Below are 53,326 nucleotides of genomic sequence, written 5' to 3'. Positions count from 1 at the left end.
CGAACTGTCATCCTCCGGACTGCTCGAGTACCAAACCACAGATCAGGTCCAAACGGGCGGCGGCACCGTCTTGCTGGATCCCAAGAATGGGGTGATCGTCGATACGGCTCCGTCTGGCATGAGCATGATTACATTTTCTCTGCTGGGTTCAGGCGATACCTTCCTGGATGCCTTTGACCGCTTCGGCTTTTCCGTCGGGCTCAACGGCGCGGGAGATCGATTGGCAGTGGGAGCAACCGGTGATGACGGTGCCTCCGTGATCAAAGAATCAGCCGGTGCGGTCTACCTTTTCGATCTTGATATCGACAGCGTTCTTGATTCTGTGTCACTCGCGCAGATCCTGCGTGATGGTGCGGCACTTTCGGGCGGCGGCACGCTGGAACTGGAAGCTGACGACCGTTTCGGCAGCGCGGTCGATTTCGATGGCCCTGGCGGCATCCTGGCGGTCGGTGCATCACGAGACGATTTCCTGGGCTTCGACCAATCAAACAGCCTGCTGGACGATACGGGTGCGGTTTATCTGTTCCAGCTCAGCACCACCGACCTTTCACAGGCACCTGAGTTGCCGATCGTCATTCGCGATGGCACACCGTTGGTGGGCGGTGGCGTCTTTGATCTGCGTGCCAACGAATCGAATTCCATCAACGCACAACTGGGCGGCGATCTTTTCGGAACCAGCGTCGCGTTGGACGAAGACGGAAACCGTCTGGCGGTCGGTGCCAACGGGTTCAACAATTCGTTCGTTTATCTGTTCGAAATCAACCCGACCAATTTGGCCGCCGCCCCCAATATTGCGCAACGACTGGGCAGCGATACGCTAACCACCTTGGGTGACCTGGACGCGGTCGGCTTCGGCGAAAGTGTCGCGCTGAACGCATCGGGAAGCATCTTAGCGGTCGGTGCCCCCGAGCTGAACAATCGTGCAGGCGGCGTCTATCTTTTCAACTTGATCAGTCAGAACTTTGGTCAACCGGCACAGTTTCGACAGTTGGTAGAAAACGGTCCTGGCGGTCCGGTATCAGTAGGTCAAGCCGAATTTGGAAGCGGCGTTGCACTGAACGCTGTGGGCGATCTGTTGGGCGTCGGTGCCGAAAATCTTGGATTTCTTAGCGGCGGCGCTTTTGGTTTTCAATTGAACCCGTCGGACCTGAGCGTTGCGCCAAACTTGCTGGTCCAGGTCTCGAATGGCGTGGAGATAGGCAACACTACCATCGAAATCGGCTTGGAATCCTATGGCGCGGACATCGCGGTGGATGCCGCCGGTACGCGCGTCGTGGTGGGTGCACCGGGTTTCGATGGTGACAATCGCGTGGCACAAGACTCCGGGGCCGTGTCGTTGTTTGATTTGGAATTCACCGGGACCTCGTTCCGCTATGAAGGCCGACGACTTAGCACCGATGCCATTTCAACCACGATGCCTGACGTGTCAGGCCTTGGACTTGCGGTTGAATTGGGATCGAACAAAACACAGTTTGCCGTCAGTTCGCTGGGCCCTGAATTTGGTGACGAATTCGGTCAAGTTCATTTCTTCCTGCTGGATGAAAATAACCTGAACGCCGTGCCCACCTTGGTGACCACCCTTCGCAACGGAGTGGGCATTGATACGCCGGTCGGGTTGGAAACGCTTCAGTTGGACGATCAAGACATGTTCGGCAGCTCGATCTCCATCGCCGACAACGGGAACCTGCTGGCCATCGGTGCGGCGGGTGATGATGGCGTTGGGAATATGGACATGAACTCCGGTGCAATCTATCTGTTCGAGGTTGATCAGACCGATCCGGTAGTTCCACTTTCGTTGCCGCAAGTGATCCGCAATCAACAGTCTCTGAGCAGCGGGCAAACGTTGATGCTGGGCAACAACAGCGGCTTCGGTGGTGCCATCGCGCTGACCGAAGACGGCCAACGACTGGCGGTCGGAGCCTCGGGCGATTCCAAGGTCTTCCTGTTTGAATTCGGCGCCGGCGGATTCATCGGGCCGGCGACACTTGCGCAAACCATTGAAGACGGAACCACACTGGCCGATACCACAACGCTAGACATTCCGTTTTCGCCCATCGGTTACGGTCTGGATGTGAACGCCGATGGTTCCCGGCTGGCCGTGGGAGAGCGAAACGGTGCGGGCGGTGGCGTCTATCTGTTTGAGATGAACCCCAATGATTGGAGCCAGGCACCCGACTTGGACCAGGAACTCCGTCGTGGCGTGACGTTGGCTGACAACAGCACTTTGTCTTTGGTCGCCGGCGGTGAATTCGGTCGCGGCATCTCGTTCAATGATACTGGCGACCGCTTGGCCGTGGGACAGCCGTCTGACTTCAATCTCAACAGTGTCTTCTTATTCGAACTGAATACTAACGACCTTAGTGTCACGGCAGATCTGAAACAGGTCATCCGCAACGACACGCCACTCGCATCCGGCGACACGTTCCAGGGCGGCAATTCAACATTCGGCCAGTCCGTTTCACTAGACGGCAGCGGCGACCGACTTGCGGTCGGCAACCCGGATCGCAATCGTTTCCATTTGTTCGATTTCGGCGGCGGCGGATTCGAGCAAACGGTCAATTTGGCCCAATCGATTAGCAATGACTCGCCGCTGGGCGGTTTGGTTGAATTGCCCGCCTTCAGTGGATTCGGTGGCGCCGTTGCATTGAACGGGACCGGCGAACGATTGGCGGTCGAAAGCAACCGATCGATCTATCTGTTCGATGTCGACACAACCTTGGCGTCGGATCCCGTACTGGGACAAGTCCTGCGTTCCGGGTCGGGGCTAAGTGATGGGACGATCCTGGACATCGATCTTTCCGATTCCGATTTCGGCAACTCGCTCGCGCTCAACGGCGCTGGTGACATTCTGGCGGTGGGCGATCCAGAAGACCGCGGTGCGGTCTTCTTGTTCCAACTCGACGAAACGGACTTGAGTCAACTTCCTTCGCTGGAACTCTTCCTGACGGATACGTTTGGCGCCCCAGTTGAATTGGATCTGGGCTCTACGGATCGATTTGGTTTTTCGGTCGACTTGAATGACGCGGGAAATCGGTTGGCGGTTGGGGCCATCGGAGACCAAGGCGCATCGGATTTTTCAGGCAACAGCGCGGGAGCGGCCTACGTCTTTGATCTTGATCCGAACAATTTATCTCAAGTACCCACGTTCCGGGCTTTGATTCAAGATGGAGCGACATCGGGGATGGGGCAGATCGTCGACTTGGACCCAGTGGATTTATTCGGTTTTTCTGTCGCATTGACGAATGACGGAAACCATCTGATTGTCGGTGCGCCCGGCGACGACGGCGTCGGTAACCTTTCTATGGATGCGGGTAACGTCTACGTCTACCGCGTTCCGGCGGTAGGAGTGCCTTCGAGTGACACATTCGATCTTGCTTTTGATTTCGCGGGTTCTCAGAATTTAATTGGTCCCGAATTCGCCATTGAGGCAGGAGATCGATTTGGCGCATCGGTTGCTTTTGCCGGGCCAGGCGATTTCTTCGCAGACACCGCCGGCAACAACATCTTTGGCCAAATCGATGGCCACGGATTAGCGGTCGGTGCTACCGGTGACGACGGAGCATTCAACAACTCGCCGGACTCCGGAGCGATTTATCTGTTCGCCGAAGCGGCGTTCAATGGAGTTGACGACACCGGATTTGAAAACGGTGGCTTGACCACTTTCTTTGATGTCCTGAGATTTCCCGGATCCGATGCGCTCGGCAGTGCTGTCAGTCTAAATTCCGGAGGGACGCTGTTGGCAGTTGGAAACCAAGCTGATTCAATCGGCACGAATGACATCCGCGCCGGTGTCGGTAGCGTTTCGCTGATTTCATTTGGTAGTTCCTCAGGATTTCCATTGACCGGCGATTTGGCGTTCAGCGATTTTCCCTCCGACACCACCTTCATTGACCCCGATGACATCGTGGCGATCTTGAATGCGGGAAATGATTTGGTTCTGCAGTTCAGCAACGATCTAGAGATTCGCTCCGACATCACAACCGCGATGATGGGTGTTGGCACGCTGACCATTCAGACGGGACGTAGCATCGATGTTTTGCCCGGAACCGGCATCAACGTTGGCGACGGTTCGCTGAATCTAGAAATCAATTCCAGTTCAGCTCTCACTTCGCAAACGGATCCAGGATCCCCTCAACTTAGACTGGAAGATGTTTCCATCGCAGCTTCCGGCGAGGACTCCATCGTTCGACTGTACGCTGACGAATTCGAAGACTTCTTTGTCTCTGATGAGGACCCTTTAATTCACCTCAGCAATTCAGAAATCACCGCAACCGAGATCCAAATCGGTACGGAGAACTACGCTTTCAACACCGACAAGAGTTTTTTAGCGGACCAACGGATTCTCATTGATCGAGGATCAAGACTCTCTGGTGAGCGTGTATCTCTTCGAGCCTCAAACAATCTTTCTGGAATCGGAATTGAGATACTCGGGGCGGATACCGAATTGGTTGCGACGGAAGCCTTGGGGCTGTTTTCAGTTGGTGGAATCCGACTTGCCGACGGCGCGACGCTTCGCGGTTCCGGCAATGGAACAGTTGGTCTTGGTCTCATCCAGATTCCAAGTGATACGCCGTTGCAAGATTTGATTGACTCAGGCGACGCCTTAGTCATGAACAACGCGTCGATCCTGACAGAAAATCGTGATGTTCTTTTTGAATTTGCAAGTGAAGACATCATCGCCGAGGGAGAAGGTGCGACCACGATCTCCAACGATCTAAAAGTTCAACGGAATTTTGCAACGTTGGTTGACAGTCAAATCGTTGCGGGTGGCGAAGGCTCAGCACAGCTGTTCCAGGCGGGAGATGATGGTTACACCTTCGATCTATCAAATTCGACGATCGCAGGACAGAACGTGTTGGTTGCCTTGAATGGATTCCGCTTCAGTCCTGACGCTGGTTTCTCGACGTTCCGTTTGTCCGATGGGTCACAGGTCAACACGGCACTGAATGGAGAACTTCGCGTGTTCCTTCCACAACAAGACGGAGTTCAAGTCGATGCGTCGTCGAGTCTGAATGGCATTTTTGGGGACCAATTATTCAATGCCAATGCAAACCTGAATCAGAGTCAAGGTCTCGGTGAAATCATCGGGCAACCTTTCCCTGATACGGAGTACCTCGGTGTGCCCGGCGCAAACTACGCGTTTTACTTGGCGACAACCGACCTAGGACCCGGATTGTTTTTTACCGCCAACGACGGTCGGTCGACGTACGGTCAAACTCCAATCGATCCCGGTCTGTCAATCACACGCGGCGTGTTGCAAGAAGGCGATACACTGCAAAGCATAGGTGTGGGAACCGATTTCGACCTGAACCAATTCTCCGATGCGGGCACGTATATGATTAACGTCGACGCGTCCGACCTGGATCCCTCTTACCGGTTGCTGGGGACTGCCAGCGGAACCTTTACGATCCTGCCGGCCGACTTGGTCGTGACAGGCGGAACCTACTCCAAGACCTATGGCGACACCTTCGTCTTCCCTGACAACGACTTCACTGTCGAAGGCCTGGTCAATGGTGAAATGATCGGTCCGGTCCAGTGGCTCAGTCTTGGCGCCCTTCCCGATGCGGATGTCATGGACACTCCCTACGCGGTTGGTTTGAGTGTTAGCGGACAAGGGGCTTTCAATCCATTGAATTACAATATCTCGTTTTCCAACGGTGGCTTGACGGTCGTACCGGCCGATTTGGTCGTCAATCCGCTCAGCCAGCAGAAGACCTACGGCGATTCGATGTTGGACCGCACTCGCTTCGAAGCAATCGGGCTAAAGAACGGCGAAACGATCCAGCAAGTCAGCTTCAATTCGCCGGGGATTGCCGCAACCGCGAATGTTGGCGGCTATGACTTGGCCGCATCGGGTATTACCGCAGCAGGCAATGGGTTTGACGCGAACAACTACAACATCGATTTTGGTTCGCTTTCCGGCGGATTGATGGTCGCTCCGGCACCGTTGCTGATCTCGGCGAACAACCAATCAAAATTGATCGGTGCGGATTTTGTGTTCAACGGCACAGAATTCACCGTGTCCGGCTTGAAGAACGCGGATTCGGTCAACCGAGTTGATCTGGCCAGCGACGGAGCCCCCGCTGACGCCGAGTTGGGACAGTACGTGATCACCGCCATGAATCCCATGGGAGATCTCGACCTGGGCAACTACGACGTTTCCATCAACAACGGAGTGTTCACGGTCCGAGACGAGATCCCATTGCCTGAAGCCGTCATTCAAACGGACAATTTGGTCTACGATCAATTCGGTCGCTACATCGATTTCGCTAATACACTTCACGCTCTCACTCCGGTGAATGTTGGCGAAGTGCGTCAAGGTCTATCACCGTTGCCGCCAGTCGAGGATGAGACTGCCGACGATTTGGTATCGACCACCGATGAGGCGTCCGGTGACGTCTATTTGCGAAACGAAATTCGGAACAGCGGTCGCGATGCTCGGTGAGACCGTGTTTAAGTTGGATGCTTGTCATCATGCACTGCGACAAGGATGCCCTGATCCCAGACGATTCGGGGCTCACCGGACGAAGCATCTGATGCTGTCGCGAATTGTTTTCACCGGTCCCGAAAAGTTTACGAAGTGATGTTGATTGTTATGAGATACCAATTTTTTGTCTTGCTTATTCTCGCTGTGGGCGTCTTGCCGTGCTTGGGCCAGGATGAGTCTCCGGTTCCTGCCGATGTCACGCAAGGGAGCAAGCATGCGGCCCAGCCGATCCTGGACAAGGCGGTGGAAGCGTTTAAAGGCGGCGAGACGCGAACTGCTATTCAGCTCTTCGAATCGGCACACGCACAGCATCCAGACCTTTCTCCTGGCGAGGTCATGTTTGCTCGTTTAGCCTTCGCGACTGGAAAGTCGACCGATGGTCATAATGCTCTGCAGCGTGCAGCGATGGCCCATGGAGAAGATCCGGAAGTATGGAGCATGCTTGGTGAGCTGTCATTAGGCGAAGGTCGTATCGCAGAGGCTGCTGTCCTATTTCAGCGTTCGCTCGAGCTGACCGAACAAGAAGCCTTCAACGAATCACGCAAGGTGAGATTGCAGGTCAAGGCTCATGCTGGCCTAGCCGCGATCTACCAGCGTTGGAAGCAGTTGGAACAGGCAAAAAAGCACCTCCGAACCTGGATTGAGCTCGATGAGCGAAATGAGTCAGCGTGGAACCAGCTTGCTTCAGTCTATTTTCAACTTGAGAATTACGAGGTTGCACGACAAACACTCGTGAACCTCAATACGTTTTCGAAGCAGGGGACGCTGCCCGACACGAAGATGGGACAGTTGTATCAATCGGTTGGCAAGCATGACCTCGCAAAGCGATCCATGGAAAGTGCCGTGAAAACCGGAGCCAAGGATTTGCAGACTCTGCTCGAGGTTGCTCTCTGGGCGATGACGTCGGGCGAACAGGACATGATGAAGCAATGTGTCGAGCGTGCGAAATCGTTGAACCCAAATTCAGCCGCCGTCAAAGCGTTGGATGGAACGATGGAGCGATTTGAAGGCGATTTCGAATCCGCGGAGACGGCTTTTTCCGAGTTGCATCGCGAAAATCCAGGTAGTTTTGATGCGACAAATGGGCTTGCACTAGCGCTGCTTTCCCAAGAAGACTCAGAGAAGGCGACGCTTGCTTTGCGTCACGCGGAGATGCTGGTAAAGACGAACACGAACTTGAAGACGCAAAAGGGGCGTGCCGCGGCAGCAACCTACGCCTGGGCTTTGATGCAGAATGGGAAGAATCAAGAAGCAAACGCAGTGATTCGACAAGTTGTCGAGTCAGGCGAATTCTCACCCGAAGTCGGGTACTTTGCCGCGGCCATTTTCGAGTCGGTCGGAGAGTTGCAACTTGCCAAGCAATTTATTCAGGCTGCGATGAGCAGCAGCGCTGCATTCCCTCAGAAAGACGCTGGCCAAGAATTGCTTCAGCGACTGACCAAATAGTCTGCGGGCCGACGAAGGTGTCACTCGCCGATGATTTTGACGAGGATTCGTTTGCGGCGGCGGCCGTCGAACTCGTAGTAGAAAATGTGCTCCCAGGGACCGAGGTGTAACTCGCCGTCGGTGATCGCCACCACGACCTCGCGTCCCATGATCTGACGTTTGTGGTGAGCGTCGGCGTTGTCTTCACCAGTTCGATTGTGCATGTAACCACCGGATGCCGGATCGGTTCCCGCGTTGAATGGCACCAAGTCTTCAAGCCAGCGTTCGTAGTCTGCGTGCAGGCCTGACTCATTGTCGTTGATGAAGACGCTCGCCGTGATGTGCATGGCATTGATCAATGCCATGCCTTCCTGAATACCGCTTTCGCGAACCAATTGTTCCACGTCGCGATGGATCGAAACGATTCCGCGGCGACTGGGGACCTCCATCCACAATTCTTTTGTCAGTGTCTTCAACGTCAGGTTCCTCAAGGTTCAAGTTTGATGGTGAGTGCCAACGCGATGCGCGCGTGAGTCGTCGTTGGGTGCGGGGCAAATAGACGCCAGGAGCAGAGACTCAAGCGGCTTGTCTTTCGCGAACTTTTGTCCGTGACCGTTCAGCGTAGATTCATGTCTGGCAAGTGATTTTATGGGATGATGATTCGGAACGCGATTCGCTGCTACGACAGCGTTCTGTCTTTGCAATCTCTTTCTCCATGTCGGTCGCTTGATGACGGTTTGCGGCATGGAATCCTCGAAACGGTCGAGTCTTAACCTGTGTTTGGCAATCAATGGGTATCCGGTTTTTTGTTGCTGGGAGCTTTCCTGGGCGGTGTGGCTGAGTCGCGAGCCGAAGAGATCGCACCGCTGCAAACAGAGACCGTTACAACGGACGCGACGCAGCGTTTGGCAGAAATGGTTTTAAAGCGTGATGATTCCTTTCGCTGGGACGTTCGTGCACGCGGCGAGATCGCGGGGTGCGACTATGTGGTGGTTCACTTGGTGTCGCAAACGTGGCAGGGAGTCCCCTGGCAGCACCTGTTGTACATCCTGAATCCGCCGGAAGTTGACCCGAACGAATCCAACGCATTGATGTTGATCAGCGGCGGATCGTGGAAAGCGGAGTGGGGATCGGATGGTCCCGGCACGATCGAAGTGCCACGCGAGGCGGCTTTGCTAGCGAGCGTCGCGTTGGAGGTGAAGACTCCGGTTGCGATCCTGAAGCAGGTTCCGTTTCAGCCGATGTTTGACGGCTTGAAGGAAGATGCTTTGATCGCCCACACGTTTCAGAAGTTCTTCGAAACGAATGACCCTGATTGGCCGCTGTTGCCTGTGATGGCCAGAGCAGCCTCGGCGGCGATGGACGCGGTCGTTGGCGCGACGAAGGATGAATGGGGATTGTCGATTGATGGCTTCACGGTGACGGGCGCGAGTAAGCGAGGCTGGACGACCTACCTGGTTGGAGCAACCGATCCACGTGTCAAAGCGATCGCGCCGATGGTGATTGACATGCTGAACATGAACCGGCAAATGAAACACCAGATCGATGCGTGGGGAGCGTATTCGCCGCAGATCGAAGACTACACACGCCGAGGTCTTCAAAAGATGATGGGAACGCCCAGCGGGAAATCGTTGCTTCAATTGGTGGATCCCTTTGAGCACCGGGCGGCTTTGACTATGCCGAAGCTGGTGTTGTTGGGCAGCAACGATCCATATTGGCCGGCCGATTCAACTCAGCATTACTTCGAAGAAATTCCCGGCCCAACTCTTCTGCTGAACATCCCCAACAATGGTCACGGTTTGAATGACATCCCGAGAATGGTTGGTGGCGTGTCGGCGCTTCATCGATACGTCTGCGAAGGCAAGTCCTTGCCCGAATGGAAGACTCGTTCGGAGAAAACCGCGGCCGGTTTGAAGATTGTTGCAACGAGTGACAAGGTTCCCGCGAAGGTGATGCTGTGGACGGCAACGTCGCCGACGCGTGATCTGCGATCGTCAACCTGGACTTCCTCGCCATTGGATGCATCTGATGATGGGAGTTGGAGTTCGGAAGTCACGTCACCGACTTCCGGTAGCTCAGCCGCATTCATCGAAGCTCAATACGAATCGGGCGGAACGTTTCCGTTGTCGGTGACTTCGCAAATCCACGTTTTACACTGAGACAAATCGCATGACGATTTTGTAGCTCGGTGGTCCCCCACCGAGACGCACCATCCAGTTCATTCACGATCTTCATTGCGAATTGTCCATCTCAGTCGATGGTCGAGTATCACGCCAGAACGTCGTGAATGACATTCCCGTGGACGTTTGTCAGTCGTCGTTCCAATCCGTTGTGGTAGTACGTTAGTCGCTCGTGATCCAGTCCCATCAAGTGCAGTAGGCTCGCATTGAAATCGTAGACGGATGTTGGGTTCACGGCCGCTTTAAAACCAAACTCATCGCTTTCGCCATAGCTGAATCCTTTCTTGACCCCGGCTCCGGTGAGGAAGCACGTGAAAGCGTCTGGGTTGTGATCACGTCCCGTTCCGTTGGATTGCAAGAACGGCATCCGGCCAAATTCGGTCGCCCACACGACCAGCGTGTTTTCGAGCAAGCCTCTTTGTTTCATGTCCGCGATGAGTGCCGCCGCCGGTTGGTCCATGATTTCGGCCTGCATCGCATGAGTCTTCGCGATGTTGGAGTGCGAATCCCAGTTCGTGATTCCATTGCCGCCGGCAGGATCACTGCCGTTGAACAATTGAACGACCCGAACTCCTTTCTCAATCAGCCGACGAGCCAGGATGCAGTTCTTGGCATATTCGCCACGCAATTCGCTGCCGCCTTCGACACCATAGGCCTTTAACGTCGCGGCAGTTTCGCCGGAAAGATCCATTACGTCAGGAACCGACGTTTGCATCTTTCCCGCCAGTTCATAGCTCGCGATTCGGCCGGCCAGATTAGCGTCGCCCGGATAGAGTTCCAGATGCTTTGCGTTGAGACGTTGAAGCAGGTCAACGGTGGCCGCATCCGCGTCGGGAGTCAGTCCGCTTGGACGGTGAAGATTGTTCGGAGGATTCTTCGCATTGAAGTCGGTTCCTTGGAACGCGGCGGGCAGAAATCCATTGCCAAAGTTGTTCTTGCCGCTGCGAGCCAATCCGCGAGGATCGTTGATTGCCACGAACGCGGGCAGCTCTTGGTTTTCCGTTCCAAGGGCGTAAGTCACCCAAGAACCAAACGACGGGAACCCTTCCATCGTGAAGCCGGTATTGAGAAAGTTCTCGCCTTGTGGGTGGGCGCTCGTGTCTGTGTTGAGCGAATGCAGAAAGCAAAAGTCATCGACTTGTTCTGCCAAGTGTGGCAGGAGATCCGAGACCATCTTTCCGGATTCGCCCCGTGGCTTGAAATCCCAGAACGGTTTGGCAATGTTTCCGGTGGGACCTTCGAAGGTCACCGCCGGGATGCCAGGTGGTTTTTGTCCGTGCAGTTTGGTGAGGGCCGGTTTGTAGTCGAACGTGTCGACGTGGCTGACCGCACCCGGGCAGAAGATCACCAGGACTTGTTTTGCCGGCACATCGAAATGTGCTTTTCGCGGCAGGTACGGATTGTTTGGATCGATCGAAGGCCGAATAGGCGTCTTGCCCCCGGCGGTGCCGACGTCCGATGCGAGCAACCCGTCCGATTGCAGGAGACTTGCCAGTCCAAGACCGGCAGTCGAAAGCCCCGCCGTACCAAGGAAGCTGCGTCGGTCCAACAAACGCCGACCGTGAGCAGAGATGTTCTCAGGAGTTGTCATGGTGAGTTGGTCCGATGTTATGGGAGGAACGCGAGTTCGTTGGAATTGATGAGCGCTCGGCATACCAAAGCTAGATTGCCGTCTTGAGCCACTTGCGAGCAAGCTGCTCGCTCGGTTTCGGTGGGTGAACGGCCAAGCAGGAGTTCGAAGCACCGTTCGATGGCAATATCGAGTTCGTCGTTCGATTCTCGCAACGCTCGCGTAGCGATCCGATCGGATTGTTCCAACACAAAGTCACTGTTCATTAAATTCAAAGCTTGCAGTGGCGTCGTCGACACAGGCCGTTTCGCTCGGACTTGTCCGCAGTCGGGAAAGTCAAAGGCGGTGAAAATTTGATCGTCCACGCGACGCATGCGTTCTTGGTACAGCATTCTGCGCCAGGTTTCGGGACCGTGATTATTCACCACTTGCCACTGCGCGTAGGTCGCTTTTTCGTTGTGGATTCGGTAGCTGCGTCCGCCAATTTTCAGGTCGATCGAACCGGATGCCATCAAAATCGAATCACGGATGACCTCCGCTTCCATCCGTCGCGGCGGGAAACGCCACAGCAAAGCTGCGCCAGCGTCCCGCTCGAGCCCTTTCTCGTTCGGTGAACTCGATTGACGAAATGCTTCGGACATCACCAGCATTCGAATGAGCGATTTGACGGACCATGCGGAGGTGTCAGCACTTGCCGGTGATACGAATTCAGCGGAGAGCCAGTCCAACAACTCTGGATGTGTGGGCAATGCGCCGGCACGACCAAAGTCGCTGGTCGTCGGAACGATTCCTGTTCCAAAAATGTGGTGCCACACTCGGTTGACCATGACTCTCGCCGTCAGCGGATTTTCAGGCGATGTCAGCCACCTCGCAAATTCGCGTCTGCGTTCGGGACCGGATGCCGAGGAGTCAAGTCCCAAGTCGCCGTCGAAAATCTCCGGAGCCGCGGGCATGACCTCGTCGTGAGGACTTTCGGGGCTGCCGCGTAGTAGCACCCGTGTCACGACAGGTTCGATGAACCGGCCCACAAAACTCGGCTGGGGACCTTCTTCGGATAGTTGATCGATCAACTTCTGAATGCTGTTGAGCGTTTGCTTTTGCTGCGGATTGTTCTTCAGGAGTTTGTCATTGACCGCCCAAGTGCCCGTCCACGGTTGCCATGTCCCGTCGTCCTGCATGATGTCCATGTCGAACTGATACTTCGGCAGGAACGGCTTCTTATTCAGGTAGTCAGTGTCATAGAAATATTCGCGGTTGTTGCTCAGGCGAAGACGGTTGATCGTTTGGGGACTTTGGAAGTTGAACTGGACCCATGGGCGTTCTTCTTTCTTCGCATCAAGTTTGGTCCGCCAGGCCATGGTTCCGTACTCGCCATCATTGACTCGCTCGATGGGGTTGCGACCGTCGGTACCTTCTTCAGGGAACCCCGTCACGATTGTGCCTTCGCGTGAATCAGCGAGGTTGCGGTTCAGCCCATGAGGACCGAGAACCTCCAGTTCGTCTAATCCCAAGTTGGGTGTCTTGAATCGGATGCGAACGGCCGTGGTTGTCGCCACGGGAAAATGAAGTTCGCGGTAGGCGCCCCAGTCTTCTTCCCAGCCCCCAGCTTCGCGAAGCTTGGCACGTTCAGATTGGATTTGCGTCCAGATTTCTTGGCCGCGTTTGCGGAGCGGGTGATCTGCAGAAACCTCTGGTTGGCGACTTCCGAATTCGACGTCTTGGAAGACCGCCGTCATCGAGTAGTAGTCTTGGATTGAAACCGGATCGAATTTGTGGTTGTGACAACGGGCACATCCAACGGTCACGCCCATCACGGAGGCACCAACGGTTTGCATGATTTCGTCCAAACGATCCGCGCGTGCTTGACGAATCGCGGTTGGCTCACGTCCGACGGTCGCGGCAGGAACGTGTGGACCAGAAACCAAGTAGCCGGTTGCTTCACCCGCGCCCATCGAATCGCCCGCGATCTGCTCTTGAACGAACTGGTCGTAGGGTTTGTCTTCGTTGAAGGACCGAACCACATAGTCACGATAGACCCAGGCGTTTTTTCGATACAGATTGGCTTCGGAACCATTGGTTTCCGCCCAACGAATCACGTCAAGCCAATGTTGTGCCCAACGCTCGCCAAAATGAGGTGACTGCAGTCGCCGATCGACGGCTTGTTCGTAAGCGTGATCACCAACGCGTGAGAAGTCATCGACAAACGCTTCCGTTTCTTCGGGACTGGGCGGGAGTCCCGTCAGGACGATCGATAGTCGACGAATCAACTGACGCGGATCTGCCGCGTCCGAGTAGGCAAGATCGTCTTCTGCCAATCGAGATAGAAGAAATGCGTCGACCGGTTGAAGTGTTTTGTCTTCATCGTTCGAGAGAGGCGGAACGTCGGGACGGACGATCGGTTGGAATGCCCAGTGATCCGATTCATTCTCAAAGACCGCGTCCATCTGACCCGGCCAATCGGCGCCTTCGGCGATCCAACGAGCGATCGTTTCGATTTCTTCATCGGGCAACTGATCGTCGTCGGGTGGCATCGCCATGTCTTCATCGAGATGGCGGATCACGTCCATCACGAGACTCTTTTCTGGATGACCAGGAACCAACGCTGGTAAACCCGAGTCACCACCACGCATCATGTGAGGGCGTGAATCGAGACGCAGACCGGATTCCTGTTCATCTTCGCCGTGACAATAGACACATCGATCTTTGAAGATGGGAGCGATGTCGTTTTCGTAGTCGACTTTCTCCGCCCAGCCGATGTTGGTCGTGCTGATTGCCAAGGCAACCAGCGACGCCGCGATGACCCAGCGGTTCCAACGTGATTGCAATCTCATCGTGCGGCCTCCCATCCGGCATTCCACTGTGCCAGCAGCTGGCTGGTCAGTGCGGGGTGTTTGTTAGCGATGTTGGTTGTCTCGTTGGGATCGTTTGCATGATCGAACAGCTCGACATAGATCGGAGTGGAACTCGCATCGCGATGGTCCTTCCAAATGACCAGCCGATATCGATCGGTTCGCATGGTGTACCCCATCAGGTGTTGCTCGAACAATTCGCGGTCCCACGACTCTCCCTGTTGCTCGATGATCCGTTCTTCCACTTGCTGAATCAAAGGCCCGAACCATGTTTCTCGCATGCCTTCTGAGAGCGGATTGGCAGCCCATTCGCGAAGTGCCGGATTGGGGTATTGGCTGAAGGCGGCCTTCTTCCAGGTTTGGTCTGGATCGTTCATCAGCGGTTTGAAACTGGTGCCTTCGGTGTGTTCCGGCACGTTGATTTCGGCTAATTCGCAAAGCGTTGGATAGATGTCGACCAGCTCGACCAAGGCGTCCGTTTTTGCGCCTCGTGCTTTCATGTTGGGAGCCCAAATCATCAGTGGGACTCGCGTCGCAATTTCGTAGTTGGTGGCTTTTCCCCAAACGCCCATGTCACCTAGGTGCCAACCATGGTCTCCCCAGACCACGATCACAGTGTTTTCGCGGACCCCGGCGTCTTCCAGAGCCGCAATCAGCTTGCCGATTTGTGCATCGACGTAGCTGACCGAGGCCAAGTAAGCATGCTTCAACGTGCGTGACAATTCAGGCGACAAGGGGCCGAACTTTGGGATTCCCGCGCGGGTACGAAGCTCAAAGGATGCGTGCAATCCCATCGCCGCACCGTTTTCAGGGGCGTTCGTTTCGTCGGCCATTGGGATGTCGTCAGCGTTGTAAAGGTCCCAATATTTGCTGGGAGCACACCAGTTCAGGTGAGGCAGTTTGTAGCCCATCGCCAGGAAGAACGGTTTTTCGTCTTCCTCAACCATTTCTTTCAATGTTGCGATGGCCATCTCGGTGTTGTAGCCATCGACATAGTCCGTGTCGGCGACATCGGCCTTTTCATAGGCCGGTCCGGCAGCCAAACCTCGCCGGGCGGCTTCGCCGTACTTTGCCAACATGCTTTTCATGTTGTCTGCCTTCGTCTTGTTGTTCTCAGGCAGTGCGTAAGGACCCCTGGGCTTTTTAATTCCATCGACACGTTTGACCGATTCGCGGTTCCAAGACCGTCCGTCGTCGGTGTCGCCTTGGTGGAAGATCTTTCCGCAGTAGGCCGCTTCATAACCGTTTGCGATGAAGTGTTCGGGCAGTGTCAGAATGTTGGGTTGCAATTCGCGAAGCGAAACGTAGTTGTGATAGAGCCCGGTGGTGTCAGGACGAGCCCCAGTCATCAGGCTCGCTCGCGATGGACGGCAGATCGCTTGTTGGCAGTAGGCACGGTTGAACAGCAGGCCGTCGGATGCCAGGCGGTCCAGGTGAGGTGTCTTTGCGATCGGCGAGCCATAGCAGCCCATTTCTGGACGCAAATCGTCGACCGCGATGAACAGGACGTTGAGTTTCTCGCCCGCGTAATCAACGGTTTGCGAAAGCAGGACAAAAGACAAAGTGAGTAACAATCGAAGCATGTTTCTCGGTGGGGCGATGGGGAGGGGAGGGATGTCGGTTAATCGTGTTGGCCGGTTGGGCGTCGGTCCCGGTTGCCAATTTGAGAACCGGGGCCAACGCCCAAACGGCTCGATCAAAGTGTCGCTGGCCAGCGAGGCCACCACTGCTTCTGTTCAGTAACCCAGTGGTTTTCCGGATTCGTAGAGCGATTGAATTTCAACCGTCGTCAATGCGGCGTTGTAAATCGTCAGCTCGTCGATGGAGCCGTCCAGGTTGCGGACCGCGAACCAAGGCGTTTCACGAAAGGGTTGGCCCCAGTTTCCAATTTCTGCGGGACCGATTCGTAGGGTGTCGATGCGATACTTGGGCTCGATGGCTTCGTTGCTAATGCGGGTGCCGTTCACAAACTGTTGCACCCGTTTGGAGGCTGGATCGTAAACCGCCACCAAATGGAACCACTGTCCGCTGTTGGCGATCTCCCAGAACGGTTCGGTGATATACACACGATGCAGCCCAGCGTCTTTGACAACACGTTGATCGCGTTCGTTGTAGAAACTGACACTTTGAGAATCATCGACCATGACGGAAAACATCAGACGCCCGTCGTCTCGAATTTGCCAGTGAGGCTCGCCGTTCTCGTATCCGTCGCCCATGAACAAAGCGTTGTAACGCTGGTCCAAGTTGTCGATCTTGACCCAGCAAGCAAACGTGAACGCTTGGAAGTCGCCATCGATGCGTGTCCGCACTCGAGATCCAGGACGATCGAAATTGATCGCCTGAGACGCGGTTCCAAAGCGTCCATCGACCACTTCGATGGGACCAACCAGCAAGCCATCTTCTGTGCCATCGGCGGTCGCACCATTTCGAATCGCACGTCCGTCAAGCTCTGAGGTTGCGAAGTGGGCGATCAGCCGCTCGTCGTCTTGCAACGAACGCATTGATTCTTGCCAATTTTGAAACCGCTGCGTCATCGCGGATTCGTCGCGGCGATGCAGATCCGTGGCGGTGATCATGTCCTCGATACCTTGGCTCGATGGAGACCCGTGTAGCGTTTGTCGTTCGCCGGTGTGCAAGTGCTGGCCATCCAGGCCACCGCCACGCAACATGATTTCTCCGTCGACGACTTCCACGCGAGCCGTGTCTGCCGAGACATCCATCGTGAATTCAGTTCCCAAGTCAATGACTTCGGATTCGGCCGTCTTGACCGAAAAACCACGGGCCGCTGGCGGCACTGTTGCTCTGAGCCGGCCCTGGTTCACTCGGACCGTCCAATCAGACTCGATGTCCAAATTCGCGGGGCCTTCCACGATCAAAGTGGCTCCGCAGAAAAAGTCGATCTCGGCGACGCCACTCTCAAATTGGAAACGACCATTGGGAAGCACATCACCGACTTTGGCCGGCATGGACGCGTCGGTCCACTTAAGATCAACGGCACGACGTAGCGTCGCGTGACCGGCAATCTGTGATTCGGGGGCGACCGATGCTGGTTCAACGACCTCAACGGTCCTGCTTGAGGTCAATCCTTGACGTCCCAGCCAAAAGGCAAGTCCGCCAACGACAAAGAGTGCGGTCGCAGCAATCATCAACGAACGAACTGCGAAGACGCTCGGCCATCGGTTCAGTGGCAAAGTGGCGGTCGGTTCTCTCGAGGTAGGCAACGGCGCCGCAGCGATATCATGCAGTGACTCACACGCGTTGACGGCCTTCAAATACGCGAGCCGCGCATCTTCGCTCGTTTCGAGCAAGTCTTGGAGTCGATCAAAGTCTTCGGAAGAGATCGTTTGATCGATTGCCTGGTAGATGAGCTTTTGAAAAGCACTATCCATGATGAAGCTCCTGTTGCAATTGCTCTTCGACACAACGCTGCAGCGAAGCACGCAGGACATTGAGCTGATAGTACAACTGACGAGCCTTTTGGCCGGTTTCTTTTGCAATCGATATGACCGATTGTCCTGGCGAGTGAACGCTTAGCACCAATTGACGTTGCGACTCGCCAAGCTTGGCCAAGCATCTTTCCATCGCTTGGCGTTCGTCTTCGCGTCGTTCCAGTTGCGTTGTCGCCGAGGTGGCAAGTGCTTCCACCACCGAGTCGCGAAAGACCAACCGATCGCGTCCCTGGTCACGTTGCCAGCTGAGAGCTTTGTAGCGTGCAATGACACAAGCCCACCGGACAAACTCGTCTTCGTGTCCTGAGTTCTGCGTTGCGAAGTCATCGAACTTGCGCCAGCACTCGAGAGCCGTTTCTTGCACGACGTCTTCGACCGCGTCTCGGTTGGCGAGGAGGGAGCGTACGAACCGACGGATCGATAAATCGTGGCGAGTCAGCAACGCCACGAATTCGTTGTATCGCTGTTCTCGCTTGTTCGAATCGATGCTGTTGCGGGGTGGATCACTAGCGGCCATACATTTTCCTCCACCTTGTCATTCCACGCACCGACGGATTTACAAAGAATTTGGTGGACCGTACGCACAATCACCGAAATCATTCGGAAGAAGCCGTTTGATGGTCTATTCGAACGTCTTTGCCGGTGGCATCTCAGATTGGATCGAGTCCCAAGTTGCCAGCAATTCTTGCAGGCGATTCGCGTGCGTCTCAGACAGGTCGTTGGACTCGCTGAGGTCCGATTCCAGGTTGAAGAGCTCGATGGGTTGGTTTTGACGAGCCTGGACAAATTTCCAATCGCCATGCCGAAGGGCTCTCGCACCACGCGGCATTCGCCACCAAACCGTTCGGTCTGACTCGAAGGTGCCTCGGCCGATCCAAGGCAAAACATTTGTGCCATCGGTTTCGAGCTGAAAGGTTTCGTCGACAGCCAATGGCAAGAACGAAGCGGCGATGTCGAGACTTAGGACAGGAGCTTTTTCTTCAGCTCCCGCGGGAATCGTTCCGGGCATGCTCCAAATCATCGGGATGCGAACACCACCCTCGTAAAGGCTGCCTTTGCCGCCGCGAAGTGGTGCGTTGCTACTGGTGAGTTCTGCCGTTGGTCCACCGTTGTCGCTGAAGAAGACAACAAGTGTTTCTTGTCGTAGCTTTTGTCGATCGAGTTTCTTGATGATCCGGCCGACCCCACGATCCAAGGCGATCAACATGCCGGCAAAGATTCGTCGTTGAGGATCGGCGATGTGATCCATCGCGGCGTGATCTTCAAGCGAGGCTTGCATGGGCGAGTGCACTGCGTTGTACGAGACAACCATGGCGAAAGGATTCGACGCGGCTTGTGAGATGGTGTCGACCGCTTTGTCGGTGATCGTATCCGTCAGGTAGTTCCAATCATCGATTGGTTCGCCACCATCGAGAACTGGATTGCCAGTGTCATAAGCGGGTTCGTTGATTCGAGCGTAGTTGCCGCGAATCGTTCTTTGGTTGGTTTCGAATTGTCCGGCCGGAAGCGAGTTGTCTCGCAGCATGGTCCAAACGTTTTCATACGGCGGACCGGGGACATAGAAGTGACCTTCGTGCAAGAATCCAAAGAAGCGATCAAAGCCTTTTGATGTTGGAACCTGCGGCGGGCGAGTGCCGAGGTGCCACTTGCCAATCAGCGAAGTGTGATAGCCAGCGGACTGAAGATGTTCGACGAAGGTCTTTTGCTGGGGTGGCAAACCCGCGTTGGGATGGTTGTTGCGTTCTCCGGTCGGGTTGAGGTCATAACCAAACCGAGATTGGTAACGGCCCGACATAAAGCCGGCTCGAGACGGGCTGCAATACGACGATGTCACATAGCCGCTGGTGCAGCGAACTCCCGAGCGGGCCAATGCGTCAATCGCGGGTGTTGGGATCTCGGCGTTGCCCATCATCCCGGTTTCGCCATACCCAAGGTCGTCCGCGATGATCACCACCAAATTGGGTTGCGATGATACGGCGGTGCTTTGCCAGTAAAGAGTGAGAGTCGCCAGGGTCACGCAGACGATGCAACGGCCGACGATCGAGTGTGGGGGCAACGCTAGCATGACGAGGCTTGGGTGGGGGGAGTTGGTTGGGGGGAGTTGGTTGGGGACCTTTTAGTTTATCAGGGCCACAGGGCCACAGGGCCACAGGGCCACAGGGCCTCAGGGACTCAGGACTCGTTCGCGCATGAAAAAACCGGGCGTCGTGAGGACGCCCGGTTGATGTTTTCAACGATTCGAAGTGGCGATCACTCGCCTTCGGTCGTGCTGGATGTGGTCGAGGCTGGTTCGCCATCGCCTCCGAGCAACGGGAAGGATTCTTCGAGTGCCGAGACAGGAGCCTGCGACAGTTCTTCGAGTGCTTCGCGGCGGTAGTTGACTTCCGACTCTTGGAAGATGCGGAAACCGGTACCGGCTGGAATCAAGTGACCCAAGATGACGTTCTCTTTCAAACCGACCAACTTGTCGACCTTGCCCGCCAAAGCGGCTTCGGTGAGCACCTTGGTGGTTTCTTGGAACGACGCTGCCGAGATGAACGAGTTCGACTGAACGGCGGCCTTGGTGATACCGAGCAACTGGGTGCTGGCCGTTGCACTCTTGCAACGTTTGCCCTTCGCAGGCGTTCCGCCCATCGCTTCGACTTCGGCGTTGGTTTGTTCGAACGCTTCCTTCGGCACGATCGTGCCTTCGGTGTAGTCCGTGTCACCTGGGTTGGCGATCTTGATGCACTTCTGCAAGTCTTGGTTGGCTTTGCGGAAGTGGAATCGGTCCATCACGCTGCCGGGCAACAGGTTGGTGTCGCCAGCGTTCTCGATCTTCACCTTGCGAAGCATGCGAGCGATGATGATTTCGCCGTGCTTGTCGTTGATTTCCACACGCTGGCTGCGATAGACCTGTTGGATTTCGTGCAGCAAGTATTGCTGAACGGCTTCTTCCCCGGTCACACGCAAGATGTCGTGAGGAACCAACGCACCATCGACCAAGGCTTGACCAGCCTTCACTATGTCGCCGGTGTGAACCAGGAAGTGCTTCCCGTGAGGCACCAAGTGCTCGCGTTCGATCCCTGATTCACTGCGGACGATGATCGTTCGCTTGCCACGTTTACGTTCGCTGAGGATTTCGACTTCGCCGTCGACTTCCGCGATCACAGCCGGATCCTTTGGCTTACGAGCCTCGAAGATCTCGGTCACACGAGGCAGACCACCGGTGATATCCGAGACACCGCCCGTTTCACGAGGCATTTCAGCGAGGACTTTACCGGGAATGACTTCTTCGCCTTCCTTGACCGAGATCGTTGCACGTTCGGGCAAGTACTGTGCGTGAAGCGGACGACCGGTTTCGTCTTCGATGACCAGTTGCGGGTGCAAGTCACCCTTGTGGTCAATGATTGTCATCCGGGTGTTACCACTGGCTTCGCGATCCAGACGCATCGTTTCGCCTTCGACAACGTCTTCGAAGCGAATCTTACCGGTCACTTCCGACAAAATCGGAATCGAGTACGGGTTCCATTCGCAAAGGACTTGTCCGGCGGTGACTTTGTCGCCTTCTTTGACCATCAACATGGCACCGGTTGGGATGTCGTACGATTCGACTTCCCGACCGCGATCGTCGACCAACATAATTTGACCGTTTCGGGTCAACACGATGTCGCGACCTTCGGCGTTCGTCACAGCCTTCATTCGTGTCAAACGAACTTCACCGTCACGGCTGGTCTTGATGTCCGACTCTTCGACTTGCTTGCTCACCGAACCACCGATGTGGAACGTACGCATCGTCAACTGAGTACCGGGCTCACCAATCGACTGAGCGGCGATGATACCGACGGCCATGCCTTCTTCGACCATCGATCCGGTCGACATGTCCATGCCGTAGCAGCATCGGCAAACACCCAGAGGAGCGTCGCACGACATCGGCGTACGAACTTGGATTTTTTCCAAGCCCATCGCTTCGATATTGCGAGCGATCTCGGGAGTGATCATTTGGTTCGCTTCCACGATCACTTCGTCGGTGACCGGGTTGACGATCGACTTCAAGCTGACACGACCGTTGATCGATTCCGCGAGCGAAACTTCGACCTTTTCACCACGGTAAACGACACCCTTCGTGATGCCTTGAGTGGTGCCGCAGTCATGCATGGTGACCACAACGTTCTGAGCCACGTCGGCCAGCTTACGAGTCAGGTAACCGGAGTCAGCTGTTTTCAACGCCGTGTCGGCCAGACCCTTTCGAGCACCGTGCGTCGACGAGAAGTACTCGAGCACCGACAGGCCTTCGCGGAAGTTTGCCTTGATGGGCGTTTCGATGATTTCGCCGGTTGGCTTGGCCATCAGACCACGCATACCAGCGAGCTGACGAATTTGCTCGATACCGCCCCGTGCACCCGAGTGCGACATCAAGAAAACGGGGTTGATGTACCAGCCGCCGGGTCGGATGTCGTTTTCCATCGCCGACATCATGTCTGCCGTGATGGCTTCGCGAGCGTGGGTCCAGGCATCGAGAACCTGGTTGTATCGTTCCTTGCCCGTCATCAGACCGCGGTCATAAGCCTTCTTGTGCTTCATGACATCTTTTTCGGCTTCTTTGATGAACTGTTGCTTGGTGTCCGGAGTCACCAAGTCATCCGTCGCGAAGGACAGACCACTGCGGGTGGATTCGCGGAAACCAGCTTGCATCATGTCGTCGAGCAAGTGAATCGTTGCTTTGCGACCGAGACGCTGGTAGCAGTCACTGATCGATTTGGCCAAGTCACCGCTACGCATGGCGCGGTTGTAAAAATCCATCCCGACGGGGAGCATTTCATTGAAGCGAACGCGACCCGGGGTGGTGTCAATGATGGCACCGTATTCACCGCTATCGTCGTCGGTCTTCAGTTTTTGGTACTTCGGCAAACGCAACTTGATTCGCGTGTGCAAACCGACGATGCCTTGAGCCAACGCGTAGTCGACTTCTTCGTAGGTGCTGAACGTCATGCCCTCGCCCTTTTGATCGGGCATCTCGACGGTCATGAAGTAGCAACCCATGACGATATCCTGCGAAGGACTCATGATGGGCTTTCCGTTCGAAGGTGCGAACACGTTGTTCGTGCTCATCATCAACGTGTGAGCTTCGACTTGGGCTTCGATCGAAAGCGGCAAGTGGACGGCCATTTGGTCGCCGTCGAAGTCAGCGTTGAAGCCTTTGCAAACCAGTGGGTGCAAGTGAATCGCGTTGCCTTCGACCAAGGTTGGTTCGAAAGCTTGGATGCCCATCCGGTGCAACGTTGGTGCTCGGTTGAGCAACACGGGGTGGTTCGTGATGACTTGCTCAAGGATATCCCAAACCTCTTCGTCTTTTCGTTCGAGCATCTTCTTGGCCGACTTGATCGTGTCAGCGTGGCCAAGCTCTTTGAGGCGACGAATGATGAACGGTTGGTACAGTTCGAGCGCGATCTTCTTTGGCAAACCGCATTGATGCAGTTTCAAACGAGGACCGACCACGATGACCGAACGGGCCGAGTAATCGACTCGTTTGCCGAGCAAGTTTTCGCGGAAACGACCCTGTTTCCCCTTGATCATGTCGGTCAAGGATTTCAATGGACGGTTCGACGATCCCAACACGGGACGCTTGCAACGGTTGTTGTCGAACAACGCATCGACGGACTGTTGGAGCATTCGCTTTTCGTTGCGAATGATGACTTCCGGTGCATTCAGATCGACCAGTTTTCGCAAACGGTTGTTGCGGTTGATGATCCGGCGATACAGGTCGTTCAGGTCGGACGTCGCGAAGTTGCCGCTGTCCAACAGAACCAACGGACGCAAATCCGGAGGAATGACCGGAATGACATCGAGGACCATCCACTCGGGACGGTTGTCACTGTCACGGATCGACTCAACGATCTTGAGTCGGTTGATCAGGTCTTTCTTCTTTTGCTTGCTGCCGGTTTCCGCCAAATCCACACGCAGTTGATCGGACAGCGTGACCAGGTCGAGCTTGTTCAGCAGATCGCGAACGGCTTCCGCACCCATGTCGGCTTGGAAGCTGCCTGAGCCGTATTGTTGACGTGCAGCGCGGTATTCCTCTTCGGTGAGGAGCTGCAGCATTTCCAGGTCGGTGTCCTTCGGATCCGTGACCACGTAATCCTGGAAGTAGATGACCTTTTCCAGCGAGCTGGTTTTCATCGCGAGCAGGTTGCCCAGTCGCGATGGCATGGCCTTGAAGAACCAAATGTGAACGACGGGAGCCGCCAGTTCGATGTGGCCCATGCGTTTGCGACGCACGCGACTGTGGGTGACCTTCACGCCGCAACGGTCGCAGATCATCCCTTTGTATTTCATCCCACGGTATTTGCCGCAGGCACATTCCCAGTCCTTCTCAGGGCCAAAGATGCGTTCGCAGAACAAACCGTCTTTTTCAGGACGGTAGGTTCGGTAGTTGATCGTTTCGGGTTTTTTGACCTCACCGAACGACCATGCTTTGATGTCTTGAGGTCGCGCCAACGAGATACGGACGGAGGCGTAATCGTTGATGCGATCGTAGTTGCTGGTTTCGCCAATGGACATTCTGAGAAGCTCCTAGCTATTAGCAATTCGCTGCTAGCTTTTTTGCTGGTGCAATTGATGTTGGGAAGAAGGTCAGAAGACGGGGGTGAGTCATTCTTCTGACGCTTGAGTTCGAAAACCGGGGGAGTTCAAAACCGGGGAAGGTCTCGCGTTCGCCCCGTCCAGGCCAGCGTGATGCTGGCCCGAACAACCAAAGCCGCCAACGAGACGCTGGCGGCAATTGGCTTCCTTAGATCGGCCGTTTCTCGAGTTGCATGTTCAGGGCCAGACCACGAATTTCGTTGGTCAACACGTCGAAGCTGGCAGGTGTGCCGGCCTCGAGAGTGTTTTCTCCCTTGACCATCGATTCGTAGATCTTGGTTCGACCTTCGACATCGTCGGATTTCACCGTCAGCAATTCCTGGAGAATGTAAGCGGCACCATATGCTTCCAGTGCCCACACTTCCATCTCTCCGAAGCGTTGGCCGCCGAAGCGAGCCTTTCCGCCAAGAGGTTGCTGCGTGATCAACGAGTAAGGTCCGGTGCTGCGTGCGTGGACTTTGTCGTCGACCAAGTGGTGAAGCTTCAGCATGTAGATGTAGCCCACCGTGGTTTCCTGTTCCATCGGCTCTCCCGTTCGACCATCGGTCAAGCGGATCTTACCGTGAGCTGGCAAGCCGGCTTCCGCCAAGCAGTCGTTGATTTCCGATTCGCTGGCACCATCGAAGATTGGGGTGAGTGCTTGGAATCCAAGCTTGGCTCCCGCCCAACCCAAGTGGGTTTCCAAAATCTGACCCACGTTCATCCGGCTGGGAACTCCCAGCGGGTTGAGCATGATTTGAATTGGAGTTCCATCGGGCAGGAACGGCATGTCTTCGATCGGAAGGATCTTGGCGATCACACCCTTGTTACCGTGACGTCCCGCCATCTTGTCACCGACGCTGATCGTACGCTTGGTCGCGATGTAGATCTTGACCATCTGCAGCACGCCCGAGCGAAGTTCATCGCCACGTTTCATGCTGTTCAGTTTGCGATCACGCTCGTCGATAGCTTGTTCGACGTTTTGCCATTGCGTTTGGTGAACCTTCTCGGCAGCTTTGCGTTTCTCTTCGTCTTCGATTTGCTCGAGGACCAGTTCCAATCGGAAACTGGTTGCACGTTCGGCAACGAACTTAGGATCTTGTCCGTCGGCCAGTGGTGTGCCGGTCGAGTCTTTCAGCTTGACGCCGGAAGCTTCTTCCATGTCACGAATCAACGACTCAAACGTGCTGGCAATTTCTTCATTGCCTTCGGTTTCGTGTTGTTTCAGTTCGCGTTCGAACGCCTTTCGCTCGTCTTCGCCGAGGCTCATCCGGCGGCTGAATTTCTGGGTGTCGATGACGATGCCTTCGATGCCCGATGGTACTTCCAGCGAGTCGTTCTTCACGTCTTCACCGGCACGACCGAAGATCGCGTGAAGAAGTTTTTCTTCAGGCGTCAGTTCAGTCTTGCTCTTTGGCGAAACCTTGCCGACCAGAATGTCGCCAGGCTTCACGTAGGTTCCGGTTTGAACGATCCCGGTGTCATCCAAGTTGCGAAGTGCTTTTTCGGAAACGTTCGGGATGTCTCGCGTGAACTCTTCGCGACCCAATTTCGTTTCGCGAATTTCGACGTCGAAGTCTTCAATGTGGATCGAGGTGTACGTGTCATTTCGCACCAGCTCTTCGCTGATGATGATCGCATCCTCGTAGTTGAATCCGTCGAACGACATGAAGCCGACCAAGACGTTTCGTCCGAGAGCCAATTCACCTTTTTGGGTGGCAGCACCGTCGGCGATGATTTGGCCTTTCTCGACCTTATCACCAACCGTGATGAGTGGCTTTTGGTTTTGGCAGGTTCGTTCGTTGAGACCTTGGTACTTTTTCAGTGGGTAGTGATCGCTACCGATCTCGATACGAGTCGCATCGGCGTAGGTCACTTTGCCCGCACGGCGAGCACGCACGACCATCGCACTGTTTTTGGCGACTTCGCGTTCCATTCCGGTACCGACAATCGGCGGCTCGGTGACCAACAATGGCACCGCTTGCCGCTGCATGTTCGATCCCATCAAAGCACGGTTTGCATCATCGTGCTCGAGGAAAGGAATCAATCCAGCAGAGACACCGACCATCTGTGCGGGAGCGACATCCATGAAGGACACTTGCTCCGGCATCACGATCTCGAAGTCACTACGGAAACGAGCGATCATGTTAGGTCCGGGAACCAGGGCACCGTCTTTGACTTCGGTGTCAGCAGGTGCAACGTAGGATTCGCCTTCCTCATCGGCACGCAACCAAACGGTTTCGTCGCTGATTTTGCCGTCGATGACTTTGCGGAACGGTGTGCAAAGGAATCCGTAATCGTCCACGCCGGCGTAAATCGCCAACGAGCTGATCAGGCCAATGTTCGTACCTTCAGGAGTCTCAATCGGGCAGATACGACCGTAGTGCGAAATGTGCACGTCGCGGACTTCGAAGCCCGCTCGTTTCCGGTTCAAACCGCCAGGGCCGAGAGCCGAAAGACGACGTTCATGTGCCAATTGCGACAGCGGGTTCGTCTGGTCAACGACCTGCGAGAGTTCGCCACGACCGAAGAAGAAATCGATCGCTGCGGAAACGCTCTTGGGGTTGATCAAAGATCGAGGCGTCATGTCTTGAGCGTCTTTGACACTCATGCGTTCTTGAACCGTACGACGCAGTTTCAAGAATCCCTTGCGGAGCTCTTCGCTGGCGAGTTCATCGATGGTACGCAAACGACGGTTGCCCAAGTGGTCAATGTCGTCGATCTCGGCACCGCTGTCCGCATCGAACAAGTCGATCAGGTAGCGGATGGCAGCGATCATGTCGTCAGGACGCAACGTCATGACGGTTTCTTCGACGCCCAGACCCAACTTGCGGTTCAGACGGAAACGACCGACTTTGCCCAAGCGATAACGGTTGTCGTCGTAGAACTTCTCTTGGAACAGCGTGCGAGCTTTTTCCAATTGAGGCGGGTTGCCCGGACGCAAACGCTGGTAGATCCGCAGCAACGCTTCTTCGTGGCTGGCGGTGTTGTCGTCGGCAAGAGTGTTGAAGATCAACGGAACCTTTGGAAGGTCCATTGCTTCGACCGAAGTCACACCGGCGTTGCAGATCGTTTCCGAAAGTTCGGTGGTGATCTTGTAGCCAGCTTCCACGATGATTTCGCCGGCACGTTCGTGACCGCTCGGGTAAACCACATCGTCGACAGCGATCTTGTTTTCGATCTTGGTCGCGTCTTTTCCGCCGTTCACCTTGATGGTGCCGGTTTCGTAGAACGCCGACAGCAGATCCGCGTCGGTGCTGTACTTCGGATCCATTGCACGCAGCAACATCGTCGCGGCGAACTTCCCGCTTTGGTCAATGCGGACGGTCAACGCGTCTTTCTTGGTCACGTTGACTTCGATCCACGAACCACGTTCGGGGATCACGCGGCACGATGGCAATTTGCGATCGGTCGTGGTGTCTTGTTCTAGAACGAAGTCGACGCCGGGGCTGCGGTGCAGCTGCGACACAACCACACGCTCGGCACCGTTGATGATGAATTCACCACCGCCCAGCATGATCGGCAGGTCGCCCAGATAGACTTCCTCTTCGATGGGCTCTTCGCGATTCAGTCGCAACCAAATACGCAGCGGGCGACCATAGGTTAAACGCAGCTGACGGCATTCCTGAATTGTGTAGCGGGGTTTCCCCAACTCGTAGTACAGGTACTCCAGCGTCGTATTCCCGTCGTAACTGGCGATCGGGAAGATTTCCCTCAGTACGGACTCCAGCCCGTGATCTTTGCGAGCGTTGCTGGCCGCATCTTCTTGCAAGAATGCCGCGTAGGACACTGTTTGCAGGGCGGTCAGGTCGGGCAAATCGAACTGGCCCAAGCCGGTGCCGAATTTGCGAATCGAGGTGGGTTCGAGGCGACGCTGAGTCGTAGTTGCCATCGTGAGTGGGAGCTCCTTCGCGGGGAAGAACAAAAACACCAACACAGCCCGGAATCCGCCCACACATTGTTTGGAGCTTGATTCGTCGAAACCGCATCAATGAGATGACGAAATTGGTTCGTTGGAACTCCGGCGGTGAGTACCGCTTGCCAGAATGAACTGTCGCTTATCAGCAGTTGAAAAATCGATGAAATCGAAAGTTCAAATGCAGTTCCGGTTCCAAAATGCACCCCGGCAACGGAATCTAAAGCGTGAAACCCATTGCCAACAAACGAATCCGTTCGAGGGAATTGGCTTCGCGAAAGAGAACCGCGAGAGGAGTGGAAGGAACGTAACTCTTAGCTCACGAAGGACTTCGAGAAAGAAAAGTTAGACGGAAATGAGGGAGGACAGAACGAATACAGACGCGTCACGCAACACCGGGCCGAAGATCACTTTCGAAACTTTAACGATTGATCTTGCATCCGCAAAGGGCAACCAAACGAATTTTGGTCTGGTTTATGCTCAGCGGGAATTCGGCGGCAATTTAAGAAGCGAGCGTCCGCGGCCGGGCACTTCATGTACCCGGCCCGTGAAGCCGTCGTGAGCAATCGATCCAAAACCAGGATTCCGCAAAAATGTCGCGAAAAACAATGGTTTTGAGGCAATTCATCAACGATGTCAGCCCGTGGCCGCAAGCTGACCGCGTCCGGCTCCACGCTAGGCGAACTCGCGGAGGTCCGGCTAAGCCTACGTGCATTGATGGGACGGTCAACATCTGATTCCTTAATTTTGGTTACCGCACACACCATCTCAACAATTCCAGATTTGGTAGTCAAAGTGATGTCATTTGGCTAACCGACGTTGCGGGTTCAGGTTAAGTCACCCAGGTCGCCGAGACTGCTTTGCTAGCAAATGCTGCCAGGGCGAAAAAAAAGTCTCTGTGAAGTGGCTATAGACTTCTCGCCCGTATTTCCTAATCACGCTAGGTTGTCTGCTCGTTTCGCCGGCCCGTGTTCTCGCGGGGGACTCCAGGTGCTCGCGGAGTACTCATCGATGAGTTCGCCGGATGAGTCAGGTGTTTTTCGCGATCTTCCCCGTTCGGGGCAGAAGCGGCGCCGTTGAGATGGCGAAATTCAGCTCAAATAGCGGGCTGTGCGGCACTGAGGCCTGGTTTTGCCCCGCGCCGTACGTTCCGCACGCGGCTTCGCGTCCTTTCTCCTCCGTCCATCCTCATTCCCGTTCAAGCTTTCTCAAGGAGCCAACATGCCAGCCGCTGAGCCATCCTCCAGTGAAGTTCAGTTCTCCGGTCCTGTTCACCTGGCGGTCGATCTTGGGGCGTCCAGCGGTCGCGTGATTGCCGGCGGAGTGAATGACGGGCGATTGGAGCTGGTGGAGACTGGGCGGTTTGTGAACCGGCCGTTGAAGGTGCAGGACGCGATGCTGTGGAATCACCTGCAATTGTGGCAAGACATCCAGGACGGTTTGCGCGACGCGGCGTTGCGGGCTCAGTCCAGTTGGACGGGAGCGACCATCGCGTCGGTCGGTGTGGATACCTGGGGGGTCAGCTTTGGCTTTGTCGATCGTCACGACCAAATTGCTGGGCCGGTATGGCATTACCGCGACGCTCGGCACCGAGGTATGGCCGAAAAGATCTGTGAGATCGTTCCCAAGGAAACGATTTTCCAAGAAACCGGCATGCAGTTCATGGACATCAACTCGCTGTGTCAGCTGATCGCGGCGAAGCAGAATGGGGATTCCGTTTTTGAAACGGCCGAATCATTTCTGATGATGGGGGACTTGTTCCACTGGTTGCTGTCGGGAGAACGATCGGTTGAAGCCAGCAACGCATCGACGACCCAGTTGCTCAATCCGGCCACGCAAAGTTGGTCGACCAAGTTGCTGGATGGATTCGGTTTGCCTTCCAGGTGGTTCGCGGAGCCTTCGCCTGCGGGCACGACGATTGGCAACGTCCAATCCAGCGTAGCGATGGACACCGGACTGCATGATGTGCCAGTGATTTTGCCCGCGACGCACGACACGGCGTCAGCGGTGCTGGCCGTTCCCGCGGAAGGATTCGCGCCGGCGTCACCGGATTGGTGCTACATCAGCTCGGGAACTTGGTCGTTGATGGGCGTCGAGATTCCCCAGCCGAACGTGTCGCCGCTGTGTGCCGAATTGAACTTCACCAACGAAGGTGGCGTCCGAGGAAGCACTCGGCTGTTGCAAAACATCGGCGGTCTTTGGATCTACCAGCAGATTCGTTCGGCACTCGATCGCCAAGGCAACGCGCCGTCTTGGGCGGAGATGACCCAGGCTGCCGCTGGTGCGGAACCGTTCGCATTGTTGGTCAATCCAGATGATCCGGCGCTCGTTGCTCCTGACAACATGATTGATGCGATTTGCGGGCTGGCTGGTCGGACGGGGCAACGAGTTCCAACCGACAACGGTGTTCTGTTTCGAGGTGCCTTGGAAGGTCTCGCACTTCGGTACCGGATGTGTCTGCAGCATCTGGAGGCGTTGACGGGATCGCATATCAAGACAATTCACATTGTCGGTGGTGGCTCGCTCAACGCTTTGTTGTGTCAGATGACCGCTGACGCTTGCGGACGCCAAGTCGTGGCGGGCCCAGTCGAAGCAACCGCGATTGGAAACATTCTGATGCAGATGATTGGAAGTGGATCGTTGCATTCGATTGACGAAGCGCGTCAGTTGGTTCGCCACAGTTTCCCAACTCAAACTTATGAGCCTCAGCAGACAGATCGCTGGGACGAGCCCGCCGCGAAATTCGCGACGTTCTTTGAGTGAGTGTTAACATCGGGTTTGGAAACGATGGCCGCAGATGATGAATCGCTTGTTGCTCACAAGCAGGAGATTAGAACGGCCGCGCAAGTGGCTCGGCGGGCGCAAACTGACAAGGATGGTCTCAGTCGGTTGATCGTGGGCACCGTCACGCAGTTGCCCGCCTATCGGGAGGCTGCTTGCGTGATGTGGTACATCGACGTCCGGTCAGAAGTGCAAACCCGGCATGCATTGCCGGCAGCTATCGATAGCGGCAAGAAGGTCGTTGTGCCTTTCTGTGTCGACGGCGAATTGGAGCTGTTCCATTTGGAATCGATGAGTGAGCTTTCCGAAGGCATGTACAAGATCCTCGAGCCTCGTGAAGAATTGCGAGGCGTTGCCGCCAAGCGTGTTCGCTCAAGCGATCTGGATATCGTCTTGGTTCCCGGCGTTGCTTTTGATCGCCAGGGAGGTCGCGTTGGGCACGGGAAGGGTTACTACGACAAGCTTCTAGGCAATGTCCGATCGGATGCGAGTTTGATTGCGTTGGCATTTGAATGCCAGGTGGTCGATTCGGTCCCCGTGCAAACGCATGACGTTCACATGGACATGGTTGTCACTGAGAACCATGTGTATCCCGGCACAGGCCGCCGTTCGTAAGCGTTGGCGAAAATGGTTGCGAGGAATCAGACGCGTTTTCTTTTCTCTGTCTTCATGTCCTCCTGCGAATGTCGAGCTCGACTGCGTTAGACTCTTGGCGTGAATGCATTCTGCCGGATCATTGGGGTGCCGGCTCATTCCTTCGTTGCTCACAAGGAAAGTGTGACTTCAATGAAACGCTCTGTATCGACGATCACTTCAGGTTGTTTCTGTCTCGTTTGGTTTGGCCTTCTTTGTCACCCAGGCACCGTGCGCTCCCAAGATGCTTCCAGTGGATCGGGGCAGGAAGCGGATGTGAAGCCACCGGCGCTAGGGCTCATTGAAATTCAATCGATCGTGAACGACACCGAACTGTCAGAAGAGATCGGTTTGTCACCTGAGCAACGGAAAACGATTCTGGTCGCGATGCAGAAGTATCGCGATGCTTCGATGAAAGGGTTTCGTGCAAAACCGGGTGAACGCATCTCCCACGAAGAGATGAAGGAATTGATGGACACGGCGGTTCGCGACGCCAAAAAAGTGCTCAGCGAGGATCAGCAATCAAAGTTGATGGAACAGGTTGCGAAGAAGCGGGCCGAGCTAGTCGCCCGGCCTCGCACTCGGGCTTATTCGTCCGATCAAATACAGGAAATGAGCAAGCTCAGGCAGATCCAGACGGAGCTGATGCGTCTGTCTTTTGACACGGAACTTGCAGAAAGGTTGGGACTGACCGCCGAGCAGCGGGTGGAGTTGAGCGAAGTGCAAAGGAAATATCGAAGTGCCTCCGAAGAGTTGCGGAACGGCGAAGAGAGACTCGACATTGGGCGGCGAAATGAAGTTTTGCAGGAAGTGGTGATGAGCTCACAGACCATCCTCACGCCGGAGCAATCCGAGAAGCTGTCATTGAAGATTAGAATTGAGCGATTGAGACGCAAGCACGGCGACGAGTTTGCGATGATCAATGGATTGGCGGAAGACTTCGGTTTGGATGAAAAGGCCCAAGCAAAACTCAGCGAGAAGATCGAAGAGGTTCGAAAAGAATACTATGACGACTGGATGGAGCTGAAGAAGAAATCGATGAAGTCGATTATTAGTGAGTTGCCACGCAAACATCGTGAAGAAGTCGAGGCAGCGGTCCGCGACTTCGTTGAAGAGGATCCGCGTGACAAGATGAACCGTTTTCGGTTTGTTGCTCCATCGCCAGCGAAAAAGTAGTGGGCGGAAAAGCCAGTCTCGTGAGTGGTCGTCGCCGGCCGGTTGTTCCGGCTGGGCAAGTTGCGGTGTTGCGATGGTCTGCCGATAGCGCGGCAATTTCTAGGCGGAGGTTGGACGATAAGCCAACGACACAGCCGACGCGGAGTGGCTGGTTTCTTCCGCTCATCGATTGATTGGGATTCTCATTCATGCCGTTTCTCTCCGGTAGCCTTTCCTTTGAACGATTTCGCGTCAACCAATTTGAAGACGGCCCATTCGGGCAGGAACACATCGAACGGATGGCGGAAAACGTGGCTGGGCGAACGGAAACCGCCAACGAAGAAAACGTGCACCTAGGTTTTCTTGGCGGCGATCACCTTTTCGATCAAGATTTTGATCTGGCGAAAAACATCATCGACGATGCTGTCCACTTCGGTGTTCGTGTCGATACCAACCAAGTGCCTTCGGTGATCAAGAAGGCTTGGCTGTCGATGGAGCTCGCCGCGTTGAGCCGCGAAAATCCGGGCGGGAAACCGACCAAGTCGCAACGCAAGGAAGCCAAGGAAGCGGTCGAGCAACGCTGCGAGAACGAAGCGGCGACTGGCAAGTACCGCAAGTTCCAGCAGCATGCATTGCTATGGGATTGCAGTCGTGACTTGCTGTATTACGGCGGAACCGCAGGCACCGGCAGCGGTCACTGCATCGATTTGCTCGAACGAGTTTTCGGGATCGAGTGCGGGCACATCAGTGCTGGCGTCGTCGCGCAGGATTGGGCGCGAGACAACGATCGCTACGCGGAAATGGACGATGTGATGCCTGCCAGTTTCGTCACCGGTGAAGCGTTCAGCGGCGTCGCATGGGCCAACGAGCATTCCCAGTCACCAGACTTCCTGGGCAATGAGTTCTTGTTGTGGCTGTGGTGGATGCTGGAAACAGAAACGGACACGATTGAGACGTTTGACGGAATCGAAGTCACGTTGATGTTGGCCAAGACGCTTTCGCTGGAATGCCCCATTGGTGAATCTGGCAAAGAGTCGATTTCAGCGGAGTGCCCCGTCAAACTGCCCGAGGCAATGCGAGCGATCCAAAGTGGCAAGTTGCCTCGCAAGACAGGCATGACGCTGATCCGCGAAGGCCAGCAGTTCGACCTGACCTTGCAAGCCGAAACGTTCGGAATCAGCGGCGCTCGCATCCACTTGGACGAAGATGACGACGACTTCGGTCCCGAAGATCGCATCGAAGCAGTGCGGACGCTTAGCGACACGATCGACGGGTTGTTCCACACGTTCTGTGATCGCCGGACCAGTGAAGCCTGGTCGGCGGATCTGAATGGCATGCGGGGTTGGCTTGCACCAACCCAAGCGGCTCGAAAATCAGCGGCCTGATCAGAAGGAGTCGGCTTCGATGACTTCGTAATTGGCTCGGGTCACCAAAGCGTGGTAGACCTTCAGGTCAATGAACTGCGACAGCATTCGTACCGATCCATCACTCAGGACGAATTGTGCACCAGCGGCGTGATAGCTGCTGAAGTCTTCAAAGTGGCCAACGTCGCTGTTCGGAGTGTGGTCGGCTGCACCAACGATGCGAGCGGCGGCGGCATTGGCCTCAGGGATGTATCCCTGCCAAATCGAGCCACCCAAACGACTGTTGCGTTCACCAACCATCACGGTTTGGCTCAGTCCATCCAGCACGTCACGGAAACGGTGGCGGCTGTTGCCGTAGAACAGTCCGTCGCCGTGATACATGTCGTCGTGGATGTCAAACGTTCCGAACACGCCGGCGTAGTTGCTCTTGGCAATCTTGAATAGGAACTCGTCGCCGTCGTCGACATTGTGTCCACTCTCGTGTTCGTCGTCATGATCATCATCATCGTCGTCGTCATCCAGTGCCGCTGAGTGGTCATGTTCGTGCCCATGACCATCCCCATGGGCTTCGGCGATGAAGAACAGAGTCTCTAGCGGATCGCTGGGGCAGATGTAGCTCGGGATCGATGATTCACGTGCTTGTTGGTTCTCGTCTTCTTCGATGGCCAATCCGAATTGGATGGTGTCGTAGATGTTTCCGCTTTCAATTTGCGGCGTGATCGCGGCGGCCCAGCCCCAGCCGGGTTCGTGGTGGTCGATGTCGTCGGCCAACCAACCGCTCGGCAACTGGTTGAAGATGCCGTGGTAGTTGTGTAGGGCGATGCCCATTTGATGCAGGTTGTTTTGGCACGACATCCGGCGAGCAGCTTCGCGGGCCGCTTGGACAGCGGGAAGCAGCAGGCCAACGAGGACACCGATGATCGCGATGACGACCAGCAATTCAACGAGTGTGAATGCGTTTCGTTGCGAGGATCCGGAAGTCGAACGATGGCTTGGGTTCGCGTGCACACGTGCAGCGCTGGAGGAGAAGTTTGGCATGGAATGAGACCTGAAAATGAGAACGCAGTGGCTCTCGATAGTAGACGGTGAGTTTGCGTTACAGTGAAACTGGTTTTCACCGCAACCCAGAACGGCAGTTTTCAGGTCAAAGAAGGTGGGCCGCGAGTGTACGGACGCCAGCAATCTGCCGAGTCTTCAAGGGTGGTCGATTCGATCCGTTGATTGGCTGTGCACCGAACGGTTTCGCGGTGGACGGAGACCGCGATCGGGCTTTCCGCCAACGTGCGAGCGTTGCACAACGCACAAAGGTCACCGCATTGATGGGCGTGCTGGTGGTCCGAGGCGACCTCTGCGGACGGCAGGCTCGTCTCCCAAACCAGCAGTTCTTCCGAGCAACCTGGCGGCAGCGGTGCGTGCTGCACCGCGTCTGCAGAACTCGAATGTGAGCAACATTCAGTGACATTCTCAGGCGAATGCGTGTGGGAGCAATCGTCGTGGACGCCGACATGCGGATGGGTGGAATCGCACGTCACCACATGATGGTGGGCGGCCGGCAAAAGCCAGCCGCCGACCACATAAGCGATCAAAGCGATTCGACGGACCCAGAGTTCCACGCGGTTCCAAATGGTTGAAGTTGTTCGTTTTGTTGGCGATTTTTTCGCCAAACGGATGAATTCTGTAGCAATTACAGAATAAACCAGCTCGCGGTTCAATGCGAATTTAGCAAACTTCTCGCGAAGTTTCGCCTGAATACAGCCGGGATCACCAATCCAAAGGTGCCTGCCAGGCCGATTTCGCGGTTGCGATGTCGGTCTCCAGCACCACGGCGTCACCGTCACGGACGGTGAATTTGTCGGAATCGGTAACTTGTCCCAAACGTGTCAGGCTGATTCGGGCGTCCGCGAAGATCTTGGACAGGGCGTCGGCCGACTCGGGAGCACACTCGATCAGGAATCGTGTGTTTGATTCGCTGAACAGAACTTCCGTTGCCGACAATGCCGCCGCGGTGAGCACACCGTCGTTGGAAGGTTGCTCGCGAGAGACGGTCGCGAGGTCGAGTTCCATTCCCAATCCCCCCGCCAAAGCCATTTCAACCGCGGCGGCCGCCAAGCCACCTTCGCAGAGGTCGTGGCACGAGCGGACCAGTCGTGACTGGATCGCTTGGTGGACGGTCGCGAATGTTCGTTTTGCCAGTTTCGCGTCGACTTCTGGGACGGCACCGCCGGGTTCGTTTTCGACCAAGCCGTAGTGCGAGCCACCGAGTTCACGATGCGTTTCGCCGACCAGGAAGATCACGTTGCCGGCTTCCTTCGCGTCCATCGTGACTGATTTGCTGACGTCATCGATCTGGCCCATCGCGCTGATCAGCAGGCTGGGCGGGATCGCGATGGTTTGCTTTTCGTTGTTGTCATCGAAGAAGCTGAACTCGTTGTTCAAGCTGTCTTTGCCACTGACGAAGGGCGTGCCCAGCGTGACCGCGAGGTCTTGGCAAGCAATCGCGGCACGGACGAGCGACCCAAGCGTTTCGGCTCGATCGGTGTAGCCCCAGCAGAAGTTGTCGAGGATCGCGATCTTGGAAGGATCGGCTCCGACCGCGACCGCGTTCCGCATGGCTTCGTCGATCGCCGAAGCGGCCATGTGATACGTGTCGAAGTCGCCGTAGTGCGGGTTCATGCCGCAACTGATCACCAGCCCACGACGGCTGGTCAGTTTGGGACGCACAACGGCGGCGTCGCCGGGGCCATCGCATTGTGGGCCGACCAAAGGTTTGACGACGCTGCCCGCCTGGACTTCGTGATCGTATTGGCGAATCACCCAGTGCTTGCTGGCAACGTTGTAGCTGCCCAGGATCTTGAGCAGCGTCTCGGAGTTGGCCGCAGCATCGCGGTCGCCGATTGACAATGGTTTGGCTTGGGGTGGTTCGTAGATCGCATCGCGAATCACGGGTGGACGTCCGTCGTGCAAGAACGACATGGCGACGTCGCCGACCGTTTGGCCGTGGAAGTTCAATTGCAGTCGGCCGGTTGGAACAAAGCGACCGATCGCGGCGGCTTCGACGCCTTCGCTTTCGCACAGTTCTCGCAGTTCGTCCCAGCGTTCTTGCGGAACGGCCAAGACCATTCGCTCTTGAGCTTCGGAAATCCAGATCTCGGTGTAAGTCAGGCCATCGTACTTGAGCGGAGCTTTGTCGAGCCAAACTTCGGCGCCGAGCTCTTCACCCATCTCGCCGACGGCACTACTGAAGCCACCTGCACCGCAGTCCGTGACCGCGTTGTACAAGCCGCGATCGCGAGCTTGCATCAGCACGTCGAGGACCATTTTTTCGGTGATCGCGTTGCCGATTTGAACGGCACCGCCGGACAGCGATTCGGATTCGCTGGTCAGTTCCGCACTGCTGAACGTCGCCCCGTGGATTCCGTCTCGTCCGGTGCGTCCACCGACCGCGACGATTAAGTCATTGGGTTTGACTTCCTTGTCTTCCATGCCAACGGGAATGATGCCGACGTTGCCGCAGTAGACCAGCGGGTTGCCGAGATAACGCTCGTCGAAGTAGACCGCACCGTTGACCGTGGGGATTCCCATTCGGTTGCCGTAATCTCGAACGCCGGACACGACGCCTTGAATGACGCGGCGGGGATGCAGCACGCCAGGTGGCAATTCTTCGGGCGAAACGTCTGGCGGAGCGAAGCAGAACACGTCCGTGTTGCAGATCGGTTTGGCTCCCATGCCCGTGCCCATAGGGTCACGGATGACGCCACCGATTCCGGTGTTGGCTCCGCCGTAAGGTTCGAGCGCCGACGGGTGATTGTGCGTTTCGACTTTGAAGCACACGTGGTCTTGTTCGTCGAACGTCACGATGCCCGCGTTGTCTTTGAACACGCTGACGCACCAATCGTCATCGCCCAGGGAGCGACGAATGGTTTGGGTCGCTTCAAAGATCGTTTCCTTGAGCATGTTGTTGTATTGGCGTTCGTCACCGCCGGGCGTGCCATCGGCACCGGGACCCTTGTAGTGGATTCGGCCGGCCAATGTTTTGTGGCTGCAGTGTTCCGACCAAGTTTGAGCCACCGATTCGAGTTCGATGTCGGTTGGGTCGCGTCCCAGTTCGGCGAAGTGATCGCGAATGGTTTGCATCTCGACCAGCGTCAGGTAGAGCTGGCCTTCCTTGGAAAGCTTTTCCAGTCCGGCGTCGTCCAGTTCTCGAATCGGCACGTGCACCAATTCAAATTCGCCTTCGGATCCGACATCCAAACGGTCCATCATCAACGGCCCGATCACAAACGCTTCGATCGAATCGTTTGACAGGGCGCGGCGGCAGATCGTTTCCAGTTGAGCTTCGTCGACGCCGGCGATCCAGAATTTGCGGAACGTCTTGACCGTGCTGCCTTCGACACCGCGATCGGCGAGCGCGCCTTGGGTACTGGCAGCGACCGGATCCATCACGCCGGGTTTGGGCATCACGTGCACCAGGTGCGGTTCGGATTCGATGCCGCGTTCAGCCAGCAACTCCATCAGCGATTCGGGAGCTTCGGACAAGTCCGCTTCGACCTGCGAAGCGTCTTTGCCAGGATGCCCAACGACGACCGATTCGGTGATGGAATCGGCCAGCAACGTCGATGCAATTTCTCCGGCCGAGGCTTGGTCGATGTCGGCTTGGATCAAGTATCCCCGTGCGGCGGCGATCAGCAGGTCGTCGCCCAATCCGAGTTCATGGATCTCACGAGCCGTTTGTTCGCCGAGTCGATCAACTTGACCGGGAGCGGGATGAATGTCGATTTGCCAAAGCGGCATGATGCGAAATCAGAGAATGAGGATGGAGACGGAAAAGGATCCGGAAAGCTTGACCGCGGGTGGTCGCGGTTAGGTTTGAGCGGATTGTCGAATCTGTTTGGCGGTGTCGAGCCAGGTTCGCAGGGCAGCGTCGTCGCCCTGGTTCACGATGGTTTGCAGTGTGTCCAAGTCCGACCGGGATTGTTCGATCGCACTCAGAATCGCGTCGCGGTTTTCGGAAACGATGGCGGTCCAAAGGTCCGCATCCCCCGCCGCCACGCGAGTGGTGTCCAACCAGCCGGTGCCGACCAATGCGAGCATCTCGCGAGTGATTTGGCGCGCGGCGAGCGAAGACAGCAAGTGTGGCAAATGAGACGTCAATGCCAAGGTGGCATCGTGCTGTTCGGCCGGCATGGTGACAATTCGTCCGCCGGTGGCTCGCCAAAATTCGGTCGCGGCGGTGATGTGTTGCGGCAGTTCTTCGCCGCTGGGCGTGATCACAATGGGTTTGTCGTCGAAAAGGTCCGCTCGTGCGTGCTCCGCCCCGCTTTTTTCGCTTCCCGCGATCGGGTGAGCCGGAACGAACTGTTTCGCCGACGCCGTCCCCAATAATTCGCGGATCAAACCGCCTTTGGTACTGCCGACGTCGGTCAGCGTTAACTCCGGAAATTGGCCCGCAAGTGCCTGTGCCAGCGAGGCGATTCGGTTGACTGGCGTGGCGATCACGGCCAAATCACAGCCATTCGCGGCGGCATCGGGGGTCTCGAAGACTTCATCGACGATGGACTGATCCAGAGCCAAGGCCCGTGTTTCAGGCGATCGGGCGCAGGCGGTCAGTCGCACCGACGGCCAACGTCTGCGAATCGACAACGCCACACTTCCACCCAACAACCCCAAACCGATGATCGCAACGGATCGGCAGGAGGGCTCGGGCATGGGGCTGGATTCGATGGAGGCCAAAGGGCGTTTGCTGCACAGGTTTCAATGGCAACGGGGTTCGACGGCAGAAGAATACCGCACAACACCCGCGGTTCCCATCGGTGGTAATCAGACGTTTTTGGAGGAGACGTCGTCTTCGCCAGTGTTTACGTCGGAGGTCGTTCGGCGTCTCGAGTTTGGTACGAGCTCAGGCAGACGTTTTCGGTGGCACTTCCCTTCCAGAACTCACCAACCGATGCTGAGCAAAGTCGATGCTTGCCTCATGGGGTGGAGTCAGCCTGATAGAATGGTCCGTGTCAAATGGTCGATGAACCAACTCGCATCAGAGGCATGGTTGTTCCGATGGGTGCACAGCTTCCGCTGAATCGAAACAAACGTCGTTCCAAGGCGATGATTCCTGATACTGTTTCACCCTGGCTCGCAGAATTGGTTCGTGAGGAACTTCTTCCCGATGAGACGATTTTGTGGGCGGAGACACCGAAGCCGCGATTCTTCACCACTGGTTCAACGGCGACGTTTGGATTCGCTGTCGTGTGGACGGCGTTCTCGTTGTTTTGGGTTGCCAGTGCTTTGGGATTCCAGGTACCGAATTTTGATCGCGGAGTCGACTTTTTTGCATTGTTCGGAGTTCCGTTTGTCTTGATTGGCTTTGCGATGTTGGCGACCCCAATCTGGACCTATCGCAACGCTTTCAAAACCGTCTATTTATTGACCGACCAACGAGCGATCACGTTCATTGGTGGTTTTCGAATGACGATCCGCAGTTTCCATCCTCGTGAGCTTCGGACTGTTTACCGGAAGCAATCCGCCGATGGATCGGGCGATGTGATCTTCAACGCGAAACGATGGACCGATTCGGAAGGAACCAGCCACTCCGAGGAGATCGGGTTTCTTGGAATCCCGGATGTGAAATCCGTCGAGCAACTTCTCAAGCAAATGGTTGAGTCTCATCGCCGCCAAGCCGAACGCAAGATGTTGGAACGTCGGGACGGCTGAGCCCGCTTGTCCACGGGTAAGCTTCCGCTCTGGCATTCACGCGGACTCTTCCGGTCAAGGTTCCTCAACGGCGACGTTTTTTCGGCCGAATGAGCCGCAAATTCCTGCGAAGTTCAGCGATCGCGTTGGATGTTGGCTAGGATGATTCTTCGAGACGGGCGGGCACATTGCTTGCCACCCGTCTCGGTCCCACCCCGTCATCCCACCTGATCTCTTCCGTCGGAGAATGCCATGTTCGATCGGCAATGTTCCCGTTTTCTACCTGTCGCTTTTTTGCTGTTCGTTGCCTCCCCGGCACTGGCTGATGCCAAGCCATCTGAACAAACGAAGTCACGACCGCACATCGTGATGGCGTTCGCGGACGATTGGGGCTGTTACGCGAGTGCCTACGCGAAGCATTTTCCAGGCACCGCCAGCGAAGTGATTTCGACTCCCAAGTTTGATTCGATCGCACGCGACGGGGTGTTGTTCACCAACGCGTTTGTGAGCGCGCCGTCGTGCACGCCTTGCCGAAGTTCGCTGATGTCGGGCCAACCGTTTTGGCGATGCGACAAGGCTTCGATTCTGCTCGGCGCCGTTTGGGATTTTTCGTTGCCGGCTTACCCGTTGTTGTTGGAAGAATCCGGATACCGGATCGGACATACCTACAAAGTCTGGAGTCCCGGTCGTCCCGGCAACGCTCCGTACGGTGGTTCGCGAACGGCGTCCAACAAAGCGGGCTCCAAGTTCAATAACTTCTCGCAGTTTGTGATGAAGGCCGAGGATCGCGACGCAGCGAAAGCGAAACTGTTTGACGAAGTCCGCCAGAACATTCGAAATTTCCTGGACGCAGACAACGACGGAAAGCTCGATGGCGATTCGCCGATTTGCTATTGGTTTGGACCCACCAACACTCACCGTAAATGGATCGCCAAGAGTGGACATGAACTCTGGGGCATCAACCCCGATGACTTGGAAGGCAAACTGCCCGCCTACCTGCCCGATGTGCCCGAAATTCGCGAAGACTTTGCGGACTACCTCGGTGAAGCGATGGCGTTCGATGCCGCACTGGTGGTCTTGGACGAAGAGTTGCAACGGCTCGGCATCGCCGACGACACATTGTTGGTCGTCAGCGGCGACCACGGGGTTCCCGGTGTGTCGCGTGGTAAATGCAATTTATATGACTTTGGAACGCACGTGCCATTGGCTGTCCGTTGGCCAAGTGGCATTGAACATTCCAATCGCGTTGTAACGGACTTTGTGTCCTTGCCCGAATTGGCCACGACGTTCTTGGAAGTTGCCAGCGTCGAAGCTCCCGCGAGCATGATCGCGCGTCCGATCACACCGCTTTTGACGAGCGAAAAATCAGGCCGCATAGATCCTTCGCGAGACGCGGTCTTCACCGGTCGAGAACGCCACGTGGCGACGGCTCGCGAAGGGGCAACGCCTTATCCGCAGCGAGCCATTCAGTCGGATGATTGGTTGTACATCATCAATTTCGAACCCGAACGAACTCCGATGGGTGACGGTCCCGAAATCGATGCCGAGGAATTTCCTTCGGAAGAAGCGCTACGTGAAAACACTTTCGCGGCGTATGCGGACCTTGATGCGAGTCCGACCAAGGCTTTCGTTGCGTTGAACCGCGAAAAGTACCCGGAAGCGTTTCAGTTCATGGTGGGACGTCGTCCTCGTATCGAAATGTATGACCTGAAGTCCGACCCAGACTGCTTGAACAACCTTGCCGGGCACTCCGACCACGCGGAAACCGAAAAGCAACTCAACGATCGTTTGATCGGCGAGCTGAAACGGACCGGCGACCCTCGAATGAGCGAACCGGTGATGTTCGAACACGGTATGTTTGTGGAACCGGTTGGCCCTGGCAATAAAAAGAAGCAGTCCGCCAAGCCGAAGAACAAAAAATGAACTCGTTGGAGAAGTCCCGATGAAACGATTGACCTCACGCCCGTCCGGCCACTGGTGTTGGACTTACGGGGTAGCTGTCGTGTTCCTCGGATTCTCCGCTTGTAGAAAGTCCACGCCGGTCGATGAAGTATCGATCAGTGACAGCGGTGTGGCACTGCAAATTCGCGAAACGCCTGCGGTTGATTTGCCTTGGTCGCAGTGGCGTGGTCCCAGCATGGATGGGCGCGCCGACGATGCCACGCCGCCAACAACCTGGGACGAGTCCACCAACATCGCTTGGCAAGCCGACATCCCTGGCCGCGGTCACAGCAGCCCGATCGTGATCGGTGATCAGGTTGTGCTAGGAACGGCCGACGATGCAAAGCAGCAACAGATGCTGATCTCGTTTGACTTGGAATCGGGAGCCGAAAAGTGGAGACGAGTGATCCACGAAGGAAACTTCCCGGCTGCTCGAGAAGTTCACAACAAAGCCACCAACGCCAATGGCACTCCCGCTTCTGATGGCGAGTTGATCGTGACCGCGTTCCTCAACCAGGAACGCATCTTTGTCACCGCGGTCGATCTGAACGGCGAAGTGGTTTGGCAAACCGACGTGGGAGCCTTTGCTTCGAAGTTCGGTTACGCCCCTTCACCGGTTCTGTACCAGTCGTTTGTGATTCTCGCCGCGGACAACTTTGGTGGTGGTTACTTGGTGGCATTGGACTTGGAATCTGGCGAAGTCGCTTGGCGACGGGCCAGGGGCGATGCGAGCAGTTACTCGAGCCCGATGATTGCGAACGTCGGTGGCACGGATCAGTTGTTGATCAGCGGCGGTGATCGCGTTGCCAGCTATGATCCCGCGACAGGCGAGCCTCGGTGGGAAACACCCGCCATCGCCGAAGCGACTTGCGGCACGATCGTGACGGCGGGTGATCGAATCTTTGCCTCGGGCGGTTACCCCGACAAGCAAACGGCCTGCTTCTCCGCGACCGGCGAAGAAGTTTGGTCGGACCGCACGGCTCTCTATGAACCATCGATGGTCACCGACGGCACCAGTCTGTTCGGTGTCACCGACAACGGCGTTGCGATGTGTTGGTCAAACGAAGACGGGAGCGTTCAGTGGAAAAAACGCTTGGGTGGCAATTTTAGTGGATCGCCCGTGTTGGCAGGAGGCAATGTGTACGTGTCAGATCTGTCTGGCAACCACTACGTTTTTTCTGCCAGCGGTGACGACTATCAACTGATTTCGAAGAATCGTCTCGGATCGGATTGCTACGCCAGTCCCGCGGTTCTGGCGGACTCGTTGCTGCTGCGAATTGGGTTTGGCGAAGGTGATTCGCGAAAAGAACGATTGGTTAGAATCACGGAAAGTCTTTGAGTTTCGAAGCAGGGATCACGGCAGCGACGATCGGTCCCTCGCTCACGCATCGGATTGTGAGTTTATTGTAGGTTCGCCACTCTTGGCAGACATCCACCACTCTGACGGCCAAGAGTGGCCATCCTACCTTGCTTTGCACCCTGCCTTTTTGACTGAATCCATGAACATGATCTCTCGCCTAAGCTGGGCTCTTCCGGCGTTCTTGATTGCCATTTCGCTATCGCCATCGTCTTTCGCAGAAGCGCCAACGAAAGAGCATCCCAACGTCTTGTTCATTTACTTGGACGACTACGGTTGGCGTGATGCCAGCTTCATGGGATCGGATTTCTATGAGACGCCGAACTTGGATGCTTTGGCCGAACGAGGCATGGTGTTCTCGAATGCTTATTCGTGTGCCGCGAACTGTGCACCGGCGCGAGCCAGTTTGCTGTCGGGGCAGTATTCGCCGCGTCACGAAATTTACAACGTCGGAACTGAACGTCGTGGCAATCCGAAACACGGAACTCTGCAGCACATCCCCGGCACGGACGTGCTGTCAACAGAAATTCGGACTTGGGCTCATCAAGTTCATGAGGCTGGGTATCGAACCGGCATCATTGGCAAGTGGCATTTGAGTGACGATCCGTTGCCCTATGGCTTTGATATCAACGTCGCAGGCACCCACAGTGGCAGTCCACCGAAGGGATACTTTCCGCCACATCCCAAAGCGCCGGGGTTGCAAGACGCAACCGATGACGAGTACCTGACGGACCGACTCACGGATGAGGCCATTCGGTTCATCACGGACAACCAAGAGCGTTCTTGGTTTTTGTATTTGTCTCACTTTGCGGTTCACACGCCACTGCAAGCCAAGCTGGAATTGGTTGCCAAGTACAAGGCGAAGCAGCCCGGCACGTTGCACGATCACGCCGTGATGGCGGCCATGATTGAGAGCGTCGATGAGGGAGTGGGGCGAATGGTTGATACGCTGCGGGAACTTGGATTGGAAGAGAGCACCGCGATCGTCTTCACCAGCGACAATGGCGGTTTCGGACCGGCGACCTCAATGAAACCGCTGCGCGGTTACAAAGGCACTTACTACGAAGGCGGAATTCGCGAACCGTTCTTTGTGACTTGGCCTGGCGTCGTGGATGCGGGGACGAAATGCGAGATTCCAATCATCGCTGCCGATTTGTATCCGACTTTTGTCGAGATGACCGGAGCTAAGCTTCCGGCGAACCAGCCACTTGATGGTGTGAGTTTGATGCCGTTGCTCAAGCAGGATGGAAGTCTGGCTGATCGCGAATTGTATTGGCACTTCCCCGCCTATTTGCAAAGTTACGCGGTCACAGACGGTCAACGAGATTTGCTTTACCGAAGTCGCCCGTGCGGAATCATTCGAGACGGTCGGTGGAAGCTGCACGAATACTTCGAGGACGGCGGTTTGGAGTTGTACGATCTGGTGACCGACCCAGGTGAATCGAGCAACTTGGCAGTCTCCAATCCAATCAAAACGCAAGCGTTGTACAGCAAGTTGGTGGCTTGGCGAAAGCAAATCGGTGCTCCCGTGCCGACAGAGCCCAACCCCAATCACGATCCCGCCAGCGAAGCCAAAGCGATGCAGAAAGCAGAACGCAAAGCGGCAAAACCCTAGTCCGCAATCGAGTTGATTTCCGAACAAAAAATGCCGAACTGCACATTGGCAGTCCGGCATTTTGATTGCTTCAGTCGGCTCGATTGATCGAGGCAGAGAATCGACTACATGTCGATTTCGTAACCCTTGCGGCTTTCACGCGAGAGGAACGAATTGGCTTCGTCGTCGCCGACGATTTCACGTTTGGTTGGGTCCCAGTTCAATTCGCGGCCCAAGCGAATAGAAATGTTGGCCAAGTGACATGTCTCGAGCATTCGGTTGTGAGTCCAAACGTCGGAGATCGGTTGTTTGCGTGAACGCATGGCTTGCACGAAGTTGTCCGTGTGGTTGGCCGCGACGGGACCACCGTAGACATTTTCAATGGCGTCTTCGGGCAGCGGGTTGGATTCCAAATCTTCGACTGGCTTTCCAACGATCTTGCCACGGTTGACGAAGAACCGGCCCTTGGTGCCTTCGAACATGATCCCGTTGTCGCCCTCACTGGTGATGACCAGTGGGATGTCGCCGGGCATGTTGGCGTGGATCTCGAACTTGGTCGGCGAGTTGTATTGATCGCCGACGGTTGGATGGCCATCTTTGTAATCGACGGGCAATGAGAAGCTAACCGGCGTGATCTTGCTGGGGCCTGACTGATCGGCACCTAACGCCCAGGTGGCGATGTCGACGTGGTGAGCACCCCAGTCATTCATCTGGCCACCGGAATACTCGTACCAGTTCCGCCAGGCGTAATGGCAATTGGTGTAAAGCGGCACGCCGCCGCCGTATCCCTTTCGCATCTCAGGCAAGGCCCGGTAAGGAACCTTGGGGGCTGGGCCGAGCCAGAAGTCCCAGTCCAGACCTTTGGGCACATCAATGGCGGGGATCACTGGTGAGCCGGTCGCACCGTTGATTCCGCAGGTGACTTTTCGGATCTCACCAATTCGTCCATCGCGGATCATCGCGATCGCTTGAAGGAAGCGTTGGTTGTTTTCGGTCCGCTGCATTGTTCCGACTTGGAAGACGCGTCCGGTTTGTTTGACGATCTTTTCGATCAGCTTGCCTTCGTCGATCGTCAGCGTCAGCGGCTTTTCGCAGTAGACGTCTTTGCCAGCCAACATGGCTTCGACGGAGATCTTGGTGTGCCAGTGATCGGGTGCTGCGATCATGACCGCGTCGATGTCTTTACGCTCAAGCAACTTGCGGTAGTCGGCGTAGCCCTCGGGTGCCTTGCCTTGTGCTTTCTTTGCCTTCTCGATGTTTTCTCCCAAGACGTTCGCATCGACGTCAGCCATCGCAGCGAAGTCAGCGTACTTGAACGACTTGCTCGTGATCGTCCAGCCTTGGTTGCGAAGACCGATGGTCGCGAACACGGGACGTTCGTTTGGCGACTCTTGTGCGTTTCCGAGGCTGCTGGTTCCTGCAAAGTAGCCAGCTGCCGTGGCCGCGCCGGTGGTTTGTAGGAAGTGACGCCGATTGAGTTTTTGACGGGCTGACATTTGAGACCTCGTGGGGAAATACGACAAATAACGTCGGAAGTGGAAAAGAAAAGTTAGTTGGAATCGTCTAGGTTTTGGGACTGAAAAAGCTATTTGCCCAAATCTTTGAATCGTTCGTACTTTTGGTTCAGTGGGTGAGCTTCTTTTTGACCGTCGATCATGTTCGCCGTCCATTCTGACAAACGCAGGCCGAGGCGACGGCATGCTTCTTGGACTCGTTCTTCGTCCGGACCGCCGGCGGAGATCGCGCCGTAGTGAGCGGAAAACTTGATTCCGGTGTAATCGGTCAGCCCAAAGACCAGGAATCCGTAGTTGATCAGAATGGACATCAGAGCCATGCACGTCCATTCTTGCCCGCCGCCCCAGGCACCGGCCGATGTGAAAACGCAGCCAATCTTGCCGTCGCGTTTGCCCCAATTTTCAATGGGTTGCTCGTCCCACCAACGTTTCATCTGCCAACTCAGAGTGCCGTAATTCGTTGGCGAACCGAGCGCGATGCCGTCGCACCAATCCAAATCCGTGTGGTCGGCGTCGTCGATGTTCCTGAGCCGAACATCGGCTCCATCGAGTTGCCGAGCACCCTCGGCGACCAGTTCCGCCATTCGGTGCGTATTTTGAGTGTTCGAATGATAGAGAATCAGGACTTTGGGCATTGGCGATTGCAGACAAGGTTCGAACAAGCGGGAGCTTCCAGCGTGTGCGGCCGCGAGCCATCCCCGCACAATCCGCTGATTGCGGGGGAAACTCGGCGGGGAGTCTCAGCGAGGGCTGGATTCGCGTTGAAGCAGTCTAACGCAACCTGATTTCTCCTAGTAGTCCTGTGGCCGATGACCGGTGGGGTGATCCGGAGCATCGACGAGGGCAGTTGTTCTAGGAGGCTGTGCCGTTTTTGACCGAGCTAGCCAAGCAGGCTCAGCGATCCAGTGCCGCAACTGGTTGGTTGGGCACAGGAAGCACGATGGTCGTGGCGTAGCTCGTGAAGTCGAACTCATCGGACTTCTCGTCCATCGCCGTGTGGTGAGCGGCGATCAAGTGGCGTGTCACCATTTTGGGGACGAACGTGGCTTGGCCGGATGCATCGGTTGTGAACTCGTAGTTGGGATCCCGGTCGCCTTGCAGCGTTTCGCCCGCGGGGATGAAGCTGACGACGGCGTCTTGAATCGGTTTGCCGTGATGCAGGACCGTGACCGTGATCGGTTGGCCAGCGGCAACTTCGCTGAACGGGCAAGTGTTGAGAACGATTTCAAATGGCAAGCCTGCGGGCGTCTCGTGTGCGTGACCGTCGATCTTGGGAGCGTCCAGGGAATCGCTGGCCAACACAAAACTTTTCGCGGTTCGAATGCTGCGGATGGACTTGCCATGGTTCATGACCCGATCGAGTTTTTGAACGAACTGATGCACTCCGGGCTGAGTCAGTGTGACGGGCGTCGTCCAGTAGCCTTGCTTTTCAGCCGACGCGGACGAGTGAAGGTTGGGCTTCAAATCGGAACGCTTTTCATCGGGGCCGATGTGGTCCATCGATGTCCAGTCCAATGTCAACAAACCGGCCAACTTGAAGTCGCGATGTTGGTTGCCGTGATTGCCTAATCGCAGGTCGACGTGCACGACTTCGCCGGTGCGAACGATTGATGAGTTGGTTTGGATCCACGTGTCGTGAGCGGATGCCATCGTGGGGAGAAGAAGAGCCAAAGCGAAAGTTAGGTTTCGAAAAGTTGTGTTCATGATTCAGTTGCAAGTGGAAAGAGAATGCAGAGTTGTCAAAAGGAAGTTTGCAGTGACTTGGTCGATTCGTTTCGCGATGGAGGTCGCCAATCGATTCATTGTCGGCGTCACATTCGCCGTGTTGAGCGACAAAGAGCAACTTGTCACGTCGTGGACAGCGAACATGCAATCGCCGCAAAAGGGATAGGTTTTGGAGGACTCTTTTCGGCGGTTTGGTTTTCGCAATTGCTTCTCAGAAAGCCTCCAAGACTTCGCGGCCGTTGCGTGTGCCGAGAGCTCGCCATGTTTCCAGGTCGATGCTTTCGGTGATGAAGCCAACGCTGCCGTCGCACCGAGCAACGTGAACACCGCCGGGGTGATTGCTGCGGGTGCCGAAGACTCCCCAGCCACAACTGCCCATGTCGGGGATCAGGCTTTGCGGTGGGTGATAGTGGGAATAGCCAGTCCAATATTCGCGACCGTTGATCCATCCCGCGCCGCGATGTCCGGCCCAGCCGCGATGCAGTCCGCTTCCGCGAACATAGGCTTCCATTTCATTGGGATCTTCCGGAAGGAAGAATCCGGTGAACCCTGGTGTGGTGGGCGGCATCGAGCGACTGATGAAAGCACAGGTCACATTCATCATCACTCGTTTTCGTAGATGCGGTTCGGTGGGCTCGGCGGGGGCTTGTTCCGACAGACCCAGCAAGTGTTCTGCGAAAGCTGCCGTGTTGCTCAGTCCGTCGAGGATTGATTCGAAACCGACGTTGGAGTTGATCCATAGAATGCCATCGGTCGTTCTCCGCGAGTCATACAGCGTCCCGACGCCGGTGCCAAAGTTCATGCCATAGTTGGTGGCGGAGTAAGCCTGTGTTGGGCCGCTCCCTGAGAGCGTGGTGACGAAGTATGTCCGATCATGGTCTTCGCTGGGGCAGGTCAGCATCGGCATTGCCGTCTTGGCCGCGGTGTCGTGTGGCGTGACGAGTTGCCCTGGGCAGCAACCCACGTGCAGCGGACGGTCAAAGTGAATCATGTCGAGCATGTTGCCTTGCTCGTAAAACGGAGCCATCTGAGCGAAGACCGAAAAGTTTCCCGCGGTGCTGGTTCCATTCGTGTAGTTGGCGGGGATTTTTCGGTGGGTGCTTTCGTAGTTGTGCATCGCGAGCGTGATCTGTTTCAGGTTGTTGCTGCACTGCATGCGACGAGCGGCCTCGCGAGCGGACTGGATCGCAGGAAGCAGCAGCCCAACCAGGACGCCGATGATGGCGATCACAACCAGCAATTCCACCAAAGTGAAACCGCGTTGCGGTGAATTGTGTCGAGAGATGTTCATGGGAGATGAATGATTTCGTATTGGGGTGAGTCGTTGTTGGGTGGATGGATCGGTGCGCGTACCTTCCCCGTGGAACCAACTGAGCCGTTTTGAAGCTCAGTTCATTCGAAAGTGGGGCGGCGTTCGAAGGTCATTTCGAATCGGTGCAATCCGACGTCGAGTCAGTCGTCCTCGGCAGTGCGAGGACGCTCCCGCGTCAGGGACGAAGACAACACTGGTGTGAGGAGCGAGCCTTCAACCACCAACGCGGCAGCGGTGATTTCTGCGCCAGTCCAATCGCTTGTTCAGCGACAGCACTGTGAGCGCAGCAACGAACCGGATTGCAATGCGAACAGGATTCACGCGCCCGAACGTTCCGGTGGAACGATTGGTCGCGCAAGATCGCTGGTTAGGGAACCGGCGGTTCGGGACAGAGGCTCACCACCGACGCTTGTTCGTCATACAGACTCAAGCGGAACAGCAGTGGCGGAGGAGAAAGGTTCAGTTCGAAGGCTTGAAAGTCCACAACGACGCTGGAGAACAGACTCCAGACCATCTCAATGCCGTGGCATTTCGCAGCGTCTTGCAAGCGAACCAAACGAATTGAATTGGAGGCGGATGAGGAGGCAGGTTCATCGCAACTCGTACCGCCGCAGCAGGACGCCGTTTTGGGGTTGGCTGACGAGCAAGTGGACGCGTCAGCGGATTGGCTGGATGTGGATTGGCAAGTCGCGGAACGCTGACGCATCATCGCGGCGAATCCTGGGGGCGGACCCGGTGAATCGGGGCCGCAGCAACCACCGGCGACACAGCTTGATGCCGTGTCTTGCGTGGGGGCGTCCGCGATTTGGTGGAGCATTTCATCCACGCGAGCGACCAAGAAGGCGGGCGGCGTGACGTTGTTTTCGGCCGCCCATTGCAGTTTCTCTAGGTCACTGTGGCAGCAGCATTTGTCCCAGCAGTATTCAGCGGAGGAGCAACTGCACGGGCAAGATTCGCAGGGGAATCGGCCCTCTTTTTCGGGCCGACGTGCGGTGAGGGGCAGTCCGACCATGCCACATCCCAGCACCAACAGCAGCGTCAAGCTGACGCCGCGTCGTAGCAGGGAAGATCGGAACTGTCGAAAGAAAACAAAACGGGTCGATGCCTGACTGCGTGCCAAATCTGGCTCGCTCCTCACGATGAGAATGGTAAACAAGCCCTGCCTTTGGGGCAATCACCAACGTCCAGAATCCAATGCGGCGACCTGCCGCACGATGGCATTGCCAAACGATATTTCACGACGACCGAGTTGGCCGATTTACGCCGGCCCCGTCCGGGGCGTTTTGAACATCGCGTTTGTATCCATGTTCCTCGGGGCTTCCACCCCGAGCTAAGAAAGTCGGCCCCGTCCGGGGCGGATTCGTGGTATGACTCCGGAGGAGTCCGCGTCAGTAGCTCGGGGTGGCAGCCCCGAGAATCGTTGGCGACCCATAGGACCATCGCCCCGGACGGGGCCGGCGTGGGATGGGCGACACGTTTCCGTTCATTCGAACACGTAACGAGGATCGAACTGGATGCCGTGTTTGCGCAGCAGCGCCGTGAACTCTTCCTTGAAGGTCAACTTCTTGTGATGTTCCTTTTGATTCGCAATGTATGTCTTGACAGATTCAACGGAGGATTCGCTGACTGAGAACGCTCCGTACTTCGTCTGCCACTGAAAGGTTTTCCGTTTCGGGAAATGTTCGTGCACCCAAACGCTTGAATTGGATTTTAGATCACGCACACAATCGGAAATCGATTGCGATGGATGCATGCTGACCAACAAATGGATGTGGTCTTCGACCCCGCCTGCGGCCAAGAGGGAATGTTTGCGTTTGCGAAGAATGCCACCGATGTAGGCGTAGATGTCTTCTTGGAATGCTTCGGCGATCGATGGTTTTCGATCCTTGGTGCTCCAGATCAAATGGACACGCAAATTGGTGTACGCCATCGGAGATCACCTCGGGTGAATGTGTTGGAAAGAGCATTCAAGTGTAGCGATACGCCGGCCCCGACCGGGGCGTTTTGAACATCACGTTTGTGTTCATGGTTCTCGGGGCTTCCACCCCGAGCTAAGGAAGTCGGCCCCGTCCGGGGCGTTTTCGTGGTTGGCTCCGGAGGAGTCCGCGTCAGTAGCTCGGGGTGTCAGCCCCGAGAATCGTTGGCGGCCCATAAGACCATCGCCCCGGACGGGGCCGTCGTTGCTTTGCATGTTGTGACTCTGGTCAATCACGCGAATGACAACCGGCGGCTTGGGACGTCTTCTTTTTCGGTTGATGGGGCCACCGGTTCGATCTTCGAATCGCCAAACCAATTCGCGTCGCCGCTTTCGAACAACACCTCACCTTCGGCGGTTGGGTCGGCTTCGCACTTCCATGCGTGATACAGCAGCGAGGCGGCGGTTTTGTTGTTGAAGTCCTTCTTTCCGGCGGGCGGAATCACCAAGTACAAACCTTGCCGAGCTCGTGTCATGGCGACGTAGAGCAAGCACATGGCTTCCGTCAAACGGGAAGCAACGGAGCCGCCAAACACGGCTTGCCAGCGTCTGGGAAGGAAGTGCCATTGGGCCTCGCCGACGGACCGACTGAGCCCGCGTGCGGGTTGGCCAATCTCGGGGATGTCGGCCAGGCATTGTGGTGATGGTCCCAGCAACGCTTTGTGGATCTCAGGCAAGAAGACGGCGTCAAATTCCAACCCTTTGGATTGGTGAACCGTCATCACTCGAACGACCGCCGCACGCGGACGCTGGACACGCTTTTCGTGAACCAGTTCGACGAAGTCACGCAGGCGACTGTCCGCGGTGTGTTGGTA

Annotated in this window: 32 protein-coding genes; 12 read left to right on the top strand and 20 right to left on the bottom strand. The window is 56.0% G+C overall.

Features of this window, described 5'->3' with window-relative positions:
- Positions 1–124: 124 nt before the first annotated feature.
- Together RE6C_RS18920 and RE6C_RS18915 are read left to right on the top strand one after the other, a co-directional pair.
- On the top strand, positions 125–6,445 hold the full coding sequence (locus RE6C_RS18920) for an MBG domain-containing protein (protein WP_236618339.1): 6,321 nt from the start codon (positions 125–127) through the stop codon (positions 6,443–6,445).
- Between the two features lie 171 nt (positions 6,446–6,616).
- Positions 6,617–7,933 carry a tetratricopeptide repeat protein gene (locus RE6C_RS18915; RefSeq protein ID WP_236618338.1) on the top strand — a complete coding sequence of 439 codons (1,317 nt, stop codon included), beginning with the start codon at positions 6,617–6,619 and terminating at the stop codon, positions 7,931–7,933.
- A 20-nt stretch (positions 7,934–7,953) separates the two neighbouring features.
- Here RE6C_RS18915 and RE6C_RS18910 read toward each other — a convergent pair whose 3' ends face one another.
- Positions 7,954–8,388, bottom strand: a complete 435-nt coding sequence (locus tag RE6C_RS18910) for a secondary thiamine-phosphate synthase enzyme YjbQ (RefSeq protein ID WP_008659095.1) — start codon at positions 8,386–8,388, stop codon at positions 7,954–7,956.
- Between the two features lie 300 nt (positions 8,389–8,688).
- Between RE6C_RS18910 and RE6C_RS18905 the strand changes: the two genes are divergently transcribed.
- A complete protein-coding gene (locus RE6C_RS18905) occupies positions 8,689–10,071 on the top strand; it encodes a PhoPQ-activated pathogenicity-related family protein (protein WP_008659094.1) in 1,383 nt (460 codons plus the stop codon).
- Between the two features lie 109 nt (positions 10,072–10,180).
- Here RE6C_RS18905 and RE6C_RS18900 read toward each other — a convergent pair whose 3' ends face one another.
- The 8 genes from RE6C_RS18900 to rpoB form a co-directional block, all read right to left on the bottom strand.
- The gene (locus tag RE6C_RS18900; RefSeq protein WP_008659092.1) at positions 10,181–11,683 is read right to left on the bottom strand and encodes a DUF1501 domain-containing protein; all 1,503 of its coding nucleotides are present in this window, start codon (positions 11,681–11,683) and stop codon (positions 10,181–10,183) included.
- 17 nt (positions 11,684–11,700) lie between these two features.
- Positions 11,701–14,508, bottom strand: coding sequence for a PSD1 and planctomycete cytochrome C domain-containing protein (locus tag RE6C_RS18895; RefSeq protein WP_008659090.1), 2,808 nt, complete (start codon positions 14,506–14,508; stop codon positions 11,701–11,703).
- Positions 14,490–16,094, bottom strand: coding sequence for a sulfatase (locus RE6C_RS18890; protein ID WP_008659089.1), 1,605 nt, complete (start codon positions 16,092–16,094; stop codon positions 14,490–14,492). Before RE6C_RS18890 ends, RE6C_RS18895 begins: the two co-directional genes overlap by 19 nt.
- Positions 16,095–16,247: 153 nt before the next feature.
- Positions 16,248–17,900 carry a LamG-like jellyroll fold domain-containing protein gene (locus tag RE6C_RS18885; RefSeq protein WP_008659087.1) on the bottom strand — a complete coding sequence of 551 codons (1,653 nt, stop codon included), beginning with the start codon at positions 17,898–17,900 and terminating at the stop codon, positions 16,248–16,250.
- Positions 17,893–18,477 carry a sigma-70 family RNA polymerase sigma factor gene (locus RE6C_RS18880; protein WP_008659085.1) on the bottom strand — a complete coding sequence of 195 codons (585 nt, stop codon included), beginning with the start codon at positions 18,475–18,477 and terminating at the stop codon, positions 17,893–17,895. The genes RE6C_RS18885 and RE6C_RS18880 overlap by 8 nt, the downstream gene beginning before the upstream one ends.
- Positions 18,478–18,582: 105 nt before the next feature.
- Positions 18,583–20,025 carry a sulfatase-like hydrolase/transferase gene (locus tag RE6C_RS18875; RefSeq protein ID WP_008659083.1) on the bottom strand — a complete coding sequence of 481 codons (1,443 nt, stop codon included), beginning with the start codon at positions 20,023–20,025 and terminating at the stop codon, positions 18,583–18,585.
- A 185-nt stretch (positions 20,026–20,210) separates the two neighbouring features.
- A complete protein-coding gene (rpoC, locus tag RE6C_RS18870) occupies positions 20,211–24,500 on the bottom strand; it encodes a DNA-directed RNA polymerase subunit beta' (RefSeq protein WP_008659081.1) in 4,290 nt (1,429 codons plus the stop codon).
- Between the two features lie 229 nt (positions 24,501–24,729).
- Positions 24,730–28,452 carry a DNA-directed RNA polymerase subunit beta gene (gene rpoB / locus RE6C_RS18865; RefSeq protein WP_007340662.1) on the bottom strand — a complete coding sequence of 1,241 codons (3,723 nt, stop codon included), beginning with the start codon at positions 28,450–28,452 and terminating at the stop codon, positions 24,730–24,732.
- A 1,245-nt stretch (positions 28,453–29,697) separates the two neighbouring features.
- Between rpoB and RE6C_RS18855 the strand changes: the two genes are divergently transcribed.
- The 4 genes from RE6C_RS18855 to RE6C_RS18840 all read left to right on the top strand — a co-directional run bounded on the left by RE6C_RS18855 (position 29,698) and on the right by RE6C_RS18840 (position 34,430).
- The gene (locus RE6C_RS18855; RefSeq protein WP_008659078.1) at positions 29,698–31,239 is read left to right on the top strand and encodes a rhamnulokinase; all 1,542 of its coding nucleotides are present in this window, start codon (positions 29,698–29,700) and stop codon (positions 31,237–31,239) included.
- A gap of 24 nt (positions 31,240–31,263) precedes the next feature.
- Positions 31,264–31,872: a 5-formyltetrahydrofolate cyclo-ligase gene (locus tag RE6C_RS18850; protein WP_039962558.1), complete on the top strand. Its 609-nt coding sequence runs from the start codon at positions 31,264–31,266 to the stop codon at positions 31,870–31,872.
- A gap of 336 nt (positions 31,873–32,208) precedes the next feature.
- Positions 32,209–33,066 carry a hypothetical protein gene (locus RE6C_RS18845; RefSeq protein WP_236618336.1) on the top strand — a complete coding sequence of 286 codons (858 nt, stop codon included), beginning with the start codon at positions 32,209–32,211 and terminating at the stop codon, positions 33,064–33,066.
- 188 nt (positions 33,067–33,254) lie between these two features.
- Complete coding sequence (locus RE6C_RS18840; RefSeq protein WP_039962556.1) at positions 33,255–34,430, top strand: hypothetical protein; 1,176 nt, start codon at positions 33,255–33,257, stop codon at positions 34,428–34,430.
- On the opposite strand, the gene RE6C_RS18835 is transcribed toward RE6C_RS18840, so the two are convergent.
- The 4 genes from RE6C_RS18835 to RE6C_RS18820 form a co-directional block, all read right to left on the bottom strand.
- Complete coding sequence (locus RE6C_RS18835) at positions 34,431–35,447, bottom strand: DUF1559 family PulG-like putative transporter (RefSeq protein WP_039962555.1); 1,017 nt, start codon at positions 35,445–35,447, stop codon at positions 34,431–34,433. It abuts the gene before it with no gap.
- A 101-nt stretch (positions 35,448–35,548) separates the two neighbouring features.
- Entirely contained in the window at positions 35,549–36,022 is a 474-nt protein-coding gene (locus tag RE6C_RS32975; protein ID WP_236618335.1) for a hypothetical protein, read from the bottom strand.
- Positions 36,023–36,170: 148 nt separating this feature from the next.
- Positions 36,171–39,200, bottom strand: a complete 3,030-nt coding sequence (purL, locus tag RE6C_RS18825) for a phosphoribosylformylglycinamidine synthase subunit PurL (RefSeq protein WP_008659064.1) — start codon at positions 39,198–39,200, stop codon at positions 36,171–36,173.
- Between the two features lie 69 nt (positions 39,201–39,269).
- Entirely contained in the window at positions 39,270–40,115 is an 846-nt protein-coding gene (locus RE6C_RS18820) for a prephenate dehydrogenase (protein ID WP_236618334.1), read from the bottom strand.
- Between the two features lie 303 nt (positions 40,116–40,418).
- Between RE6C_RS18820 and RE6C_RS18815 the strand changes: the two genes are divergently transcribed.
- The 4 genes from RE6C_RS18815 to RE6C_RS18800 all read left to right on the top strand — a co-directional run bounded on the left by RE6C_RS18815 (position 40,419) and on the right by RE6C_RS18800 (position 46,006).
- The gene (locus RE6C_RS18815) at positions 40,419–41,114 is read left to right on the top strand and encodes a hypothetical protein (RefSeq protein ID WP_008659058.1); all 696 of its coding nucleotides are present in this window, start codon (positions 40,419–40,421) and stop codon (positions 41,112–41,114) included.
- Between the two features lie 231 nt (positions 41,115–41,345).
- Positions 41,346–43,016 carry a sulfatase family protein gene (locus tag RE6C_RS18810; RefSeq protein ID WP_008659057.1) on the top strand — a complete coding sequence of 557 codons (1,671 nt, stop codon included), beginning with the start codon at positions 41,346–41,348 and terminating at the stop codon, positions 43,014–43,016.
- 19 nt (positions 43,017–43,035) lie between these two features.
- A complete protein-coding gene (locus RE6C_RS18805) occupies positions 43,036–44,373 on the top strand; it encodes an outer membrane protein assembly factor BamB family protein (protein ID WP_039962554.1) in 1,338 nt (445 codons plus the stop codon).
- 166 nt (positions 44,374–44,539) lie between these two features.
- On the top strand, positions 44,540–46,006 hold the full coding sequence (locus tag RE6C_RS18800) for a sulfatase (protein WP_236618333.1): 1,467 nt from the start codon (positions 44,540–44,542) through the stop codon (positions 46,004–46,006).
- 104 nt (positions 46,007–46,110) lie between these two features.
- Here the strand turns inward: RE6C_RS18800 and RE6C_RS18795 are convergent, their stop codons facing one another.
- The 3 genes from RE6C_RS18795 to RE6C_RS18785 all read right to left on the bottom strand — a co-directional run bounded on the left by RE6C_RS18795 (position 46,111) and on the right by RE6C_RS18785 (position 49,203).
- Positions 46,111–47,481, bottom strand: coding sequence for a Gfo/Idh/MocA family oxidoreductase (locus tag RE6C_RS18795; protein ID WP_008659052.1), 1,371 nt, complete (start codon positions 47,479–47,481; stop codon positions 46,111–46,113).
- 89 nt (positions 47,482–47,570) lie between these two features.
- Positions 47,571–48,134, bottom strand: a complete 564-nt coding sequence (locus RE6C_RS18790) for a flavodoxin family protein (RefSeq protein ID WP_008659051.1) — start codon at positions 48,132–48,134, stop codon at positions 47,571–47,573.
- A gap of 259 nt (positions 48,135–48,393) precedes the next feature.
- Positions 48,394–49,203: a DUF4198 domain-containing protein gene (locus tag RE6C_RS18785; RefSeq protein WP_039962552.1), complete on the bottom strand. Its 810-nt coding sequence runs from the start codon at positions 49,201–49,203 to the stop codon at positions 48,394–48,396.
- 52 nt (positions 49,204–49,255) lie between these two features.
- Here RE6C_RS18785 and RE6C_RS33280 point away from each other — a divergent pair, with 52 nt between their 5' ends.
- Complete coding sequence (locus RE6C_RS33280; protein WP_008659047.1) at positions 49,256–49,390, top strand: hypothetical protein; 135 nt, start codon at positions 49,256–49,258, stop codon at positions 49,388–49,390.
- A 45-nt stretch (positions 49,391–49,435) separates the two neighbouring features.
- Here the strand turns inward: RE6C_RS33280 and RE6C_RS18775 are convergent, their stop codons facing one another.
- From RE6C_RS18775 to RE6C_RS18760, 4 genes are all read right to left on the bottom strand, one after another.
- Entirely contained in the window at positions 49,436–50,515 is a 1,080-nt protein-coding gene (locus RE6C_RS18775; protein ID WP_008659046.1) for a DUF1559 domain-containing protein, read from the bottom strand.
- A gap of 388 nt (positions 50,516–50,903) precedes the next feature.
- Positions 50,904–51,548: a hypothetical protein gene (locus tag RE6C_RS18770; protein ID WP_236618331.1), complete on the bottom strand. Its 645-nt coding sequence runs from the start codon at positions 51,546–51,548 to the stop codon at positions 50,904–50,906.
- Between the two features lie 471 nt (positions 51,549–52,019).
- On the bottom strand, positions 52,020–52,466 hold the full coding sequence (tnpA, locus tag RE6C_RS18765) for an IS200/IS605 family transposase (protein ID WP_008659040.1): 447 nt from the start codon (positions 52,464–52,466) through the stop codon (positions 52,020–52,022).
- A gap of 278 nt (positions 52,467–52,744) precedes the next feature.
- Positions 52,745–53,326, bottom strand: a 582-nt coding sequence (locus tag RE6C_RS18760; RefSeq protein WP_039962547.1) for a 3'-5' exonuclease, incomplete at its 5' end; no start/stop codon positions are given.

Source organism: Rhodopirellula europaea 6C (assembly GCF_000338295.1).
Classification (GTDB): Bacteria; Planctomycetota; Planctomycetia; order Pirellulales; family Pirellulaceae; genus Rhodopirellula; species Rhodopirellula europaea.
The sequence above is the reverse complement of the archived record's forward strand: the minus strand, read 5'-3'. Positions and strand labels throughout refer to the sequence as shown.

Bases quoted from the DNA above. Each gene is read 5' to 3' on its own strand.
- RE6C_RS18920 (WP_236618339.1), top strand. From the start codon at position 125: ATGATTACATTTTCTCTGCTGGGTTCAGGCGATACCTTCCTGGATGCC.
- RE6C_RS18900 (WP_008659092.1), bottom strand. From the start codon at position 11,683: ATGACAACTCCTGAGAACATCTCTGCTCACGGTCGGCGTTTGTTGGAC.
- RE6C_RS18895 (WP_008659090.1), bottom strand. From the start codon at position 14,508: ATGGGAGGCCGCACGATGAGATTGCAATCACGTTGGAACCGCTGGGTC.
- RE6C_RS18890 (WP_008659089.1), bottom strand. From the start codon at position 16,094: ATGCTTCGATTGTTACTCACTTTGTCTTTTGTCCTGCTTTCGCAAACC.
- RE6C_RS18885 (WP_008659087.1), bottom strand. From the start codon at position 17,900: ATGGATAGTGCTTTTCAAAAGCTCATCTACCAGGCAATCGATCAAACG.
- RE6C_RS18880 (WP_008659085.1), bottom strand. From the start codon at position 18,477: ATGGCCGCTAGTGATCCACCCCGCAACAGCATCGATTCGAACAAGCGA.
- RE6C_RS18875 (WP_008659083.1), bottom strand. From the start codon at position 20,025: ATGCTAGCGTTGCCCCCACACTCGATCGTCGGCCGTTGCATCGTCTGC.
- rpoC (WP_008659081.1), bottom strand. From the start codon at position 24,500: ATGTCCATTGGCGAAACCAGCAACTACGATCGCATCAACGATTACGCC.
- rpoB (WP_007340662.1), bottom strand. From the start codon at position 28,452: ATGGCAACTACGACTCAGCGTCGCCTCGAACCCACCTCGATTCGCAAA.
- RE6C_RS18855 (WP_008659078.1), top strand. From the start codon at position 29,698: ATGCCAGCCGCTGAGCCATCCTCCAGTGAAGTTCAGTTCTCCGGTCCT.
- RE6C_RS18850 (WP_039962558.1), top strand. From the start codon at position 31,264: ATGGCCGCAGATGATGAATCGCTTGTTGCTCACAAGCAGGAGATTAGA.
- RE6C_RS18840 (WP_039962556.1), top strand. From the start codon at position 33,255: ATGCCGTTTCTCTCCGGTAGCCTTTCCTTTGAACGATTTCGCGTCAAC.
- RE6C_RS18835 (WP_039962555.1), bottom strand. From the start codon at position 35,447: ATGCCAAACTTCTCCTCCAGCGCTGCACGTGTGCACGCGAACCCAAGC.
- purL (WP_008659064.1), bottom strand. From the start codon at position 39,200: ATGCCGCTTTGGCAAATCGACATTCATCCCGCTCCCGGTCAAGTTGAT.
- RE6C_RS18820 (WP_236618334.1), bottom strand. From the start codon at position 40,115: ATGCCCGAGCCCTCCTGCCGATCCGTTGCGATCATCGGTTTGGGGTTG.
- RE6C_RS18815 (WP_008659058.1), top strand. From the start codon at position 40,419: ATGGTCGATGAACCAACTCGCATCAGAGGCATGGTTGTTCCGATGGGT.
- RE6C_RS18810 (WP_008659057.1), top strand. From the start codon at position 41,346: ATGTTCGATCGGCAATGTTCCCGTTTTCTACCTGTCGCTTTTTTGCTG.
- RE6C_RS18805 (WP_039962554.1), top strand. From the start codon at position 43,036: ATGAAACGATTGACCTCACGCCCGTCCGGCCACTGGTGTTGGACTTAC.
- RE6C_RS18800 (WP_236618333.1), top strand. From the start codon at position 44,540: ATGATCTCTCGCCTAAGCTGGGCTCTTCCGGCGTTCTTGATTGCCATT.
- RE6C_RS18795 (WP_008659052.1), bottom strand. From the start codon at position 47,481: ATGTCAGCCCGTCAAAAACTCAATCGGCGTCACTTCCTACAAACCACC.
- RE6C_RS18790 (WP_008659051.1), bottom strand. From the start codon at position 48,134: ATGCCCAAAGTCCTGATTCTCTATCATTCGAACACTCAAAATACGCAC.
- RE6C_RS18785 (WP_039962552.1), bottom strand. From the start codon at position 49,203: ATGAACACAACTTTTCGAAACCTAACTTTCGCTTTGGCTCTTCTTCTC.
- RE6C_RS18775 (WP_008659046.1), bottom strand. From the start codon at position 50,515: ATGAACATCTCTCGACACAATTCACCGCAACGCGGTTTCACTTTGGTG.
- RE6C_RS18770 (WP_236618331.1), bottom strand. From the start codon at position 51,548: ATGGTCGGACTGCCCCTCACCGCACGTCGGCCCGAAAAAGAGGGCCGA.
- tnpA (WP_008659040.1), bottom strand. From the start codon at position 52,466: ATGGCGTACACCAATTTGCGTGTCCATTTGATCTGGAGCACCAAGGAT.